At 67.9% G+C, this 56768-nt stretch carries 50 protein-coding genes and 1 pseudogene (2 of these 51 running past the window's edge); 22 read left to right on the forward strand and 29 right to left on the reverse strand.

The window, feature by feature from the left end:
- The 4 genes from ACQY76_RS02825 to ACQY76_RS02840 form a co-directional block, all read right to left on the reverse strand.
- A protein-coding gene (locus tag ACQY76_RS02825) for a hypothetical protein (protein ID WP_428031407.1) crosses the window boundary here: on the reverse strand, positions 1 to 375 show its 5' portion. Its footprint begins 390 nt before the window's first position; only the first 375 of its 765 coding nucleotides appear in the window; its start codon is at positions 373 to 375; its stop codon lies off the left edge, out of view.
- A 463-nt stretch (positions 376 to 838) separates the two neighbouring features.
- Positions 839 to 2077: a toll/interleukin-1 receptor domain-containing protein gene (locus tag ACQY76_RS02830; protein WP_428031408.1), complete on the reverse strand. Its 1239-nt coding sequence runs from the start codon at positions 2075 to 2077 to the stop codon at positions 839 to 841.
- Positions 2078 to 2239: 162 nt separating this feature from the next.
- Positions 2240 to 2716: a hypothetical protein gene (locus tag ACQY76_RS02835; RefSeq protein ID WP_428031409.1), complete on the reverse strand. Its 477-nt coding sequence runs from the start codon at positions 2714 to 2716 to the stop codon at positions 2240 to 2242.
- A gap of 417 nt (positions 2717 to 3133) precedes the next feature.
- Entirely contained in the window at positions 3134 to 4309 is a 1176-nt protein-coding gene (locus ACQY76_RS02840; RefSeq protein WP_428031410.1) for an HNH endonuclease, read from the reverse strand.
- Positions 4310 to 4613: 304 nt separating this feature from the next.
- On the opposite strand from ACQY76_RS02840, the gene ACQY76_RS02845 reads away from it, so the two are divergent.
- Positions 4614 to 5585, forward strand: coding sequence for a hypothetical protein (locus ACQY76_RS02845; protein WP_428031411.1), 972 nt, complete (start codon positions 4614 to 4616; stop codon positions 5583 to 5585).
- Here ACQY76_RS02845 and ACQY76_RS02850 read toward each other — a convergent pair.
- Positions 5544 to 6313 (reverse strand): annotated as a pseudogene (locus ACQY76_RS02850) (IS5 family transposase). The gene ACQY76_RS02845 and the pseudogene ACQY76_RS02850 overlap by 42 nt on opposite strands.
- Positions 6314 to 6427: 114 nt before the next feature.
- Between ACQY76_RS02850 and ACQY76_RS02855 the strand changes: the two are divergent.
- On the forward strand, positions 6428 to 7228 hold the full coding sequence (locus ACQY76_RS02855; protein ID WP_428031412.1) for a hypothetical protein: 801 nt from the start codon (positions 6428 to 6430) through the stop codon (positions 7226 to 7228).
- Here ACQY76_RS02855 and ACQY76_RS02860 read toward each other — a convergent pair.
- Together ACQY76_RS02860 and ACQY76_RS02865 are read right to left on the reverse strand one after the other, a co-directional pair.
- The gene (locus ACQY76_RS02860) at positions 7150 to 7938 is read right to left on the reverse strand and encodes an SDR family oxidoreductase (RefSeq protein ID WP_428031413.1); all 789 of its coding nucleotides are present in this window, start codon (positions 7936 to 7938) and stop codon (positions 7150 to 7152) included. The two genes, ACQY76_RS02855 and ACQY76_RS02860, sit on opposite strands and share 79 nt — an antisense overlap.
- The gene (locus tag ACQY76_RS02865) at positions 7935 to 8264 is read right to left on the reverse strand and encodes a nuclear transport factor 2 family protein (RefSeq protein WP_428031414.1); all 330 of its coding nucleotides are present in this window, start codon (positions 8262 to 8264) and stop codon (positions 7935 to 7937) included. Before ACQY76_RS02865 ends, ACQY76_RS02860 begins: the two co-directional genes overlap by 4 nt.
- Before the next feature lie 128 nt (positions 8265 to 8392).
- Here ACQY76_RS02865 and ACQY76_RS02870 point away from each other — a divergent pair, with 128 nt between their 5' ends.
- Positions 8393 to 9316 (forward strand): LysR family transcriptional regulator, encoded by a 924-nt coding sequence (locus tag ACQY76_RS02870; RefSeq protein ID WP_428032915.1) that lies wholly within the window; start codon positions 8393 to 8395, stop codon positions 9314 to 9316.
- A 200-nt stretch (positions 9317 to 9516) separates the two neighbouring features.
- On the opposite strand, the gene ACQY76_RS02875 is transcribed toward ACQY76_RS02870, so the two are convergent.
- Positions 9517 to 11118, reverse strand: a complete 1602-nt coding sequence (locus tag ACQY76_RS02875) for an MFS transporter (RefSeq protein ID WP_428031415.1) — start codon at positions 11116 to 11118, stop codon at positions 9517 to 9519.
- Between the two features lie 146 nt (positions 11119 to 11264).
- Here ACQY76_RS02875 and ACQY76_RS02880 point away from each other — a divergent pair, with 146 nt between their 5' ends.
- Positions 11265 to 12131 carry a LysR family transcriptional regulator gene (locus tag ACQY76_RS02880; protein ID WP_428031416.1) on the forward strand — a complete coding sequence of 289 codons (867 nt, stop codon included), beginning with the start codon at positions 11265 to 11267 and terminating at the stop codon, positions 12129 to 12131.
- 108 nt (positions 12132 to 12239) lie between these two features.
- On the opposite strand, the gene ACQY76_RS02885 is transcribed toward ACQY76_RS02880, so the two are convergent.
- The 5 genes from ACQY76_RS02885 to ACQY76_RS02905 form a co-directional block, all read right to left on the reverse strand.
- Positions 12240 to 13787, reverse strand: a complete 1548-nt coding sequence (locus ACQY76_RS02885; RefSeq protein WP_428031417.1) for an MFS transporter — start codon at positions 13785 to 13787, stop codon at positions 12240 to 12242.
- Positions 13784 to 15043, reverse strand: a complete 1260-nt coding sequence (locus tag ACQY76_RS02890; RefSeq protein ID WP_428031418.1) for an ATP-grasp domain-containing protein — start codon at positions 15041 to 15043, stop codon at positions 13784 to 13786. Before ACQY76_RS02890 ends, ACQY76_RS02885 begins: the two co-directional genes overlap by 4 nt.
- On the reverse strand, positions 15030 to 15950 hold the full coding sequence (locus tag ACQY76_RS02895) for a GNAT family N-acetyltransferase (RefSeq protein ID WP_428031419.1): 921 nt from the start codon (positions 15948 to 15950) through the stop codon (positions 15030 to 15032). The genes ACQY76_RS02890 and ACQY76_RS02895 overlap by 14 nt, the downstream gene beginning before the upstream one ends.
- A 337-nt stretch (positions 15951 to 16287) precedes the next feature.
- Positions 16288 to 17238, reverse strand: coding sequence for an amidohydrolase family protein (locus ACQY76_RS02900; RefSeq protein WP_428031420.1), 951 nt, complete (start codon positions 17236 to 17238; stop codon positions 16288 to 16290).
- A gap of 47 nt (positions 17239 to 17285) precedes the next feature.
- Positions 17286 to 17852, reverse strand: coding sequence for a hypothetical protein (locus ACQY76_RS02905; protein WP_428031421.1), 567 nt, complete (start codon positions 17850 to 17852; stop codon positions 17286 to 17288).
- A gap of 326 nt (positions 17853 to 18178) precedes the next feature.
- Between ACQY76_RS02905 and ACQY76_RS02910 the strand changes: the two genes are divergently transcribed.
- The 16 genes from ACQY76_RS02910 to soxA all read left to right on the forward strand — a co-directional run bounded on the left by ACQY76_RS02910 (position 18179) and on the right by soxA (position 34571).
- On the forward strand, positions 18179 to 19396 hold the full coding sequence (locus tag ACQY76_RS02910; protein WP_428031422.1) for a molybdopterin-dependent oxidoreductase: 1218 nt from the start codon (positions 18179 to 18181) through the stop codon (positions 19394 to 19396).
- Positions 19397 to 19406: 10 nt separating this feature from the next.
- Positions 19407 to 19724, forward strand: a complete 318-nt coding sequence (locus tag ACQY76_RS02915) for a cytochrome c (RefSeq protein WP_428031423.1) — start codon at positions 19407 to 19409, stop codon at positions 19722 to 19724.
- 150 nt (positions 19725 to 19874) lie between these two features.
- The gene (locus tag ACQY76_RS02920; RefSeq protein WP_428031424.1) at positions 19875 to 20276 is read left to right on the forward strand and encodes a MarR family winged helix-turn-helix transcriptional regulator; all 402 of its coding nucleotides are present in this window, start codon (positions 19875 to 19877) and stop codon (positions 20274 to 20276) included.
- A 66-nt stretch (positions 20277 to 20342) separates the two neighbouring features.
- Positions 20343 to 21659, forward strand: a complete 1317-nt coding sequence (locus tag ACQY76_RS02925; RefSeq protein ID WP_428031425.1) for an MFS transporter — start codon at positions 20343 to 20345, stop codon at positions 21657 to 21659.
- A gap of 58 nt (positions 21660 to 21717) precedes the next feature.
- On the forward strand, positions 21718 to 23082 hold the full coding sequence (locus ACQY76_RS02930; RefSeq protein WP_428031426.1) for an MATE family efflux transporter: 1365 nt from the start codon (positions 21718 to 21720) through the stop codon (positions 23080 to 23082).
- A gap of 67 nt (positions 23083 to 23149) precedes the next feature.
- Complete coding sequence (locus ACQY76_RS02935; protein ID WP_428031427.1) at positions 23150 to 23605, forward strand: MarR family winged helix-turn-helix transcriptional regulator; 456 nt, start codon at positions 23150 to 23152, stop codon at positions 23603 to 23605.
- 199 nt (positions 23606 to 23804) lie between these two features.
- Positions 23805 to 24920, forward strand: coding sequence for an efflux RND transporter periplasmic adaptor subunit (locus tag ACQY76_RS02940; RefSeq protein WP_428031428.1), 1116 nt, complete (start codon positions 23805 to 23807; stop codon positions 24918 to 24920).
- A complete protein-coding gene (locus tag ACQY76_RS02945; protein ID WP_428031429.1) occupies positions 24917 to 28033 on the forward strand; it encodes an efflux RND transporter permease subunit in 3117 nt (1038 codons plus the stop codon). The genes ACQY76_RS02940 and ACQY76_RS02945 overlap by 4 nt, the downstream gene beginning before the upstream one ends.
- A gap of 202 nt (positions 28034 to 28235) precedes the next feature.
- Complete coding sequence (locus tag ACQY76_RS02950; RefSeq protein WP_428031430.1) at positions 28236 to 28694, forward strand: (2Fe-2S)-binding protein; 459 nt, start codon at positions 28236 to 28238, stop codon at positions 28692 to 28694.
- 11 nt (positions 28695 to 28705) lie between these two features.
- The gene (locus ACQY76_RS02955; protein ID WP_428031431.1) at positions 28706 to 30898 is read left to right on the forward strand and encodes a molybdopterin cofactor-binding domain-containing protein; all 2193 of its coding nucleotides are present in this window, start codon (positions 28706 to 28708) and stop codon (positions 30896 to 30898) included.
- Entirely contained in the window at positions 30898 to 31203 is a 306-nt protein-coding gene (locus ACQY76_RS02960; protein ID WP_428031432.1) for a c-type cytochrome, read from the forward strand. The genes ACQY76_RS02955 and ACQY76_RS02960 overlap by 1 nt, the downstream gene beginning before the upstream one ends.
- Positions 31204 to 31207: 4 nt before the next feature.
- Entirely contained in the window at positions 31208 to 32455 is a 1248-nt protein-coding gene (locus ACQY76_RS02965; RefSeq protein WP_428031433.1) for an FCSD flavin-binding domain-containing protein, read from the forward strand.
- Entirely contained in the window at positions 32452 to 32928 is a 477-nt protein-coding gene (soxX, locus tag ACQY76_RS02970; RefSeq protein ID WP_428031434.1) for a sulfur oxidation c-type cytochrome SoxX, read from the forward strand. The genes ACQY76_RS02965 and soxX overlap by 4 nt, the downstream gene beginning before the upstream one ends.
- 142 nt (positions 32929 to 33070) lie before the next feature.
- Complete coding sequence (locus tag ACQY76_RS02975) at positions 33071 to 33463, forward strand: SoxY-related AACIE arm protein (protein ID WP_428032916.1); 393 nt, start codon at positions 33071 to 33073, stop codon at positions 33461 to 33463.
- Positions 33460 to 33780: a thiosulfate oxidation carrier complex protein SoxZ gene (gene soxZ, locus ACQY76_RS02980; RefSeq protein ID WP_428031435.1), complete on the forward strand. Its 321-nt coding sequence runs from the start codon at positions 33460 to 33462 to the stop codon at positions 33778 to 33780. Before ACQY76_RS02975 ends, soxZ begins: the two co-directional genes overlap by 4 nt.
- Positions 33780 to 34571: a sulfur oxidation c-type cytochrome SoxA gene (soxA, locus tag ACQY76_RS02985; RefSeq protein ID WP_428031436.1), complete on the forward strand. Its 792-nt coding sequence runs from the start codon at positions 33780 to 33782 to the stop codon at positions 34569 to 34571. Before soxZ ends, soxA begins: the two co-directional genes overlap by 1 nt.
- A gap of 39 nt (positions 34572 to 34610) precedes the next feature.
- Here soxA and ACQY76_RS02990 read toward each other — a convergent pair whose 3' ends face one another.
- Both ACQY76_RS02990 and ACQY76_RS02995 read right to left on the reverse strand, forming a co-directional pair.
- Positions 34611 to 36149: a sensor histidine kinase gene (locus tag ACQY76_RS02990; protein ID WP_428031437.1), complete on the reverse strand. Its 1539-nt coding sequence runs from the start codon at positions 36147 to 36149 to the stop codon at positions 34611 to 34613.
- Positions 36146 to 36865, reverse strand: a complete 720-nt coding sequence (locus ACQY76_RS02995; RefSeq protein WP_428031438.1) for a response regulator — start codon at positions 36863 to 36865, stop codon at positions 36146 to 36148. The genes ACQY76_RS02990 and ACQY76_RS02995 overlap by 4 nt, the downstream gene beginning before the upstream one ends.
- A gap of 281 nt (positions 36866 to 37146) precedes the next feature.
- Here ACQY76_RS02995 and ACQY76_RS03000 point away from each other — a divergent pair, with 281 nt between their 5' ends.
- Both ACQY76_RS03000 and ACQY76_RS03005 read left to right on the forward strand, forming a co-directional pair.
- A complete protein-coding gene (locus tag ACQY76_RS03000) occupies positions 37147 to 37422 on the forward strand; it encodes a hypothetical protein (RefSeq protein WP_428031439.1) in 276 nt (91 codons plus the stop codon).
- A 137-nt stretch (positions 37423 to 37559) separates the two neighbouring features.
- Complete coding sequence (locus ACQY76_RS03005; protein WP_428031440.1) at positions 37560 to 38285, forward strand: hypothetical protein; 726 nt, start codon at positions 37560 to 37562, stop codon at positions 38283 to 38285.
- Positions 38286 to 38347: 62 nt separating this feature from the next.
- Here ACQY76_RS03005 and ACQY76_RS03010 read toward each other — a convergent pair whose 3' ends face one another.
- The 14 genes from ACQY76_RS03010 to ubiE form a co-directional block, all read right to left on the reverse strand.
- On the reverse strand, positions 38348 to 38854 hold the full coding sequence (locus ACQY76_RS03010) for a DUF1993 domain-containing protein (RefSeq protein ID WP_428031441.1): 507 nt from the start codon (positions 38852 to 38854) through the stop codon (positions 38348 to 38350).
- 145 nt (positions 38855 to 38999) lie between these two features.
- Positions 39000 to 39320: a thioredoxin gene (gene trxA / locus ACQY76_RS03015; RefSeq protein WP_018389357.1), complete on the reverse strand. Its 321-nt coding sequence runs from the start codon at positions 39318 to 39320 to the stop codon at positions 39000 to 39002.
- Between the two features lie 83 nt (positions 39321 to 39403).
- Positions 39404 to 42826: a double-strand break repair helicase AddA gene (addA, locus tag ACQY76_RS03020; RefSeq protein ID WP_428031442.1), complete on the reverse strand. Its 3423-nt coding sequence runs from the start codon at positions 42824 to 42826 to the stop codon at positions 39404 to 39406.
- Complete coding sequence (gene addB, locus ACQY76_RS03025; RefSeq protein WP_428031443.1) at positions 42823 to 45879, reverse strand: double-strand break repair protein AddB; 3057 nt, start codon at positions 45877 to 45879, stop codon at positions 42823 to 42825. Before addB ends, addA begins: the two co-directional genes overlap by 4 nt.
- 36 nt (positions 45880 to 45915) lie before the next feature.
- Entirely contained in the window at positions 45916 to 46635 is a 720-nt protein-coding gene (locus tag ACQY76_RS03030) for a nucleotidyltransferase family protein (RefSeq protein ID WP_428031444.1), read from the reverse strand.
- A complete protein-coding gene (gene tsaE / locus ACQY76_RS03035; RefSeq protein WP_428031445.1) occupies positions 46632 to 48347 on the reverse strand; it encodes a tRNA (adenosine(37)-N6)-threonylcarbamoyltransferase complex ATPase subunit type 1 TsaE in 1716 nt (571 codons plus the stop codon). The genes ACQY76_RS03030 and tsaE overlap by 4 nt, the downstream gene beginning before the upstream one ends.
- A gap of 4 nt (positions 48348 to 48351) precedes the next feature.
- Positions 48352 to 50889, reverse strand: a complete 2538-nt coding sequence (locus ACQY76_RS03040) for an ATP-binding protein (RefSeq protein WP_428031446.1) — start codon at positions 50887 to 50889, stop codon at positions 48352 to 48354.
- A gap of 132 nt (positions 50890 to 51021) precedes the next feature.
- Positions 51022 to 52002, reverse strand: coding sequence for a cysteine synthase A (gene cysK, locus ACQY76_RS03045; RefSeq protein WP_428031447.1), 981 nt, complete (start codon positions 52000 to 52002; stop codon positions 51022 to 51024).
- Positions 52003 to 52122: 120 nt separating this feature from the next.
- Positions 52123 to 52566: an RrF2 family transcriptional regulator gene (locus tag ACQY76_RS03050; protein WP_428031448.1), complete on the reverse strand. Its 444-nt coding sequence runs from the start codon at positions 52564 to 52566 to the stop codon at positions 52123 to 52125.
- A 9-nt stretch (positions 52567 to 52575) separates the two neighbouring features.
- A complete protein-coding gene (gene dut / locus ACQY76_RS03055) occupies positions 52576 to 53061 on the reverse strand; it encodes a dUTP diphosphatase (RefSeq protein WP_428031449.1) in 486 nt (161 codons plus the stop codon).
- 2 nt (positions 53062 to 53063) lie between these two features.
- On the reverse strand, positions 53064 to 54287 hold the full coding sequence (gene coaBC / locus ACQY76_RS03060) for a bifunctional phosphopantothenoylcysteine decarboxylase/phosphopantothenate--cysteine ligase CoaBC (RefSeq protein ID WP_428031450.1): 1224 nt from the start codon (positions 54285 to 54287) through the stop codon (positions 53064 to 53066).
- Positions 54288 to 54519: 232 nt separating this feature from the next.
- On the reverse strand, positions 54520 to 54708 hold the full coding sequence (locus ACQY76_RS03065; RefSeq protein ID WP_428031451.1) for an amino acid transporter: 189 nt from the start codon (positions 54706 to 54708) through the stop codon (positions 54520 to 54522).
- Positions 54709 to 54722: 14 nt separating this feature from the next.
- Positions 54723 to 56291 carry a 2-polyprenylphenol 6-hydroxylase gene (ubiB, locus tag ACQY76_RS03070; protein ID WP_428032917.1) on the reverse strand — a complete coding sequence of 523 codons (1569 nt, stop codon included), beginning with the start codon at positions 56289 to 56291 and terminating at the stop codon, positions 54723 to 54725.
- A gap of 4 nt (positions 56292 to 56295) precedes the next feature.
- Positions 56296 to 56768, reverse strand: partial view of a bifunctional demethylmenaquinone methyltransferase/2-methoxy-6-polyprenyl-1,4-benzoquinol methylase UbiE gene (gene ubiE, locus ACQY76_RS03075; protein WP_428031452.1) — the 3' portion only. The gene runs 337 nt beyond the window's last position; only the last 473 of its 810 coding nucleotides appear in the window; its start codon lies beyond the right edge, outside the window; the stop codon is at positions 56296 to 56298.

Consider the following 56768-nt stretch of genomic DNA (forward strand, 5'->3'; position numbering starts at 1 on the left):
CTTGTTGCCACTCGGATCCCGACAGCCTCTTTCCTTGGACTCTACCGAGAACAGGCCGGGCCTGTAGAGATCTTTGACCGTATAGAAGACGTTTGTCTTTTGCAGTCGCGTGGCCTCGGCTGAGCCCGAGACGCCTCCGGACAGGGTAAACAACGATGATGCCGGCGTTGCCGGTGTGAGCAAGACCGTCGGGTTCAACGAAGATCGCTCGACAATGGTCAGATTGAGAGCTGCCTGAACGCCCCAATCCTTCAGAAATTCTGCATACGCAGCCTTGGTTAGCCTGTCGGAGGCCTGACGGCGATCGTTCTCGATAACCTGGGTAATCGTATAACTCAGCTCGCACGCAACGCTCCGGATGATCGTGGTAATCATCGTGCTCTCGGCCAAGTCCGATGTGTCTGGCCACTCTCGCGTACTTGGAACATAAGTTCCACACCCAGCCAACCCAAGGCAATAAAAGGCCAATACGGCCGCACGCATGCGTTTCATACTTCCTCGCATTTGCTGGAAGGTTCACTTGATTAAAGTCACCTCGTGCAGCGAAAACGACTGACGATGCGACGCTATGAGTGAAGAGGGCACTGAAGTACGCACCGTACAGGGCCGTACGCGCGCCGCGCATTGCGCGTCACGATAATCGGGGCACCTGCATCTTATGAGGGCTAGGTGACCATCACCTGATTATTGGGGCAATCAAATAAATGTGTCTGCGTTCGATGCTCTTAGGCTGTTGCCGTCACGACACAGTTGACTGCCTGCTGTGAAAACGTTGCGGCACGTTGACCGTGGCCGGGTGCTTAAAGATGGCCCGCTTCATTCGTGGAGCCGGGACGCGTCAGACACTCCGCACAAAGCGCATGAGCTCGTCGCCGAGCCGGAAAGACGGGGGCCAATAATTGCCAGCGCCCATATACTCGACCGGCTGAACCACCTTTGCTCCCACAAGATACGCCGCCGCGGAATTGAAGCGCCTGGGCTCCCATCCCAGCGCTATCGCGACGGGCTCCGCGTCAGCACGGGTTGCCTCTAGATTAAACAGGGCCTCCGCGAGGCTCCGGGCGTCTTCGGCGGGGTTCCAGGGCATGAAGTCGGCATCAAAGGTGACGAAGAGCTCAGGCTTGGGCCAGATGGTGCTGTCCCCGCCCCAGAACTCCCGCCTCTCCAAGAGTCCGGACCCTGCGAGATCGAGCACGCCAATCCGGACGTCCATCATAGGCAGACCCGTCTCTTCCTGGATCTGGGTGTACGAGCTCTGCGGGTCCATGATGTGTGCTTGCTGGCTTCCACGAACGAAATACTCAGCCACCGCCCGTGCAGACGCCGACCAGCTTGAGCCGTGCTGGTGCTCCTGGACGTAGCGCGGTTTATCGCCAAGCGGCGGCTTTTTGCTGACGCCGTAGATGGCGCCGGCCAGCTCGTCGAGGCTTTCGTCGCCTGGTAGGAACGTCGGGGAGTGGCGCGTCCGCAGGAAGGGCGAGAGTGCACTCACGGGCAATTCGTGCCTTAGCGCAATGAAATGCGCGGTACCCCCAACCGCCGCCACGAGCCCTGCGTCGACTTCCTCCTGAACCCAGGGCTTTTCAATGGAGGTGGGCGTTAGCAGCACAACGAAGTGGGTGCACTCGCCCAAGCCCTGTTCCATCTTGCGCCGCAGGCTATCTCCATAGCCAATCTCCCAGTCGTCGTACCAGACCCGGATGCCACGCTTCATCAGCCCCTGCGCAATTGGCAACACCAGCTCCTTGTCTTCTGTCGCATGCGCAAGATAGACCAGTCTGGGACGGTCGGCTGGTTCAGACATGTGGCGTACTTCTCCAGGGGAAAGATCGAGCCGCTCTTCAAGCGCGCGGGCAAAGGTGGGCGATCCGCTCGTTGAGACCACGAACGTTTCCGGGCCGGTGCGGCGGACAAACACGGCGGGATGCTTGCCCGTCTCCGGATCCACCACTGCTGCCGCCCGCGTGTGAAACTCATCCATGGCTTCGCTCAAGGCGAGCTCTACCGCGTCCTCCATGAGGCCACTGAGCATCTCTTTAGCCGTAACCTTGCGTCCGCCCCGCCGAAACTCGAACATGTTGCCATCCCGCAGCTCGTCTGGCCGGACTTTCCCACAGAAAGCGCCTTTGTTCGATCCTGTTTTGTTCCGGGATTCGCGCAACGTCAATGGGGCCGGACCGGGGCGCCGAGCTCAATGGCGCGCTGAAAGAGCATGGCATCGCTCGTTCGCCCGCCCAGGTCAGGCGGCATCCGCATCCAAGCCGGTGTAATAACCAAGAGCCTGAAGGCGGGATAAAAATGCTCTCGCCTGGCTATGTGACGCAAGCTCGGTCGCCATGGTCATCGGCATGCTTTGCAGGGCCAGAATGAAATGCCGTAGCGCCCTGTCGATCGAGGACCCCTCGGAAAAGATCAGATACTCTGATTCAACCAGCATCTTGATCCAGTAGAATACGAGAAGACCCGTCTCTTCTGCCTTTGCCGGCCCGGCCGCCACGCTCGCCAAAGCTGTCTGGTGTAACCGCCGGACACGTCCGATGACTTTGGTGGACCGATCACTGGAAAGATCTCCCAGCGGCTCGCGTGCAGCCACGCGCAGCAGTTCCAGCGCTTCGTCGCGGTGTACCCCGAGGTCAACTGTCTTTGACGTGATGGCACCGATAAGGATCCACGCGGGAAGCGCAATCTCAATCCTCTGTAGGTCGCTGAGGTACATCGGCAGTGCCCGCTTACTGCCCATTCCTGGCAAGGCCGCTGGGTGTGTATCGGCAGTATACTTCAAGCCGGCACACATGGAGACTATTTTGGCATCCGCTCTTTGCGCGCGATAGGCGGCCGACCATGACGCCGAACGATCCGCTCGACCAGCAACTCAAACTTGGCCGCCTCACCGGGCGGGCGGCCAGTCCCAGATCCGCTCGTACAGCGGATAGCCCCGTTCTGGTCAGCCGTAGGGATGACCCGGGGGCGTCGGGACCGGCCTTACGCGCGGGCAGACCGACTTAGCAGTAAGTCGGTCACTTCAAGCCCGCGCGACCGCCGCTTCGCCTTGGGCGAAGCGGCGAATTTTTGTCTGACATATGACCCTCGAGCGAAGCACCGCAGGTGTCGAGACCTACTGACCGCTCTCTTGCTACACATCGTCAATGTCGATCGCCGTTTGCAGATGGCGAGCAAGCACCGCTGCCGTGAAGCGCTTCACGAACGTGTCCACCTGCTCCCTGGAAAGCTCACCGTCCTTATCGTCAATCCCGCCAAAGGTTTCTTCCACCAGGTCTGTTGACCACCGCTCGTGCGCGCGCTCTGTGGCAAGTGCGACCAACTCGCTCAACTGCCGCATGACTGCGCCGTCGATCTCTGTTGCGGCGGCCATCTCCCATATCCATGTAGGGTCGACGAAGTTCTCTGCTCCCTTGAGGATGTCGTAGACCCTGTTATCGAAGGGGTTCGAGACCAGGCATAAGCTTTGATCGGGCCGCCCTCCTGCGCTGCACAGGCGGAAGCGCCAACCAACAGCGCCATACAGGCGGAAATACCCGTAGACCTTCCCGTCAGCGTCGCTGCCGACCCAGATGAAGATCGGGTGTCGCGAAAACTCAGCCGGGGCTTCGGGATGGGCCCGCGTGTCGAGCGTTATGAAGTCGGTGTCATCCGGCCCCCGTGTAGCCCTTCGTATGAATGCTCTGATCGCGTCGAACCGTTCGCCGTTGACTTCGACGTTGCCACACAGCTTCGCCCAAAGCACCAGGCAGGCCTTTGCCATCGACCGCTGCGATGCATCGCAGCCGAAGTCGCTCTGCTGTTTGATGGGCGGGGCCGGCTTGTACTGGGTACGCTTGTCCTTGAGCAGGTCCTGCTTAATGGCTTCAATCACGCGCGCATCCGTGTGGCCGAGATGCTTGGCAATCTTCGTCGCCGCGCCCGTCACCAGTCTGTCAGCCTCCTTTTCCGAGTAAGCCTCGATGCTGACGGAAATGCCGTTCTCGTCGATGGTGACGTCGAGAGGCTTGGGCGCCCTGGGGCGAGCCCTCATCCCGGGCGCGAGGTCGAACCGCGTGTCGCCTTGGCTCAGGCCGGTGATCATTGCTGCCCTACCGCCGTCGCCGGCCCTGAAGTCGCAGATGCTGCGGATAAACTCGGTTGATTTCGCCAGCGCAGCATCCGGACCGATGCCCATCTCATGGTTACAGCGCGGGCAGAGGATGTCTCTGACAGTCGTCCGGCCACCAAGTGCGTTCAGCAGCACATGCTCCGGCATTGACTGCCCGGTGATCGTCTCTTTGCAAAGAATGCAATCGGTTGGCGTCATTCGTCACCATCTGGAGCGTAATGGCATCCTGATACAATAGCGCGCCGGATGCTGGCTCGAAACCGCTTGCGCGTTCGGCGCCCCTCACTCATCGGGGCGAGGATGGATAAACTGCAAGGCGCTGACGCCAAACCAGCACGATTGGCAGGCTGTGAGGAATGCGCTCGGTTCATGAATTTCCTTCTGCGCGCAGGCTCTCGCGGAAGCTGAGCTTTTTCCGTGCCAGGGGTATCGATCTCCAGTATAATCATGTAATGACGCCGCGTTTTGCGTAAACATGGCTCACATGCAAGAGAAATGAGCCATGACAGCTGCTGTGCCGAAGACCGCCTACGAGATCATCCTGGAGTGGTCCGCCGGGCGCCCGCTTTGGCAACAGGACGCGCTTCGGCGCATCGTCGAGCGTGGCAAGCTCAGCCAGGACGATGTTGTGCAGCTCGCAGGGCTTTGCCTTAAGGGACGTGGGGCACAGGGCATTGCGCTGGAGGCCGTTCCACTTGCGGCTGCGCACCTGCCCCAGGGCGCGGGCGCGGGTGCTGCTGTGTCAATCGTGTCGATTGCGGGGGTCACAGGTGTCAACCGCCTCGCTCCAGATCAGGTGCTGCCGTTTGCACCGGCTGGGCTGACCGTCGTGTACGGCGATAATGGCGTCGGCAAATCCGGCTATGCCCGCATCCTGAAACGGATGTGCCGTGCGCGTTTCGTCGGCGACCTGCTTCCCAACCAGTTTGATGCACCGCATGCCGCACCCGCAGGAGCGACGGTCGCCTATATGGCCGGAGCGGCAGCGGTAGATCCCATCGTCTGGATCAATGATGGCAAGCCGCATCCGGTCTTGTCGGCGGTCAGCGTGTTCGACCGTGAGTGTGCCACTGTCCATGTGCGCGGCGAAAACGAGGTCGCGTTCCGTCCGCTGGGATTGGACATCCCCGACGAACTCGCCGCCACCTGCCAGGCGGTGCGCGAAGTCCTCACCACGCAGCAGAGCCAACTCCGCAATAGACAGGACGGCATTTTCAGCCAGCCTACATGGAGTCCGATGTCACCGGTCGGCCGCGTGATGGGTGCGCTGACGGCGAAGACCGATCTGGCCCAGATGGAAGCGTTTGGAGCGCTCACCCTAGCGGAGGACGGAAGGCTCACACGCCTTAACGACGATCTCGCCCGCGATACGGTAAAGGCGGCGGCCGAAGAACAGTTGCTCGCGAAATCGATGCGGCAACTGGCCGATGGGCTAGGCGACCGACTCATTAAACCGCATCCATATTCTGAGTGATGCGAGTTTTACGCCGGCGAGGAAATTGTCAGGTCGCTTGTCGTATCGGGTCGCAACGGCGCGGTAGTGCTTGATCTTGTTGAAGAAGCGCTCGACGAGGTTGCGATAGCGATACAAGAAGGGGCTGAAGGCTGGCACGTTCTTGCGGTTCGGCATGGGCTTGATGTTGGCCCATGCGCCTCGCTCGCGCAGGCTTTGCCGGAGTTCGTCGCTGTCATAGGCGCGGTCGGCCAGGAGGGTCTGGCCATCGACAAGCGCGCCGAGCATGTCGCGGGCGCTGCGTCCGTCATGAGCCTGGCCCTCGGTCAATTTCAGGGCGATCGGCAGGCCTTCGGCATCCACCAGAGCATGGATCTTCGTTGTCAGGCCGCCCCGCGAGCGACCCATGCAACCGGATCGGTCGTCTTTTTTTGGGCGTTGGCGGCGTGCTGGTGCACGCGGATGCTGGAGGAATCGATCATCTGGATGTCGCCATCGTAAGCCTTTGACACCGCTTCCAGAAGCCGATCCCAGACCCCCGCCTTGCGCCAGCGGTTGAAGCGGTTCACGCAGGTCGTGTGCGGGCCGTAGCGCTCGGGAATGTCGGCCCACGGCGCCCCGGTCCGAAGTCGCCAGAAAATCCCGTTCAGCACGCGCCGGTCGTCCACCCGAGGCACGCCCCTCGGCTTGTTCGGCAAAAGCGGCTGGATCACCGACCACTCGAAATCCGTTAGATCAAAGCGGGCCATCTCATCCTCCATCAGGAGAAATGAATCAGCCTCCGACCCAAAAGGGAATCCCGTTTATGGGTCTGTGACCTAGCGCAACGCCTCAGACAGACCGACGATGCGGCTCTCGCAGCCTTGCGCAACAAGGCGGCTGAGGCCCGCACCAAGCGTGCAGCCGCAACACTGGCAGCCGAGGAGGCCTTCAGCCGTGCGCCACTTCCTGGCGTTGGCGCGGAGGCCTGGCGGACGCTCTGGGAGGCCGCGCGTCGCTATGCGGTGGAAGTGGCCTACCCGGACCGGGTCTTCCCGCCGACGGACAGCGAGAGTTACTGCGTCTTGTGCCATCAGACATTGCCGGCAGAAGCAGCGGCGCGGATGGCGGACTTTGACCGGTTTGTTCAGGCCGATACGTCTGCCGCTGCAACGCTCGCGGAAGATGCCCTGGCCGCGGCCCTGCAGGTGCTGCAAACCAGCCGTGTACGCCTGCAGGAGTTTCCGCTTCGCCATCAGCTTGCGCTGCGGGCGCCACAGGTGGGGGCGGCCGTGCTGCGCAGCCTCGCGGTCGCCCGAGAACGGCGACGTCTTTGCCTGACGGCGCCAGAAACCCTGCCAGAAGACCTGCCTGCAAGCGCGCCCGATCCGACGCCGGCCATTCGTGAGCTCGCCACCGGAATGGACCGCTATGCGGAGGAACTCAAAGCTGCTGCAGATCCTGCGGGCAGGCAGCGTCTCGAGCAGGAACGTGACGCCCTGCACGACCGCAAGGCGCTGGGTGTGCTGCTGCCGAAAGCCCGTGATGAGGTGGCGCGGCTGTCCACGCCTGGTCCGTTCGACCAAGCGTGGACGCGTTCCTCTGATCAGACGGTCGGGACGGTGCCTCCGTCGATGACGAACTCGGCGCCATGGATCGCGGCAGCGCGATCGGAGGCGAGGTAGGCGATGAGGTCGGCGACCTCACGGGGTTCGGCCGCACGACCGATCGAGATCCCACCCAGGCTGTCGAGGACGGCCTGCCGCGCCTCCTCGATCGTGCCCCCGTTGGCGGCCTGAATGCGCTTCAGGAAGTCGACGGACGCCTCCGTCATGATCCAGCCGGGCGAGACCGCGTTGACCCGGACGCCCTTCGGGCCGAGTTCCTTGGAGATCGACTTGCTATAGGTCCGCAGCGCGGCCTTGGCGCTGGCGTAGGCGGTGGTCGCCTCGGGAAGCGGCAGGACCGACTGGATGGAGGTGACGTGCACCACCGCGCCGGCGCCCCGCTCGATCATCTGCGGAATCAGCAGTCGATCAAGACGGACCGTGGCCAGCAGGTTCAGGTTCAGCTCGGAGAGCCAGTGCTCGTCGGTCAGGGCGAGGAAGCCGCCGCCCGGCGTGGACGAGCCGCCGATGACGTGGGCCAGGATGTCGACGTCGCCCAGACCCTCCAGCGCGGCCCTGGCCAAGGCCTCCCCGCCTTCGGCCGTGGTCAGGTCCGCCTGGACGTACTCGACGCCGTTGATGGGCTCCAGCGTTCCGCGGGCGGATGTGATCACCCGGGCGCCGCCGGCCAGGAAGCGGTCGACGGTGGCGCGGCCCAGACCTTTGGTGCCGCCGCTGATGAGCACGCGCTTGCCCGCGAACTCGGTCGGATCAGCCATGATGGTCATGCGGTGATCTCCAGGGCCGTGATGGTGTCGTTTTCGAGCGTGAAGCGGTAGGTGAAACGGATCGGGCTGCCCTTGAAGTCGCCATGGGCGGGGCCTTCGACGACGACCTTGCCGTCCTCGTGCCGCACGGTGTCCGGCGTGAAGATCGCCCTCGCCGCGACCACGGCCGCCTCGAAGAGTTGCCTGAGTTCTGCGGGTCCCCGAAAAACGGCGCCGTTGTCGCGAAGGACGGCGTCGGCTGCGAAGGGCTTGAGCATGTCGTCCACGTCCAGGCGGGCGTTCGCAGCCACATAGGCGGCGATGGGAGTCGGAAGCTCGAGAGACATTGGTTTTGTCCTGCATGCGGCGATCTCAGCCACGGCGGCTGCGAGTGCGCGTGCGAGCCAAGATAGGGATGGACATTTGGCGCGATAATCAGGACAGTTCGGGATGTTTCATCACGAAATCCGGGGCAATGGTGCAGAGTAGCCTGACGGAATTGGACGCCATTCTCATGGTCGCCCGCCGGGGCAAGTTTCGCACGGCGGCTGTTGAGCTCGGGGTATCGACGACCGCGCTCAGCAACGCGGTCGCAAAGCTCGAGCGCACGCTCGGGGTACGGCTTTTCAACCGGACGACGCGAAGCGTGTCCCTGACGGAGGCAGGCCAGCGGTTCGTCGCCCAAGTCGCGCCCGCCATGCGCGACATTCATGAGGCGATGGAGGTCGCGCGCTCTCAACAGGCCACGCCGTCGGGCACACTGCGCATCAACGCCTTTCCCACAGCGGCGCGGGAGATTTTCTCTTGGCTCGTCCTGCCATTCCTTGAGGTGCACCCTCAGGTCCACATCGACATCGTCACAGAGGGCCGCCTGGTGGACATCGTCGCGGGCGGCTTCGACCTCGGCGTCCGTAACTCGGACCTTGTGCCGGCCGACATGATCGCGCTCCCATTGGGCATCGGGCGACGCAATGTGGTGGTGGGCACACCCGGCTATTTGAAAGCGCACGGGACGCCCAAGATTCCCCAGGATCTCGCCGGCCATTCCTGTCTGCGCGTCCGGCTTCCCAATGGTGCAATCTACCGCTGGCCGTTCGAGAAGGAGGGGCAAGCGGTCGATATCGATGTCGAGGGCGCCCTCACCCTCGACGAAGCGAGCCTTGCGCGCACCGCGGCCCTCGCCTCCGTGGGTCTCACCCTGGCGATCGAGTCCGACGTGCTCGACGACATCGAGGCGGGCCGTCTGGTGCGCGTGCTTGAAGATTGGACGCCCACCCGGGCGCCCTTGAGTCTCTACTATCCAAGCCGGCGCAATCCGACCGCCGCGTTCAAGGCGTTCATCGACTTCGCACGGCGCCAGAGTGGACGCCGCAATGTCCGCAGGCCGTCGACAGGTTGAGATGGGCCGATTCCGGGCATTGCTACGTCGCCCGGCCGAGTGGCGAAAATCCCAAACATGAAGGTTTTCCTGTTTTCTGATCCGTTGCGCTAGAGGATCCCGGTCGACGGGCGTCGCGGTTTGTGCGGGCGTGCCGGTTCGGCTCCGATGCAGTCGCGCCCCTGGCGACAGGCGCCTCTGGGCAGCGTCGTGGAGGAATCTCAAACCCGCCCCGCTGCCTCGTCGTGCGAAGGAGGCGCCAGCCGGACGAGGCTGATGCTCAGGGCCATGCCGACGGCGAGACAGAAGGCGATGCAAAGGACGGCGACGATGAGCGCCTGCGTGAGGGCGGCCGGATCGGTTCGCGTACCCAGCACCTGGTAGAAAATCCCACCGATCACCGCGACGCTGAGCGCGGTGCTGACTTGGAGAGTCGAGCTGGCGATGCCGGCGATCATGCCGGAAAAGGCCAGCGCGACCCGGCCCGTCACCATCGCCATCAAGGTCGGCAGCGCCAGCCCCTGTCCGAAGCCGACGACGAACAAGATCGCGGCGAGCGGCACGGGCGCGGGATGCACGCTGGTGAATGTCGCCGCGAGGAGCCCGGCCAGGCCCAGGAACCCGACAACTTCTAGCCCCATGCCGATCGGATTGACATAGGCGCCGAAGAGCCGCCGGCAAAACGGCGTTGACAGTGGGCCTAACAGGAAGCCAGCTCCAAACGGCAGGAAGGCAAGGCCGGCCTGCAGCGGGGTCACCTGCAGTGCGCCCTGTAGATAGACCGAGAACAGCAGGAAAAAGCTGCCGATCGAATAGAACAACAGCGCGATCAGCAGCGCGAGGCCTAGTCCCGGGGCCCGCAAGGCGCCCGGGTCGAGCAGGGGAGCGCCGCCCGCGCCTGCCAGCCAGGTTTCATGACGCCAGAACAGCCACGCCAGCAGCGGCACCGCGGCGAGCGACAGCCAGGACCAGAGCGGCCACCCGGCTTCCCGCCCCTCGATCAGCGGCACGAGCAGCGCACCGAGCGTCAGCATCGACAGCGCCACGCCGCCGAGATCCAGCCGGCGTGCGTCGCGCGCGCGCGTCTCCTTCAGCAGAGGAATGCCGAACAGCAGCACGAGCATCGCCACCGGCAGGTTGATCAGGAAGATCGCCCGCCACCCGAGCCCCATAAGATCGAGCGAGATCAGGACGCCGCCCAATGCCTGCCCGACCACCGCTGCCAAACCGAAGACCGCTCCATAGACGCTGAGGGCGAGCGGCTTCTCCCTCTCCGGGAAAATCGCCTGCACCGAGGCGAGCGCCTGGGGCGCCATCACGGCGGCCGTAATGCCCTGCAGTGCGCGCCCGGCGACCAGCACCCAGGGCGACCCCGCCAAGCCGCACAGCGTCGAGGCGCCGGCAAAGCCGAGCAGGCCAAGAAAGAACATACGGCCGCGCCCGAACAGATCGCCAAGCCGCCCTCCGGTGGTCAGCGTCACGGCATAAAGCGCGGCATAGGACGCAATGACGAGTTGCTCGGCGGAGAAGGAGGCGCCCAATTCCCCCCGGATCGAGGGAAGCGCCACATTGACGATGAAGAAATCGAGCGGCGGCAGGAACGCGCCGACGAGCAGGATGACGAACATCGTCCAGCGCTGCGGCTCGAGCAGAGCATCACCGTCCCGGACCGTAGCGGCCGCAAGGGCCGTGGCTTCACATCTTGTCGCGCTCATCACTGTATTTCCGTTCTTGAGCTTGGATTTTGCTGCCGCCGATCCCTTCAGGCCGGCCCCATCGGTAGCGAGAGCCGCAGCCATCCGCGCATGGGCCAGCTCACGCACCGGCACCCACGGCTGGCGCGGCGGAGGCCGACGCAAACAAGGGCCGGTGCGCTCGCCGGCTGTGGGATGAGGCGAATGTAGGCGATTGGATTTGTTCGATAACTGACAGTACCGTACGATCTCCGTTCATTTCTGTGGGGGAAGCGATGGAGTGGAGCGACGTCAGGATCTTTCTGGCCATAGCCCGTGCCGGCACGCTGGGCGCCGCCGCCCGCGCGCTTGATCTCAGCCATCCCACTATCGGGCGGCGCCTTCGGGCGCTCGAACAGGCCACCGGACATGCGCTGTTTCAGAGAACCGCCGACGGTTTCGTTCTGACGGACGAGGGCCATGCCGTCATCGCTCTCGCGGAACAGATGGAAGAGGGCGCGCTGGCCATGGAACGGCGGCTCGCCGGGCAGGCGCAGAACCTTCAGGGCACCTTGCGCATCTCTTCCGCCGACTGGTTCGGCGCCTATGTCCTGCCTCCCATCGTCGCCGACTATGCGAAGGCCTATCCTCATGTCGATGTCGAGATATTGACGGGCACGCGCTTGTTCAGCCTGGCGCAGCGGGAGGCCGACATTGCGTTCCGGATCGTCCCGTTCGACGCCCCCGATGTCGTGCAGCGGCGGCTGACCCGGCTGGTCTACGGAGCCTATGTCGCCCTGGGCTCACCCGAGCCGACCTATGGCGACGGCACCGGCTTCCGGCTCATCACCCATGACACCTCGACGGGCCAGTTCCCGGATATCGCCTGGCTGACCGAGAGCTTTCCCAACGCGAAACTCGTCCTGCGCTCGAACAATCGCAACGTGCAGGGGCGGATGTGCCGCGAGGGCATCGGCATCGCCGTCCTGCCGCGCGTCGTCGGCGACCAAATGGCGGGCCTGCGCCGCCTGGATCTGCCCTCGGAGCCTCCCGGACGCGACATCTGGATGGGCTATCACCGGGACATGAGGCGTCTTCAGCGCCTGCGCGCCTTCATCTCCACGGTGACCGATCATCTTACGCGAACACCGCTCCAACCGTGAACGCTGCCGCCGGCGACGTCGCCGGAGACGAGACATTGCCGGGAGCAGCAATTCTCCTATCTCCGCACGCGCGCTGAAATTATCACCCGGAACAGCTGCTGGGGCTCATCATGACGTCCCCGGCTCACTGAGGGCGGGAGATTTGGCCGCCTGGAGGCTACCGCAGCGCCACAGGACGGCGGCGGCGGCCGTGTTGGTCGCGAGACACAGGAACAACGCGGCACGGTAGGCATCGATCCAGGCAAAGTCCCTGGCCGCCTCGACGCTGGCCGGCAATTGCGCATCTACAGGGACATCGAAATGGCTTCCAAGCACGTGAAGGCTCGCCCCTTCGCGAACGCGCGCCGCGACCGCGCGCGCCGTTTCCAACGAAACCGGCGTGAACTGATCGAGATAGAATCCGAGCCGGCTTTCCAACGTTCCGAAAACGACGAGACCGGCAACGAGGCCGCCCAGAACGATGCCGGCATTCTCCGAAAGGTTGAGGACCGACGCCATTGTCCCCTCGGCGCCGCGCGCGGGCTTGGCCATGACATGAGCCGTCAACGCGGCGAGTGCTGCCATGTTCGCCGCGCCCATCAAGGACGCCGACGCGATGAACTGCCAGGGCGGCGCTCCCACGCCCAAAGGCATCGTGGCGAGGGCGGCTGCCGCCGTGGCGAGCAGACAGCCCACGGCGGTGCGGTGGGCACCCCAATAGGCCATTGCGGTTCCTCCAAGGAGGCAGCCGGCGGTGGATGCGGCCTGACATGGCAGCATCAGCCAAGCCGTTTCGGACAGGCCGACATCAAACCGGTACTGCAGCAGGAGGGTGGCGAAAAACAGAAGATCGATGGTGCGCATCAAAAAGAACGCGATGAGCCCCCGCCATGCGGCCGCGAGATGCGACAACCCCGTTGCGATCATGAGGCGGAAGCGCGCCATGTGGGTTCGCGTCAGAAACACTATTCCCGCCGCCGTGCCGAGCGCAGCCAGGGCCGCTTGAAGCGGCGCCCCGACACCCAGCATCATAGCCGACGCTCCGATCAATGCCGTGACCACACCGGCCAGCAACGGAATGCTGAGCGTCCGCATCGGCAGGACCGACGGTGGCTCGGCAGGCACGCATGCAAGACTGGTCGCCAGTGCGAGCGCACCGAAGCCGCAGGACAAGGCCGGCAGCGCTCGCCAACTCCATTGGGTGGCCAGATCGGCGCCGAGCAAAGGGGCGATGATGAAAACCGCCGGTGCGACAGCGGCGTACAACCCGTACATGAGCCCGCGCCGAGGATGCTGACTGAAGCTACGCTCGAGCAGCGCCAGCGACGCGATCGACATGGTCGTTCCGGCAGCTCCTTCCATGGCCCGCCCCAGAAGGAGTGTAGGCAGGCCAGTTGAAAGCGCGGACAGCAGGGTGCCGAGACAGAAAAGCGCGGCGGCGGCCGCGATGAGCCGCCGACTGCCAAATGCCTGGGCGAGCCGGCCCGCGACGAAAACGATCACCAGCGCCGCCGCCGTCGGCATGAGCTGCACGGCATTGATCTGGTCGATCGACAGCCCAAGATCCCGCTGAAGCGCCAGCACCGTGAAGTCGTAGGTGGCAAAGGAGAGCTGCGCCGGCACGATTGCGACCGCGGCCACGAAAAAGTTGCGTGTCAGAGATGGGGTTTGGCTCATGAGGCGGTGGCCATTTGAAGTCTGAGCAGGCGGCGCAATTCGCGGCATTGCTGCTCGATTGTCCCGAGTGTGTGGGGCGCGAACACTACCTCGCCGACGACGCGGTCCGCCGGCCCCTCTTCGCCCAGCCGGTCGCCGGGACCGCGTGTCAGGACGCAGTCGACGGTGCGCATGTCGGCGTGAAGGTCGCTTGCGTCGATCTGCTCGATGGTGCCGCATGTGGCGGCGCGCAGCATCAGGCCGACCAGCGGCCGGCGTGCGGAAGCCTTACGAAGCGGCCTCCCTTCGGCGAAGTCGACAGCGTCGCGCAGGATGTCGCGGCCCAGAGCATGGCGGGTCAGGCGAGGCAGGCAATCACCGCCGGGCCGTGGCGCGATCTCGAGCAAAACGGCGTGTGTCCCCGACAGGATGAAATCGGCGGTGCATAAGGCGCGCTGCAACCCGAGAGCACGGGCGGCATCGCGCAGCTGCAGCGCGATCAGATCCTCATCCAGTTCGGCGGGCGTGACGTACGCCAGGGTCTCACCGAAATCGGCGCCTGTTTTATCCAATACTTTGCGAGAGGTGCGCAGAACGGTGACCGTCTCGCCGTCGACGACGAAGTCGGCACTGAATTCCGGGCCTGCGACACAGGCCTCGATCAGCAGCGACGTGCGGGCATCGAAGCCCGCGTCGCCGTCACCGACCCGGGGCGCGAATAAGCGGTCTTCTGATCGAGCGAGGCGATGCTGAAGATTGGCAAGCGCGGCGACGCACGCGGCCGGCGAGGCGGCGGATGTCGTGAACGCGCCGCCGCTGCCCGTTCGGGGCTTCAGGACCACGGGCCCCAGCGCGGCAGAAAGGCGCCGCGCCTCGTCGGGCGACTGTGCGATGCCGCCGGCAGGGCAGGCAATTCCGTGCGCCTGCCACAGGCGTTTCGCCTGGTATTTGTCGCGGCACGCGGCGACCGCCGTGGGGGACGGATAGGCCAGTCCCGCTTCGCGTGCCAGCATGGCGGCAAGCGGCAGGGACTCGCAGTCGAAACAGGTCAGCCCCGAAAGGCCGGATGCGTGAGCCGGCAGCCCGCTTTCGAGAGCCTGCCGCGCCGCTCCCGTGTCCCGGAGATCGGCGATGACTTCATGTTCCGGCGCGCGAAAGGCGCTTCGCGTGCGCTCCGCGCGGTCGGTAAGGAAGATAAGGCGCCCCGGCAGGAGCGCTTCGAGAGCGGCGATATAGTCGCCTGTCGTGCCGACAATGAGAACCTTAGGTGCCGACACGGGCGTTTCGCTTGGTGACCAGCTGGTACTGGCGATGCGGCGACAGCTTGAAATGCCGTTTCCACGGAAAATCGCCGGCCATGAAATCGACACTGGCCAGACGTTGCCGGCAGGCCTGCTCCATGTGATGCAGGTTGATGAGTTTCGCGATGCCCCGAAACTCACTGTCGGTTGCACCCGCCAGCAAGGTGTGGGTGCCCCGATAGATGCAACCGACATCGATCGCGGCGGGACGGCCGTCTATCAGTGCGCTGGTCACGCGGAGCCAGCCTTTGCCACGCAGCATGGAGACGACATCGTCGAATGCCGCCCGAAAGCGGGGCTCATGGAAATAGGAGTCCGCTCCGAACGTCGTCACGTTCATCTCGATCAGCCGTGCATAGTCGGATGCCGCGTCATATCGATAGGTGACAGCCGCCTTGAGCGCGTCAAGATCGGCATCAGCGGATTTGAACCGCTTGGCCGGGAGACTGGCCAGATAGCGGTCGAAACAGAAATCGTAATGCGCCGGAAAAAACAGATAGCTGGTCTCATCCTCCTCCAGCGCGATGCGAGGGCCGGAGGAGAAAGTGAGGTAGCGCAGGTCAAGGATGTCCGGTGCCGCCTGGATTAGTCGGTCGAGCGAGGGTCCGTCGGATGCGGCAAGCCGGTTGCGCTCCAGCCAGGTTCTTCCCCGCCAGCGCTCCCCGGGAAAATAGACGGCTGAGCTGGCCTCCGAGCCAACGCTGAGAGGCAGAAGAGCGCTGTGCCCGCTTTCTTCAACCGTCAAAAAAAGCGGCGGGCAGGCGAAGTGCCGATGGAAACATTCCCGGAGGGCCCAAAGATCGAAGACAGTTTCCGGCGCAATGGCCCGCTCCCAGATCCGTTGGCAAGCGTCGATACGCGTCGTTGTCCGGACCGCCAGCATTCTGCTTCCCAGGAGCCGCTACCGAGGGCCGGTCTCAGGGCCGACATAGCGTCTCAGATTTTGATGGCGAGTACGTTAATGCAGCTTCAGTGCAAGATATAACGTCTGGTGGTTTGCGATCATCGACGGCGTCGACGTGCCCTCGATAGCCGACAATCCGGAGACCGACACGGGCGCCATCGTGCTCGACATCCGCTATGGCGATGAGCACCTGCTCGCTATGAGGCAGTGGTGGGTCCCGGTGGCCTATTGCTACCCGGCTCCGCCAAGCCTCCAGACAAGCCAAACGGCAACCGTCGATCAAAATTCCTCCGCCTGAATCAACAGGCCGGCCGGCCTAAAGGCGCAGCAGTCGTTCGGCGTTGCCGTGGCAGACCTTGGCGCGGACGTCGTCGCTGACGGGCGCAGCTTCGATGAAGTCGGCGGCGATGTGAGGATCCTCATAGGGATAGTCAACGGAGAACATCACGTTGTCTTCGCCCAGTGCCTGGATTGCCGCGATGAGCGCTACCGGGTCGCACACGCCCGAAGTCGTGATAGCGACGTTGCGCCTGATGATCGCCGAGGGAAGCGCGTCCGGCGCGAGCTTCTCGCCGAGGTCGAACTCGCGCCGGCTGTCGAGGCGCCACAGCAGGAAGGGCAGCGTCTCGCCCATATGGCCGAGAATGATCTTCACGCGAGGAAAGCGCGTGAGCGTGCCGCCGAAAACAAGCCGCAGCGCATGGGCGGCGGTTTCCGCGGTCCAGGCCCAGATCGGACCGCCAAGCTCGGGGCGATGAGCGAACATGGCGGGATGGTCGGCCATGGCGCCGGGATGCAGATAGACGGGGACATCGAGTTCCTGCACACGCTCCCAGAAAGGGAGGTACTGGTCTTCGTCGAGGTAATGTCCATTGGTCTGGCCGTTGATGAGCGCTCCCCGGAAGCCGAGATCCCTCACGGCCCGCTCAAGTTCGGTCGCCGCCGCCTCGGCGTCCTGCAGGGCGAGATGGGCGAAGCCGGCATAGCGATCCGGCCGCTTCTGCACCTCGCGGGCGAGGAGATCATTGGCATGGCGCGCGAGCCGGACCGCCTCCTCCGTATCGCGGACGCCCTGAACCCCCGGTGTGGTGACGGAGAGCACCATCAGCTCGATGCCGGTCCGGTCCATCATCTCGAGCCGAAGCTCATCGAAATCGACGAGGCGTCGTTCCACATCGGCGAAGATGGCGTCGCTCTGCGTCGGTCGCGCCACGTAGTTTGCAAGCTCGGGCGTGGTGAAATGCTCTTCGAGCGCGATCTTGCGCATGTGCCCGCTCCTCTGTGATTGCCGGTCGAATGGCGCCGCGCGATCGGTTACGGCTTGGGAGCGGGGCACGCCATGGCGGGGGACGTGGTGATCTTGAGCTGTTCCATCATGAATTCGGCGTTGCTCTTGGAATCGGCCAGCAGGGCGCCCGACCAGTAAGCCGTCTTGCAGGTGGCGGCGTCGCAATCGCCGCCGGCTGTCTGCCATTCGCCCGTGCGGACCACGTCGCAGGCGCAGATCGCCTTGTCGGGGTTGGCGGGATCGACGGTGCAGATCTTATTGAGGCAATTCGACCAGGGAGTGCCGCTCTCGCATTTCAGCCCCTTCTTGCCGTGCTCGAACTGGGTCAGCGCGAACTGCGAATAGACGGTGCGGATACCCTCCGCGTCTGTGCTCGGCTGGACCGTGTCACAGGCGACCGTCGCGAGGTTTGGGCCCTCCTGGACCTCGCAAACGCAGATTGACACATCCGGGTTTCCCGGCTGCGGGACGCAGGGCGCCGAGGTGCAGAGAGCGAATTGCTGATGGCAGAGATAGTTCGTCGCCGCTGCGGGCGGCACGAGGCCGAGGATGGTGGCCATACCCAGAATGGCGAGCCCAAAACCCAACATCATTGAGCGCATGACACCCCCCAATCAGTTTTCATTCTGGGTCTCTGCCCGCTTCAAGCACCTGTACCATGAAAACTCGCGGCGATCTGCCACCCGACCCGCCGGCGTGTCAGAGCTGCTTGTTGAGGATTTCGTCCGGAAGGTCGCGCAGCCCCCTGCGCATCGGTTGTTCGACGTGCTCCAACCACCGGATCGCCAGACGTCCCCCGCTCCCATCACCCTCGTCACCATGCGGCCTGCGGAGTTTTCTGGAACAGGTCTAGACCGGTATCTTGCTATGCCCGACAATGGGGCAGGACGTGAGGAGGAAATCCTCCGGGGGAACGCCGATGTTTGACAGACGACACGTGCTCAAGGCGGCGGGGGCCGCGGCCTTGGGGTTGGGCGCGGGCAGCCTTTGGCCGCGGGGAATGCCGGCCTTCGCCGCCGATAGCGTCACGCTTCCCTTCGGCAATGGCGAGCGCCCCCTGGTCAGCTATCCCGGCAAGCGCCCGATGATCGGCCTCACCGCGCGTCCGCCGCAGTTGGAAACCCCGTTTTCGGTGTTCAACGAAGGCGTCATCACGCCGAACGATGCGTTCTTCGTCCGCTATCATCTTGCCGACATCCCGCTCGATATCGACCCGGACGCGTTCCGCCTGCAGGTCTCCGGCACCGTCTCGACCCCGCTCTCGCTCTCGCTTCGCGACCTGAAGGAGAATTTTCCCGCCAGCGAGATCGTCGCGGTCAACCAGTGCTCCGGCAACAGCCGCGGCTTCGTCGAGCCGCGCGTCGCGGGGGGACAGCTCGGCAATGGCGCCATGGGCAATGCCCGCTGGCGCGGCGTGCCGCTCAAGGCGGTTCTGGAGAAGGCAGGACTGGCGGCCAATGCGCAGCAGGTGTCCTTCGCCGGCCTCGACGGTCCGGTCATCCCCGAGACGCCGTCCTTCGCCAAGGCGCTGGATGTCGGCCACGCGATGGATGGCGAGGTGATGCTCGCCTATTCGATGAACGGCACCGACCTCCCCTGGCTCAACGGCTTCCCGCTGCGCCTGGTGGTTCCGGGCTATTACGGCACCTACTGGGTCAAGCACCTCAACCGCGTCACCGTGCTCGACAAGGAGTTCGATGGCTTCTGGATGAAGTCCGCCTATCGCATTCCCGACAATGCCTGCGCCTGCACCGAGCCCGGACAGGCCGCCAAGACCACCATCCCGATCAACCGGCTCAATGTCCGCTCCTTCATCACCAATCTCGACACCGGTGCGCAGGTGAAGGCCGGCGAGGTCGCGCTGCGCGGCATCGCGTTCGATGGCGGCTTCGGCATCACGCAGGCGGCGGTCTCAACCGACGGCGGCCAAAGCTGGAGCAACGCCACGCTCGGCCAGGATCTCGGGCCGTATTCGTTCCGCGAATGGAAAGCGACGTTGCCGCTGGCGAAGGGCGAGCACGTCCTCATGTGCCGCGCCACCGATGGGCGGGGCCAGACCCAGCCGATGCAGGCGACATGGAACCCGGCCGGCTATATGCGCAACGTCGTCGAAGCCACGCGCGTCGTCGCGGTCTGAAGAGGGTGCCATGATCAACATCAGCACGAGACTGCTCGCCGGCCTGTTGCTCGCGGCCGCCCTCGCCGGAACCGCCAGTGCGAAGCCCCTCTCCTACGCGCTTCCCGACGAGACGGCGGAGCTGCGTCCGAGCCCGCAGCCAGGCTTCGAGGCCGCGCAGGGGAACTGCATGGTCTGCCATTCCGTGGACTACATCAACACCCAGCCCCCCGGCAAAGGCGCCGCCTTCTGGCAGGCCGAGGTGCAGAAGATGATCCATGTCTATCATGCGCCCGTGAGCGAGGAGGACGCCAAGGCCATCGCGGACTATCTCGCCACGACATACTGAGCCGGCAATAAAGGCGGATTGGTTCACCTCCCACGCGTAAGCCGCATGGACCTTTCCGCCCCGCCCTCGCCCTCGCTTCAGGACGACATCGCCCCACCACACTCACATCGCCTCTCGACAGGCGTCGATATGCGGGTATATACACGCACCATGAGTTCACCCTGCTACTGCACGCTGCTGCGCAAGGCGACCCGGCGCCTGGGCGCCGCCTATGACGAGGTGCTGGCCCCGTTCGGCGTCAACATCGCCCAGTTCTCGCTGCTGCGCATGATCATGCGCAACGGGCCGATCAGCCTAACCGAGCTCGGCAAGATCGCCGAGCTGGACCGCTCGACGGTTGGCCGCAATGTGCGGGTGATCGAGCGCATGGGGCTGGTGAAGACCGGGCGCGGTGCGGATGACCAGAGGGAGGCCGTGGTGACCCTGACGCCGCACGGCAAGCAGGTCCATGAGGAAGCAACCCCGCTCTGGGAAGAATGCCAGCGTGGCATCGAAGACCGGTTGGGACGCGACAAGATCCACGCCTTGCAGGACATTGTGAGCGCTATCTGACAGCACCTGCCATCACGGCTTTATCACATCAAAACGGGCATATACCCACAGACAGGAATTCTGGCGATGACTGCCCCGTCCGACCTCCCCCGCCCGGCCTATCCCTTCGCCGGCTTCCTTGCGCCGCACGGCATTCATTATGGCTGGGTCGTCGCGGGCGTGACCTTCCTCACCATGCTGGTCACCGCCGGCGCGGTCGGCGCGCCCGGCGTGCTGATCGGGCCGCTGGAGCGTGAGTTCGGCTGGGCCACCGCCGACATCTCCACGGGGTTCGCGATCCGCCTCGTGCTGTTCGGGCTGATGGGCCCGTTTGCCGCCGCCTTCATGAATCGCTTCGGCCTGCGGCCGGTGGCAACCGTCGCGCTCGCTCTCATCGGGCTCGGCGTGTTCGGGTCGTTCTTCATGACGAAGGTGTGGCACCTCATGCTGCTGTGGGGCGTGGTGGTCGGCTTCGGGACCGGGCTCACCGCCATGGTGCTGGGCGCCACGGTGGCGACGCGCTGGTTCGCCCAGCGTCGCGGCCTCGTACTGGGGCTGCTCACCGCCAGCACGGCAACCGGTCAGCTCGTGTTCCTGCCGCTGCTCGCCCAGCTTACCGAGACGCTCGGCTGGCGCACCGCCTTGTCGCTCATTCTGGCCATGCTGCTGGTGGCGGCCGTCGCCGTCCTCGCCCTGCTGCGCGACAGGCCGTCGGATATCGGGCTGCTGCCCTATGGCGCCAGCCAACAGACGGCCAATCCCGCACATCCCACCACCTTCGGGGCCATGCTGGCCTCGCCCCTGCTGGCACTGCGCGACGCCTCGAAATCCGCGACCTTCTGGGTGCTGTTCGGCACCTTCTTCGTGTGCGGGGCCTCGACCAACGGCCTCGTGCAGACGCATTTCGTCTCCCTCTGCGGCGATTACGGCATGGCGGCGGTGACGGCGGCCAGCATGCTGGCGCTGATCGGGGTGTTCGATTTCATCGGCACGGTCGGCTCGGGCTGGCTGTCCGACCGCTTCGACAGCCGCTGGCTGCTGTTCTGGTATTATGGCTTGCGGGGCCTGTCGCTGCTCTATCTGCCGTTCAGCGATTTCAGCTTCTACGGCCTGTCGATCTTCGCGGTGTTCTACGGCCTCGACTGGGTCGCCACCGTGCCGCCCACGGTGAAGCTCACCGCCGACCGGTTCGGTGACCGCGCCAACCTCGTCTTTGGCTGGATCTTCGCCGGCCACCAGCTCGGTGCCGCCTCGGCCGCCTACGGCGCCGGCTTCAGCCGCACCTTCTACCAGACCTATCTGCCCGCCTTCTTCGTCGCCGGCGTGCTCTGCCTTGTCGCCTCCCTCGCCATCGTCGCCGTGCGCGAGCGCGCCCCGGGCGAGATGGCTGGCGCCCCCGTGTGAACGCCCCCGCGGCATCATCACCCCCTGGCGCGCGACGCGCGCTGAGGAAGACCGATCCATGACCGAAGCCGCCGCCGAACCTGTCGTCGATCACCGCACGCGGCGGCTGCTTGAAGCGCCGATCCTGCCATTGCTGATCCGCCTCGCCTGGCCCAACGTGCTGATCATGCTGGCGCAGGCCTCGGCCGGGCTGATCGAGACCTGGTGGGTCGCCAAGCTCGGCACGGACGCGCTGGCCGGCATGGCGCTGGTGTTCCCGGCGGTGATGCTGATGACGACGATCTCCGCCGGGGCGATCGGCGGCGGCATCTCCTCGGCGGTGGCGCGCACGCTGGGCGCCGGCCGGCGCGAGGCGGCGGATGCGCTGGTGCTTCACGCCGTGGTGGTGAACATCGTGTTCCCGCTCGGCTTTTCCGCGCTGTTCCTGCTGTTCGGCCGGCCGATCTATTCCTTCCTCGGCGGCTCCGGCGGCGAGTTGGAGGCGGCGCTGATCTATTCCAACATCGTCTTCGCCGGCAATGTGCTGACCTGGCTGATGAACGGGCTGGCCAGCGTGATACGCGGGACGGGCAACATGCTGTTTCCGGCGGTCGTCACCTGCGTCGGCGTGCTGCTGCTGATCCCGATGTCCCCCGTGCTGATCTTCGGCCTGGGGCCGGTGCCGGGCTTCGGCATTGCCGGCGGAGGGCTGGCACTGGTCGCCTATTACGCCGCCGGCACGCTCGCAATGGCCTGGTACATCCTCTCCGGCCGAAACCCCGTGCGCTTCCGCTGGGTGCGGCTGCAATGGACGCCGCTGGCGGGCATCTTGCGCGTGGGCGCCCTGTCCGCCCTCCAGTCGATCCAGACCAATGTGATCATCGCCGGTTCGACAGCCCTGGTCGCCAGCCATGCCGGCATGAACGCGGTCGCCGGCTTCGGCACGGGCGTGCGGCTCGAATATCTGCTGATCCCGCTGATCTTCGGCATCGGCGCACCGATGGTGGCGATGGTCGGCACCAATATCGGCGCGGGACGGCGCGACCGTGCGCTCAGCATCGCGCTTTCCGGCGCCGGCCTCGCCTTCCTCGTCACTGAGACCATCGGGCTGGCCGCCGCGCTTTTTCCCGAGGCGTGGCTGGCCCTGTTCAGCGCCGAGCCGGCGATGATCGAGGCCGGCAGCGCCTATCTGCGCATTGTCGGGCCGTTCTACGGCTTCTTCGGCATCGGCCTCTCGCTGTATTTTGCGGCACAGGGCGCGGGCCGGCTATTCTGGCCGCTTGCCGGCGGCTTCCTGCGCGTGATCATCGCGCTCGCCGGCGGCTGGTTCGCCCTGCGATGGACCGGCGCGCTATCCGGCCTCTTCGTTGCCCTCGCCCTCGCCCTCTTCACCTATGGGCTCACGGTCCTCGCGGCGGTACGCTCCGGCCTCTGGCTGCGCTAGGCAGCAAGCGAAACGCCTGTCGGCGGCTCGGCTTGACATTACGTGTATATGCACTTAACTGTCTCTCATGACTTCTGCCGATATCACATCGTCGCCTGCCCTCATCCAGGAAGTGGGGCGCACCTGCCTCTGCCGGCGCGTGCAGCGCGCCAGCCGAAATGTGGGCCGCCAGTTCGATGACGCTTTCCGCCCGGTCGGCATCAACAACTGGCAGTTCACCATGTTGATGACGCTGGCGGCGCAGGCATCGCGAACCGTCAACCAGATCGCTGCCGACCTCGGCATGGATCGCACCACCACGACCAAGAATCTGCGCCCTCTCGAACGGCGGGGTCTTGTCGCGATCCGAACGGACGACAAGGACGGCCGCGTGCGCCGGGTCAGCCTGACCGAATCCGGCGACCAGTTGCTCGCGGTGGCGCTCGAGGAATGGCGGGTGGTCAATGATCGCCTCGCCGCCGCACTGACGCCAGCGCAGCTGGAGGCGCTGCGGACCGCGCTGGAGGCCGTTGCCAGGAGCTGAAGGAAGCGAGGAGGGAGATATAAGAGCCTCCATCCTCATCTCATTCATTTACGTGCATATACACTTTAAATTTCCGATCGATGCCCGAGACAAATGATCAAGGCTCGGACATCGGGAGCGTGGCGGCCGGGGATGCCCCCTCCCGGCCGCCGCAACCTCAGCACGCCCTGTCAGCCTTACCCGAGCGGGAGCCGGACGCATGCGCTTCAAGAAGACCTTCATGATTTCCGCAACGCTGCTGCTGGCCATCGGTGTCGGTGTCGCCGTCTTCGCGCGCTCCGGAACCGTCACTGCTGCGCCGGAGGACCCGCGCACCGAGCCGCCGCTGGTCCGCACCGCGCAGGCACGCCCGGCGACGGCGTCCGAGCGGGCGTTCACCGGCACCGTCGCCGCGCGCGTGCAGAGCAACCTCGGCTTCCGCGTCAACGGCAAGATCGTCGAACGTCTGGTGGATGTCGGCGAACGCGTTTCTGCCGGGCAGGCGCTGATGCGTATCGACCCGAAAGACCTCGAACTCGCCCGGAACGCCCGTGATAACGCGGTGACGGCGGCGCAGGCGCAATTGGATCAGGCGCAGGCAGACGAGGTGCGCTACAGCCGCCTCGTCGCCGATGGCTGGACACCGAAGCAGCGCTACGAGCAGGCGAAGGCGGCGGCGGACACGGCCCTCGCGCAGCTCGATTCCGCGCGAGCCCAGGCGGAAGTTGCCCACAACGAGACCGGCTATGCCGTACTGCGCGCTGATGCCGACGGCACGGTGATGGAAACGCTCGGCGATCCGGGACAGGTCGTGGCGGCCGGCCAGGTGGTGGTCCGCCTCGCCCATGCCGGTGCGCGGGAGGCTGCGGTCAATCTGCCGGAAACCGCCCGCCCCGCCCTCGCCAGCCGCGCGCAGGCGCAGGTCTATGGCATGGCCGGAGGGCGGTCGCCGGCCCAGCTGCGCCAGCTCGCCGATTCCGCCGACCCGGCCACCCGCACCTATGAGGCGCGCTATGTGCTGGAAGGTGACGCGGCGCAGGCGCCCCTCGGCGCGACGGTAACCGTCTGGTTGCCCCGCAGCGATCCGGCCGCCGAGGCGGAAACGGAGATCCCCCTCGGTGCGCTCCTCGACGACGGGCGCTCCAGCAGCGTGTGGGGGCTCCGTGCCGACACGTCGACCGTTAACAAGCGCCCGGTTGCCGTCCGCCGCCTCGGCAAGGAAACCGCCATTGTCACTGGCCTTGCCGCCGGCGAAACCGTCGTCGCGCTCGGTGCCCATCTCCTGCATGAAGGCGACCGCGTGCGCGGGGCACAGACCGAGGCTGCAGCGCAATGACCGGTTTCAACCTTTCGGCGCTGGCAGTCCGCGAGCGGGCGGTGACGCTGTTCTTCCTCATCGCCATCGCGCTGGCGGGCACCTTCGCCTTCCTGAATCTCGGCCGGGCCGAGGACCCCACCTTCACCGTCAAGACGCTCACCGTCACTGTCGCCTGGCCCGGCGCCACGGCGCCGGAGATGCAGGAGCTCGTCACTGAGCCTTTGGAAAAGCGGCTGCAGGAGCTGCGCTGGTATGACCGCGTCGAAGCGCTGATCCGCCCCGGCCTCGCCTTCCTCACAGTGACCTTGCGTGACGACACGCCGCCTGCCGAGGTTCCCGAGCAGTTCTACCAGGCGCGCAAGAAGATGGGCGACGAGGCGCGAAACCTGCCGACAGGTGCCCTCGGCCCTTTCGTGAACGACGAATATTCCGACGTCACCTTCGCCCTTTATGCGCTGCGGGCGCCCGGCCTGGCGCCGCGCCTACTGGTGCGGCAGGCGGAAGCGATCCGCCAGCAATTGCTGCATGTTCCCGGCGTCAACAAGGTGAGCATTCTGGGCGAGCGGCCGGAGCGCATTTTCGTTGAATTCTCTTATCCCCGGCTCGCGACGCTGGGCATCTCGGCACAGGATGTCTTCACCGCGCTGGCGCGGCAGAACGCGATAACGCCGGCCGGTTCGATCGACGCGGACGGGCCTCAGGTGATCGTGCGCCTCGAAGGGGCCTATGACGACCTGCAGAAGATTCGCGACACGCCGGTGACGGCGGGCGGGCGCACCCTGAAGCTCGCCGATATCGCCGAGGTCGAGCGCGGCTATGAGGACCCGCCGTCCTTCCTCATCCGCAACCAGCGGGAGCCGGCACTGGCGCTCAGCGTCGTCATGCGCACGGGCTGGAACGGGCTGGACCTCGGCAAGGCGCTGGAGGCGGAAACGGGAAAGATTGTCGGCGCGCTCCCCCTCGGCATCACGCTGGCCAAGGTGACCGATCAGGCGGTGAACATAACCGAATCCGTCAACGAGTTCATGCTGAAGTTCTTCATGGCGCTGGGCGTGGTGCTGCTGGTGAGCCTCGTCAGCCTCGGCTGGCGGGTAGGCATCGTCGTCGCGGCCGCCGTGCCGCTCACTCTGGCGGCGGTCTTCGTCATCATGCTGGAAACCGGCCGCTTCTTCGACCGCATCACCCTGGGCGCGCTCATCCTCGGGCTCGGCCTGCTGGTTGACGATGCCATCATCGCGATCGAGGTGATGGTGGTGAAGATGGAAGAGGGCATGGACCGCATCGCGGCGGCGGCCTATGCGTGGAGCCACACCGCCGGGCCGATGCTGTCGGGCACGCTGGTGACCATCATCGGCCTCATGCCGGTGGGCTTCGCCCATTCCACGGCGGGCGAATATGCCGGCAACATCTTCTGGATCGTCGCCTTCGCGCTCATCGTCTCCTGGGTCGTCGCTGTCGTCTTCACGCCCTATCTCGGCGTCAAGCTGCTGCCCGACATCGCGCCGATTCCTGGCGGCCACCACGCCATTTACGATACGCCGGGCTATCGCCGGCTGCGCGCCATCATCTCCTGGGCCGTGCGGCGCCGATTCCTCGTCGCCGGAGCGGTGGTGCTGCTCTTCGCCGTGTCGGTCGTCGGCATGGGCAAGGTGCGCCAGCAGTTCTTCCCGGTTTCCGACCGGCCGGAGGTGCTGGTCGAGGTGCGCATGCCGGAAGGCACCAGCATCGACGTCACCCAGAACGCGGTGAAGCAGGTCGAGGACTGGCTGCACGCACAGAAAGAAGCCGAGATCGTCACCTCCTATATCGGCCAGGGGGCGCCGCGCTTCTTTCTTGCCATGTCGCCGGAGCTTCCCGATCCCGCCTTCGCCAAGATCGTCATCCTCACCCCGAATGCCGAGGCGCGCGAGGCGCTCAAGCTGCGGCTGCGGCAGGCGGTGTCCGACGGGCTGGCTCCGGCCGCCTATCTCAGGGTGACGCAGCTCGTCTTCGGGCCCTATACGCCCTTCCCGGTCGAATTCCGCCTGCGCGGGCCGGATGCCACCGTGCTGCGCGGCATTGCCGACGAGGCGCTTGCCCTCATGCGCGCCAACCCGCACACGCGGCAGGCCAACCAGGATTGGGGCCGGCGCACGCCGACCCTGCGCTTCGTGCTCGACCAGGACCGGCTGCGGCTCATCGGCCTGTCGCCGGCCGAGGCGGCGCAGCAGCTGCAATTCCTGCTCACCGGCGTGACGGTGACGCAGGTGCGCGAGGACATCCGCACCGTGGACGTGGTGGCGCGCAGCGCCGGCGAGGAGCGGCTGGACCCGGCGCGGCTGTCCGACTTCACCCTCACCTCGCGCGACGGCAAGCTCATCCCGCTCGACCAGATCGGCCATGCCGAGGTCCGCATGGAGGAGCCGATCCTCAAGCGCCGCGACCGCGTGCCGACCATCACTCTGCGCTCGGATATCGCGGAAGGCCTTCAGCCGCCGGAAGTCTCGAAGGAACTGATCGCCGCCTTCCAGCCGCTGATTGGCCGCCTGCCGGAAGGCTACAGCCTGGAGATGGCCGGCTCGATCGAAGAGGCCGGCAAGGCCAATGTCGCGCTCGCCGCCGTCTTCCCGCTGATGCTCACCTTGATGCTGGCGGTGATCATGCTGCAGGTGCGCTCCTTTTCCGCCACCGCCATGGTCATGCTCACCGCCCCGCTGGGCCTCGTCGGCGCGGTGCCGACGCTGCTGGTCTTCAACCAGCCCTTCGGCTTCAACGCCATTCTCGGGCTGATCGGTCTTGCCGGGATTCTCATGCGCAACACGCTGATCCTTATCGGCCAGATCCACACCAACCAGGAAGAAGGGCTCGATCCCTATCAGGCGGTGGTAGAGGCGACGGTGCAGCGCGCCCGGCCGGTCATCCTCACCGCGCTCGCGGCGGTGCTGGCCTTCATCCCGCTGACCCATTCCGTCTTCTGGGGTTCGCTCGCCTATACGCTGATCGGCGGCACGGCGGTGGGCACGGTGCTGATTCTCATCTTCCTGCCCGCCTTGTACGCCATCTGGTTCCGCGTGCAGCCCATCGCGTCGCCCGCGGCGGCCCCGGGCGCCCCGCCCGCCGTCGATGGCCGTGCCGTCGCCGCCGGCGAATGATCGCAGTCCTTCTTTGTATCAATTCTTATCAAGGGCTTCCCCAGCGACACCTCGCGACAATGAGGAGGGCGCCCGGCACGCTTCTGCGACACCGGCCGCCTAGCGTTTCCCGGTCGACAAACGCCCGCCGCCGCCCTCGCCGGAAGCCTCCGTCCCTCCCGGCTCGTGCGGCATGCACCGTTTCTCCAGCCGGGAGTCCATCATGGTCCAGCTCACCGTCAACGGGCAGACGCACGACATCGAGGCCGAGCCCGACACGCCGCTTCTGTGGGTGCTGCGCGAGCAGGTCGGCCTTACCGGCACCAAGTTCGGCTGCGGCATCGCCCAGTGCGGCGCCTGCACGGTCCATATTGACGGCGTGGCGACGCGCTCCTGCGTGATGCCGCTCTCGGCCATCGAGGCCGGGCAGAAGATCGTCACCATCGAGGGGCTGTCGCCGGACGGCTCGCACCCGGTGCAGAAGGCCTGGCTGGCGCTCGAGGTTCCCCAGTGCGGCTACTGCCAGGCCGGGATGATCATGGCCGTCGCCAGCCTGCTGGAGACCAACCCGACGCCGAGCGACGACGACATCAACGCCGAGATCACCAATATCTGCCGTTGCGGCACCTATAACCGCGTCCGCGCCGCCATCCACATGGCGGCCGACGGCAAAGCCGGCTGAGGGAGCGCGCCATGAGCATCAACCAGTCGGTCTCGCGCCGAAACTTCATCGTCGGCTCCGCCGCCACGCTCGGGGGCTTCTCGCTCGGCTTCCATGTGCCGTTCCCCGCCGCCGCGCTGGCGCAGGAGCCCGCCTCCACCCTGCCGCCGGAGATCAATGCCTGGGTGGTGGTGAAGCCGGACGACACCATCGTCGTCCGCATCGCCCGCTCGGAAATGGGCCAGGGCACACTTACCGGCCTCGCCCAGCTCGTCGTCGAGGAACTGGAAGGCGACTGGTCGAAGGTCACCACCGAATATCCCGCGCCGGGCGAAAACCTGAAGCGCAACCGTGTCTGGGGCAGCTACTCCACCGGCGGCAGCCGCGGTATCCGCGATTCCCATGAGTATGTCCGCAAGGGCGGCGCCGCCGCGCGCCACATGCTCGTCGCGGCCGCTGCCGCGCAATGGGGCGTGCCGGCGAGCGAATGTGCGGCGGCCAGCAGCGTCATCACCCACACCCCCAGCGGGCGCACTTTGCGTTACGGCGAGGTGGCGGAAGCCGCCGGTCGCCAGACGCCGCCCGCCGAGGTGCCGCTGAAGGACCCCAAGGACTGGAAGATCGCCGGCAAGCCGCTGCCGCGCCTCGATACGGTGGAGAAGCTCACCGGCAAACAGGTCTACGGCGCCGATCTCAAGCTGCCCGGCATGCTCAACGCGGCCATCAAGGCCTGCCCCGTCTTCGGCGGCACGCTGGTGAGCTTCGAGGCGGCCGCGGTTGAAAAGATGCCCGGCGTGAAGAAGGTGGTGAAGGTCGACGATCGCTCCGTCGCCGTCGTCGCCGACACCTGGTGGCGCGCCAAGACGGCGCTCGACGCGCTGCCGATCACCTGGGACGAGGGCCCCAACAAGAACCTCACCAGCGCTGACATTCGCGCCATGCTGGCGGAAGGGCTGGAGGCCCAGGACGCCTTCATCGGCAACAGCCAGGGCGACGCCAAGGCCGAGCTCGCCCGCGTGCAGGCGGCCGGCGGCAAGGTCATTAGTGCGACCTACGCCTTCCCCTACCAGAACCACGCCACCATGGAGCCGATGAATTCAACCGCGCTCTACACGGCGGACAAATGCGAGGTGTGGGTGCCGACGCAGAACGGCGAATCCAGCCTCGCCGCCGTCGCCGAGGCGGCCGGCCTGCCGGTGGGCCAGTGCGAGGTCTACAAGCTCCATCTCGGCGGCGGCTTCGGCCGTCGCGGCAATTTCCAGGATTATGTCCGCCAGTCGGTCCACATCGCCAAGCAGATGCCGGGCATTCCGATCAAGCTGCTGTGGTCGCGCGAAGAGGACATGCTGCACGGCGCCTATCACCCCACCACCCAGGCCAAGCTCACCGGCGCGCTGGACGAGGAAGGCAATCTGACCGCGCTGCACCTGCGCATTTCCGGCCAGTCGATCCTCGCCCATGTGCGGCCGGAAGGCATGCAGGGCGGCATGGACCCGGTGGTGTTCCAGGGGCTGACCGCCAGCCTGCCGGAGGGCCACCTCGCCTACACCGTGCCGAACCTGCTGATCGATCACGCCATGCGCAACCCGCCGGTGCCGCCGGGCTTCTGGCGCGGGGTGAACCTCAACCAGAACGCCATCTATGTCGAATGCTTCATCGACGAACTGGCCCATGCCGCCGGCGCCGAGCCGCTGGCCTTCCGCCGCAAGCTGATGGCGAACCACCCCAAGCACCTTGCCGTACTGGAAGCGGCGGCCAACGGCATCGGCTGGGACACCCCGCCGGCACCGGGCCGCTTCCGGGGGCTCGGCCAGATCATGGGCTTCGGCTCCTATGTCGCCGCCGCCGCCGAAGTGTCGGTGGAGGATGGCGAGCTCAGTATCCACCGCATCGTCGCCGCCACCGATCCCGGCCACGTGGTCAATCCGGCGCAGGTCGAGCGGCAGGTCGAGGGCTCCTTCGTCTATGGTCTTTCCGCCTGCCTCTATGGCGAATGCACGGTCGCGGGCGGGCGGATGGAGCAGGAGAATTTCGACACCTATGAGGTGCTGCGCATGGCGCAGATGCCTGCGGTGGAGACCATCATCCTGCCCTCGGGCGGCTTCTGGGGCGGGGTGGGCGAGCCGACCATCGCGGTCGCCGCGCCCGCCGTTCTCAACGCGCTGTTCGCCGCCACCGGCAAGCGCTACCGCACCATGCCGCTGAAGAACCACGAGCTTGCCTGATGCGGTTGTGTCACCTCGTTCTGCCGGCGCTGTGGGTCTTCCTTTCCGCCGCGCCGGTCGATGCCGCACCGCCGCGCGGCGCCACCTCCTGCTCGGGCTGCCATCCGCGCACGGCCGGCAAAGGGCCGGTCCCGAGCCTGAACGGCCAGCCCGCCGACCAGATCGTGGAGCAGATGGCGGCGTTCCGCTCGGGCGAGCGGCGCTCCACCGTGATGACGCGCATTGCCAAGGGTTTCACCGATGAGGAAACGCGGGCCATCGCCGAGTATTTTGCCGCCGGGGGCAACGCTCCCGCTCAGCCGTAGGAACGTGCTGGCCGGGCTGGCGGCCGGCGCAGGCGCCGCGCTTGCCGGCCCGGCGGTCCTTGCGCAGGCGGCGCCGAGGGTGGTGGTGATCGGCGGCGGCTTCGCCGGCGCCAGCTTTGCCCGCGCCGTCAAGCGGCAAGACCCGCAGCTCGCCGTCGCGCTCATTGAGCCAAGTGCGCGCTACACCGCCTGCCCGCTGAGCAATTCGGTCATCGCCGGGCTGCGCGGGATGAGCGCCCAGCATTTCGGCTATGCCGGGATCGAGGCAGAGGGCATCACTCATGTCCCGCAGCGGGCGGTGCGGGTCGAGGCGGAACAGCGGCGCGTGGTGCTCGCCGACGATGTGGCGCTCGGCTACGACCGGCTTGTCGTCGCGCCGGGCGTCGACATGCGCTTTGACGCCCTCCCCGGCTATGACGCCGCCGCCGCCGAACAAATGCCCCACGCCTGGAAGGCAGGCGAGCAGACCCTGCTGCTGCGCCGGCAATTGGAGGCGATGGGGGATGGCGGGCTCGTGGTCCTCTCCGTGCCGGCCAATCCGTTCCGCTGCCCGCCCGGCCCCTATGAGCGGGCGAGCCTGATTGCGCATTACCTCAAGGCGCAAAAACCGCGCTCGAAGCTTCTCATCCTCGACGCCAAGGACGCCTTCTCCAAGCAGCGCCTGTTCGAGGCCGGCTGGGCCGCGCTGTATCCCGGCATGATCGAGTGGGTCGGGCTTTCCTTCGGCGGCACCGTCACCGAGGTCGACGCCGCGACACGTACGCTGCGCACCGAGTTCGGCGAGCACCGCGCGGCGGTGGCAAACGTCATTCCGCCCCAGCGCGCGGGTGCGATCGCTGATATCGCCGGCGTCGCCGACCGCACGGGCTGGTGCCCGATCGACCCCGCTACTTTCGAATCCCGCCTCGTGCCGGGTGTCCACGTCATCGGCGACGCGGCGATTGGCGGGGCCATGCCGAAATCCGCCTTCACCGCCAATGCCCAGGCCAAGGCCTGCGCCAGCGCGGTCATCGCCCTGCTGCGCGGAGGCGTGCCTGACGCACCCAAGCTGATCAACACCTGCTACAGCCTGCTGGCGCCCGATTACGGCATCTCGATCGCCGGCGTTTACAGCCCGCAGAACGGCCTCCTCGCCGAAGTCGAGGGCGCCGGCGGCACCTCGCCGCTCGACGCGCCGCCGGTCGTGCGTGCGGAAGAAGCCGCCCTCGGGGAAGCATGGTTCGGGACCATTACCGAAGAGGCCTTCGGGTGAGGCGGGCCCAGGCGTTCGTCTGGGCGGGCGTCGCCGTCGCCTTCATCTCGATGCCGATGGCGGCCGCGCGCGCCGGCACTCTGGCCGGGGCCGAGCCAGCGCCCTACGTCATCGATGGTGACGCGATCCTTGAGCCCCTCGACGGGCGGCGCGGCGACGCCGCTGTCGGGCAGCAGCTGATCGGCGAGCGGCACCGGAGCCTGTGCATCCTGTGCCACGCCGTGCCCGAGGGCGCGGCGCAGCTTCAGGGCACGCTGGCGCCGGGGCTGGCCGGCATCGGCTCCCGCCTCAGCGAGGGGCAGATCCGGCTGCGCATCGTCGACATGAAGCGGCTCAACCCGGCGAGCATCATGCCCGCCTATCACGCGCTCCGGCCGGGCGTGCGAACCGCGCAAGCCTGGCAGGGCAAGCCGGTGCTCGGTGCCGCCGAGATCGAGCATCTGGTGGCCTATCTCGTGACCTTGAAGGAGTGAGCCCATGAAAGCGCCCACGACCCAAGCGCCCACAACCCAAGCGCCCACCATCCGGGAAACCAGCCGACGGGAGCCTGCCGGTGGCCCCTCGCTCGGCCGTCGTGCCGTGCTTGCCGGCGGCGTCGGCGTCATCGTGCTCGCCATGCCCCTGCGAGCGCTGGCGCGCCCTTCGCTCCAGGAAGCGGTCGCCGGCTTTACAGCGGGGGCACCCGTCCAGGCCGGCCGGGTGAAGCTCACCGTTCCCCCGCTGGTGGAGAACGGCAATGCGGTCGGCGTCACCGTCGAGGTCGACAGCCCGATGACGCAAGCCGCTCATGTGCGCCGTATCGGCCTGTTCAACGAGAAGAACCCGCAGGCCGACATCGCGGTGTTCCAGCTCGGGCCGCGCAACGGCCGGGCGCGCATCGCCACCCGCATCCGGCTGGCCACCTCGCAGACCCTCCTCGCCGTCGCTGAACTCAGCGACGGCAGCTACTGGTCGAGCGAGGCGAATGTCATCGTCACGCTTGCCGCCTGTATCGAGGACCTGACATGACCAACGCCCTCGTCAGCGTTCCCAAGACCGCCGCGCGCGGCGCCATCGTCGACATAAGGGCGATGATCGCCCACCCGATGGAAACCGGCTACCGCATGGGACCGAACGGCATCGAGATTCCCCGGCGCATCATCACCCGCCTCAAATGCACCTATGACGGGGCGCAGGTGTTCGCGGCCGAGTTCTTCCCCGCCGTTTCCGCCAATCCCTTCGTGTCGTTCAGCCTCATTGCCACGGCAAGCGGCACGGTGGCCTTCGAATGGACCGACGATGAAGGCCAGACCGAGACCGCCAGCGCCGAGATCATGGTGAGCTGATGCGCCGGCCGGCTGCGAGCGTGATCGCCTTTGCCCCTCTCGCCCTGGCGCTGCTGGCCGGCGTTGCGCGGGCTGGCGACATCGCCCCCGGCGACCGGCGCTCGGGCCGCGACTTCATGGCGCCGGAGACGCAGGCCATGCAGGCCGACGACACCAGCAATCCCGGCATGCTGTGGGTCCTGCGCGGAGCCGGCCTGTGGGAGCAGGAGGCGGGCGCATCCGGCCAGTCCTGCACCAGCTGCCATGGTGCGGCGGAGGCCAGCATGCGCGGCGTCGCGGCCCGCTATCCCGCCTTGGACACCGCGACCGGTGCGCCCATCGACCTCACCGGCCGCATCAGCCAATGCCGCGCCGAACGTCAGCGCGCCCCCGCTCTTGCGCGCGAGAGCGATGACCTCGTCGCGCTCGCCACCTTCGTCGCCCACCAGTCGCGCGGCCTGCCGATCGCCCCGCCGCAGGACCCCCGCCTCGACCCGTACCGCACGGCGGGCCGGCAGTTGTTTACCGCCCGCATGGGCCAGCTCGACCTGTCCTGCGCCAATTGCCACGACGACAATTGGAACGGTCGTCTCGCCGGCAGCGCCGTCACCCAGGCGCACCCCACCGGCTACCCCCTCTACCGGCTGGAATGGCAGGGCATCGGCTCGCTGCAGCGCCGCATGCGCAACTGCATGGTCGGCGTGCGCGCCGAACCCTTCGCCGCAGGCTCCGAGGAATTCCTCGCGCTGGAGCTCTACCTCATGCAGCGCGCCGCCGGCATGGCGATGGAAACGCCCGGAATTCGCCCATAACCGACAGGCCCGCCGGAGCGAAGCACCCGCCGCGACGGCTCATTCCGCCGGCGCGCGCCGCCCCGCCCCGATCGACAGGCTGCTGCGCCGCGCGCGACGTCCCGTTCCGCTGACATCGGCGGCGGGCATCTCGGCATAAGGCAGGCTGATGGTGGCGCGCAGCCCCTGCCCGGTATTGGCAAGGATGATATCGCCGCCATGATGGCGCACCATGTTGCGCGAGATCGACAGGCCGAGGCCGATCCCGCCGGTTTCGCGATTGCGCGAATGCTCCATGCGGAAGAACGGCTCGAATGCCCTCTCGATGAAGTCGGGAGCGATGCCCGGCCCATCGTCCTCGATCACGATCTCGATCGCCTGCGGTGTCGTGCGCAGGCAGACGCGGGCCCGCTCGCCATAGCGCACCGCGTTCTCCACGAGGTTGCGTACCGCCCGCTTCAGCGCGTCGGGCCGGCAGCGATAGCTGATCTTCGGCCCCTCGGCGCAGACTATCTCGTGCCCGAGCTCGACCAGGTCGTCGCACAGGCTGCCGACCAGTGCGGTGAGGTCGACATTGCGTGTCACCTCCTCGGTCGCCTGCTCGCGCGAGAAGGCCAGCGTCGCCTCGGTCATGGCGCGCAGCTCGTCGAGCGTGTCGAGCATCTTCTCGCGCGTCTCGTCGTCGGCGACGAACTCCGCCCGCAGCCGCAGCGAGGTGATCGGCGTGCGCAGATCGTGCCCGATCGCCGCGAGCATGCGGGTGCGATCCTCCACGAAGCGCTGCAGCCGCGACTGCATGAGGTTGAACGCCACCGCCGTATGGCGCAAATCGTCCGGCCCCCTTTCCGACAGCGGCGCGACGCTCTCGCCACGCCCCAGCGCTTCCGCCGCCGCCGCGAGGCGCCGCATCGGCTTGGTCATGGTGCGGGCGATGAAGGCCGCGCACAGGGAAAGCACGATGGCCGTCACCGCCAGCGAGATCAGCGAGCGGGCGGTCCACATGCTGTTCGCCATCTTCTTGGAGAACGCACTGTTGAGCCAGGACCCGTCCTTCAACTGCACGGCAAGGCCCATGGCGCCGCCATCGCCCCAATAGACGAACTTGGCCGCCCGGGAGAGCGGCCAGGCATGGGCCGGCAGGTCGAGCCAGGTCGAATAGGGTGCGCCACTGGCCGTGACAGGCGAGGCGACGGCCAGGCCCGCAGGCTGCGGCAGGAGCGCGGGGGGCGAGGCCTCGGCCCTTGGCAACGGCTCGGTGCCGGCAAGATTTGCCAGCGTCGGCAAGGGTTCCGCCAGCTTCCTCTTGGCCTCCTGCCGCCAGCTCTCGAGATCCCCGGGGAAGGTTGGCGACACCCAGAAGCGCGTATAACCGGTTCCGCTCGCCCGCAATATGTCATGCTGGACCGCCGGCGGCGTGGTCTCGATCACCTGCGCCACCGAGGCGCTTCGGCTGAGGAATTCCGCCTTGGCCGCCCGCAGCAGCACGCCGCCCATCTCGTCGGTGAACAGCAGGAAGCTGATGCCCTGCGACACCGCGAGCGCCAGCAGCATCACGGCGACGAAGCGGGCGGTCAGGCTGCGGTTCCACATCCCGATCATTGGCCTTCCACCTCGGCCGAGAAGCTGTAGCCGCCGCCCCAATGCGTCTTGATCAGCGCCGGCGATTTCGGGTCGGTCTCGATCTTCTTGCGCAGCCGGCTGACCTGGTTGTCGATCGCCCGGTCGAAAGGCTCGGCGCTGCGCCCCACCGTCAGGTCGAGCAACTGGTCGCGGCTCAACACCAGCCCGGCATGGTCGAGGAACACGCTCAGCAGCCGGAACTCGGCGGTGCTCAGCGGCACGGTGAGCCCATCTTGGTCGATCAACTCGCGCCGCCCGACATTCAGCGCCCAACGGTCGAAGCGCAGCTCCTTGGCCTTGAGCTGCCCGCGCTGCGGCGGCAGGCTCTGCACGCGCCGGAGCACCGCCTTGATGCGCGCCAGCAACTCGCGGGGATTGAAGGGCTTGGACAGGTAGTCGTCCGCGCCGAGCTCCAGCCCGACGATGCGGTCGGTCTCCTCCGCCATCGCGGTGAGCATGATGACCGGCAGGCTGGTGGATTCGCGCAGGAAACGGCAGAGCGAGAGCCCGTCCTCCCCCGGCATCATCACGTCGAGCACCACGAGATCGAACGCGTTGCGCTCCATCAGCCGGCGGAACGAGGCGGCATTCTCCGCCAGCGACGTGCGGTAGCCGTGCCGGTGCAGATATTTGCCGACGAGGTCGCGTATGTCGCGATGGTCATCAACGATGGCGATGTGCGGTACGGCGTCCATAGGTAAGCTCCACGCCTTTTACATACCGCCATCTCGCATTTCGCGCTGGGAAAAAGTGTAACAAACCGTATAGGGCGCAGGAACTGCGACAGCCCGAGACAAACAACCCTCTGGTTTGAAGAAAATCTGCGACATCTCCCCCCTATGTTGGCTTCATCGGACGACGGCAACGCAACGCCGCGTCGGAACACCAAGTAAAGTCAAATTCGACATCGCAGATAACCACTTTCCCGCGGAACCTTGAGGGTCGAAATCGGGAAGATCAAACAGGAGAGACCATTATGACCGCCATCAACTGGAAGATGACCTTCACTGCCGCTATCCTTTCGCTTTCCGCTGCCGGCCTCGTCAACACCGCGCTGGCGGACGGGCGGGATCCGGCGGAAAAGGCCGGCTATGACGCCGCCGTCCGCAGCGCCAGCGAGGCGAACGCCAATGGCCGCCCCGCAGCGCCGCTGATCGAGGGTCGCAACACCTATGTCCAGGAACCCGCGACGCAGAATGTGGAGCCCTACATCCAGCGCTCCATCGAGCAGAATGCGCGCTCCACCCGCTGATCCCAGCGCATTCGCACGCAGAATGGCGCGGGCCGCAAGGTCCGCGCCTTTTCTCGACAAGCCCGCCTGTTTCGGCCATTCCTGCCGCGCCGAGACGGGGCCGTTCCCCGAGGGAGGGCGCGATGGCATGTCGGGCAATGGCAGCATGGCTGCACGTTAAGAGGGCGCGCGCCCTCACCCTGCTCGCCGCCGGCCTGGTCGCCAGCCTCGCCCTTGGCGGCCTGCCGGCACGCGCCGGCGATATTCAGCCCTGGCCGGACAATGCCGTCAGCCGCCTCGCCGCGCTGGCCCTGGTGCAGACCCTCAATGCCGACCTGCTGGCCAATGCCAGCGCGACGCTCACGCTCGACCGCTGGTGCGCGGCGCATCACCTTGCCGAGACGCCGACCATCGTCGCCGACCGCGTGCGCGGGCAAGACAAGCCCGCCACGCCGGAGATCCGCGCAATGCTCAAGGTCGGCGCGGATGAGCCGGTGAACTATCGCCGGGTGCGGCTGCGCTGCGGCGACAAGGTGCTGTCGGAGGCCGACAACTGGTACCTGCCGGCACGGCTGACGCCGGCGATGAACGCGACGCTGGAGACCACCGACACCTCCTTTGGGCGCGTGGTGAAGCCGCTGGACTTCCGCCGCACCACCCTCGCCTCGCGGCTGCTATGGCAGCCCTTGCCGGAAGGCTGGGCCACCGGCGCCCCGCTGCCGCCCGCCGGCCCCGGCGCGCTCGACCTGCCGCCCTTCCTGCTGGAGCACCGGGCGGTATTGACCCTGCCGGATGGCACGCCGTTCAGCGCCCTGGTGGAAAGCTATACGCGGGCGATTCTCGCCTTCCCGCCGCCGGCCCTTCCGTCCGGCACTGCCGAGTAAGCCGACCTCCAAACCCCGAAAGGCGCTTCGGGGCGCCTCTCGGGCATGGGGAACGACGGCCGTCAGAAAGCCCCGAGATAATCCGACTTGCCGACCGGCACGCCCTTGTGGCGCAGGATGTCGTAGGCGGTGGTGACGTGGAAGAAGAAGTTCGGCAGGGCGAAGGTCAGCAGATAGCTCGATCCGACGAAATGCCGCTCGCCGCGCCGCGACTTCTGCACGATCTCGCGCGTCTCGCTGCCCTGGAAGCCGGCCGGGTCGACGCTGGCGAGATAATCCAGTGTCGCGGCAATGCGCTGGTGCAGTTCCTCGAAGGTCGTCTCGGTGTCGGGAAAGCTCGGGCCGGTGGTGCCGGTCAGGCGCGCGGCGGCGAATTTGGCGGAATCGGTCGCGCTCTGGATCTGGCCGGTCAGCGGGAACATGTCCGGGGCAAGACGGGCGCCCGCGAGTTCCGCCAGATCGATACCGGAGGCGGCGGCATGCTCTTCGGCCTTGCGCAGCAGGCCGTCGAGGTTGCCCAGCGCACGCTGGAAGACAGGCACGGAGGCGTCATACATGGAAAGCGACATGGGAAGTCTCCAAATCGAGCGAACAGGATAAGATCGCACACGCTTTATTCCTGTCCCGTGACATCGGGAAGCGCGGCGGTCGGAAATGAAAAACCCCGGCGCGGAGGACCGGCCGGGGTTGATCGGGATCAGGTAAACCAAGCGATCAGATCGCGCTGTTCACCCACTGCAGCATCTTCGCCTTCGGCGCCGCGCCGACCTGGCGCGAGGCCAGCTGGCCGTCCTTGAACAGCAGCAGGGTCGGGATCGACATGATGCCGTACTTGGAAGCCGTCGCCGGATTCTCGTCGACGTTCAGCTTGACGATCTTCACCTTGTCGCCGAGTTCGCCGGCCATCTCGTCGAGAACCGGGGCGACCATGCGGCAGGGCCCGCACCATTCGGCCCAGAAATCGACGATCACGGGAGCGGAGGAGTTGAGCACGTCGGACTCGAAGCTCTGGTCCGACACTTTTTCGACGCCCATTTGGACACCTTTCTAGAATCGTGAAATATCAGGAGAAGTTGGCGTGAAGGTAGGTAGCCGCCCCCCCCTGCGTCAAGGCGGCGTCACCCCAACGTGACACTTTCCACCGCCCTCTCCAGCGCCGCGCCGTCGAGGACGTGGACCAGCGGACCGGCGGTGTAGACCAGCAAGGCCTGTATTTGCCTGCCCGGGAACATCCGGGCCAGCAGGCGCGCATAAAGCGCGACCTGCCGGACATGCGTTTGCGGCATGGCAGATGCGGCGCGCGGCACATGCCGGTCAGTCTTGAAGTCAGCAATCAGCACGCCGTCCTCGGTCACGCTCAGCCGGTCGATGCGGCCGGAAACCGGCGTGCCGTCGTCGAGCTCGCCCGCGAGCGGCACCTCGCCAAGACTGCCGGCCGCGAACAGCGCGGCGAGTTCCGGCAGCGCGAGCGTGCCCAGCGCCTCGGCGACCAGTTCCTCGCGCGCGTCTTCCGGCCAGTCCGAGACGGTCGCCAGCAGCCGCCGACCCGGCTCGGCCCGCGCCTCGGCCGGCAGCGGTGCCAGAGCGGCCATAAGCCGGTGCAGCAGGTCGCCGCGCTGCAGCGCGCGGGCGGCGTCGCCGGTGGGCGGGGCGGCGAAGACATCGGAGGAAGAGGGACGCAGGCTCGCCCGTGCCAGCGGTTCCGATATCGGCAGCGCCAGCCTCCGCGCCAAGGCGCGCTCGCCCGCTTCGGTGGGCAAGGCGGGAGGCGCCGGCAGCGGCGCGACGGGGGCCTCGACCCCGCCGCCGCGCCAGCGCAGCACCGAGCCCGGAAAGCCGGTCGCGCCCTGCTCCACCGATTCCGGCTCCAGCGCCCCGCGCACGAGGTCGTACCAGCACTCGGGCGGGCGTTTCTTCGCCCCGTCGGCGCCGCACAGCACCAGCGCGGTCTCGGCGCGGGTGAGCGCGACATAGAGCAGGCGGCGATATTCGTCCTGCTGGGCATCGTCGCCGCGCTGGCGGGCCGCGGCCATGGCGGGCGTGTCGCCCTTCTTGGCCGGCGCATGCAGCGCCACCCGGCGCCCGTCCGGCAATTCGACGCGCAGCAGCCCGGCGGTGCGGCGGGTCATCGGGCCGGAGGTGGTATCGGCGAGGATGACATAGGGCGCTTCCAGGCCCTTGGCGCCGTGCACCGTCATCACACGCACCTCGTCGCGCCCGGCCTCCATGTCGCGCTTGGCCTCGGCGCCGCCGCGCCGCAGGAAGGCGAGGAAGCCGGCGAGCGAGGGCGCCTCCAGGCTCTCATAGGCCCGCGCCAGCGCCAGCATCTCGTCGAGCGCGTCGGCCGCCTCCGGTCCCAGCCGCGCGAGCATGGCGGCGCGGCCGCGCTCGCGCCCCAGCACGCGGGTGTAGAAATCGAACGGCCGCAGCCGCCGCGCCTCCGCGCGCAGCCGCGCCAGCCGCCGCGCCGCCGCCTGCCATTTCGGGTTCTCGCCGGCGCGGGTCGCCAGCGCGTCTTCCAGCAGCCCCTCGCGACGCGGGGCCAGCGCCATGAGATCCGTGTCGTCGAGGCCGAAAAGCGGGCTTTTCAGCACACTGGCCAGCGCCAGCTCGTCGTCGCGGGCAAGCAGCGCGTCGCCCAGCGCCATCAGGTCCATGACGGCGATATGCTCGGCCACCACCAACCGGTCGGCCCCCGCCACCGCGACCCGCGCCTGCTTCAGCTCGCGGATGATGGAGGTGAACAGCCCGTCGCGCCGCCGCACCAGGATGAGAAAATCGCCCGGCCGGGCGGGGCGCGTGCCGTGCCGGCCGGTGACGGGGAACCCCTCGCCGATACGGGCGGCAATGTGGGCGGCGATCTTCTTGGCCAGCCGCCCCTTCGGGTCATCGGCGGAAGGCGCGTCGAGCGGGCGCTGCCAGGCGTCGATATCCACCTTCTCGCTCGGCGCCTCCGGCTCCCACATTTCCACCAGCGCCGGCAGTGCGGCGTGGATGGGCGCATGCACCGGCGGCTTCGCCTCGGCGGAAAGCCCGCGATAGGAGGCCTCGCGGCCGAACACCGCGTCCACCGCCTCCAATATGCCGGGCGCGGAGCGGAAGGAGTGCTGCAGCTCGACATGCACGAAGCCGCCGCCACCCGCCGCCTCGAACTCGCGCCGCACCGTGTCGAAGCGGCGCGGATCGGCGCCCTGGAACGAAAAGATCGACTGCTTCTCATCGCCGACCACGAACAGCGTGCGCGGCAGACCGCGCGCCTCGCGGTCCTCGCGGGCGCCCTCGCCGGCGAAGAACTCCGCCACCAGCGGGCGGATCACCTCCCACTGCTCGGGGCTGGTGTCCTGCGCCTCGTCCAGCAGCACATGGTCGATGCCCTGGTCGAGCTTGTAGTGCACCCAGGCTGAAGCGCCCGAGGCCAGCAGCCGGCGCGCCGCGTCGACAAGGTCGGCAAAGTCGAGCACGCCGCGCGCCGCCTTGGCCCGGACGTAGCGCCGCGCCGCCTCGCGCCCGAGAATGAGCACGGCGCGGCTGCGCTCGAAGGCGCGGGCGGCGGCGAGTTCGCGCGCCAGCGGGGCGACGCGGTCGCGCTCGGCGATCAGCTGCGGGTATTTCGCCCGTGCCGCCGCATTGCCGAACTGCCCGTCGGCATAGGGCTCGCCGTCTTCCTTCAGGAACACGCCGGCATAGGTCTCGGCCACCGCCTCCTCCGGCGCCAGCGCTGCCTCGCGCAGCGATTGGCCGCGCCGGGCGCAATTGCCGCCCTCCAGCATCAGCGCCTGCGCCAGCCCGATCCAGGCGCCGCGTGGGATCAGCGCGCCCGCGACGATGCGGTGTTCGATCTCAGTGGACGCCACCGGCGCGTCGAGGCCGACGGCGCGCGCGAGGTCCTCGTCGCTCGCCTCCAGCGCCGGCGCGTCCGCCACCAGCTCCTTGAGAAGGTCGTTGATGCCGGTGTCGGAGGTGATGCCGACGATCAGCGCCAGCGCCTGTCCGAGGTCGCTCGCCGGCGCGCCCGACGCCTCCAGCACCACCTCCGCCCGCACCCGGGCCAGCAGTTCCAGCCGCGCGGCCTCTTCCAGCTCGCCGAAGCCCGCCGGCACCCCGGCCTCGAAGGGGAAGGCGTGCAGCAGCGCGCCGCAAAAGGCGTGAATGGTCTGGATCTTCAGCCCGCCCGGCGTTTCCAGCGCCTGCGCAAACAGCCGCCGCGCCTGCGCCCGCCGCCCATCGCCGGCCTCGCCGCCATCGGTCTTGAGGATTTCCGTGTCGAGGGCGGCGTCGTCCAGCGTGGTCCAGCGGCGCAGCTCGCCCAGCACCCGGTTGGCCATGTTGGCCGCCGCCGCCTTGGTGTAGGTGAGGCACAGAATGCGCCCGGGCGGCACGCCGCGCATCAGCAGGCGGATTACCCGCCGCGCCAGCACATGGGTCTTGCCCGAGCCGGCATTGGCCGAAACCCAGGCCGAGAACATCGGGTCGGAGGCGGAGGTCTGCAGCACGGTCGCCGCCCGCAGCGCGCCCGGGGCGAGATCGGTGGGCTCCCTCATTCCTCGCCCTCCCCGCCGGTCGACCATTCCTTCGCCCGCGCCAGATGGTCATAATCGCCATAGCGCCCGCCGAACATCGGCCGGGCCAGCGAGGCATAGCCGCGCGAGGGGTTCTCGAAGGCGGCGATCAGCGTCTGCAGCCGCTGCAGCGTGTCGGTGGCGAGACCGGCGGCGGTCGCCTCCTTGTCCACCGCGCTGATCTCCTTGACCTCGTTGGTGCCGAGCTTGACATAAACCAGCGCCGCCGACGGCTCGCCCGGCACGTCGGGAAAGCGCCCCGCCGCCGCCATCGCGGCTTCCAGCGGCAGTTGCGGTGAATAATGCACCGCCGTCTGTTTGGCGGTGGGCACGGCGCCGGTCTTGAAATCGATGATCGCCAGCCCGCCCTCGGCACGTTGCTCTATGCGGTCGGCGCGCCCGGTCAGGGTGAAACGCCCGCCGGCGAGAGCCAGCCTTCCATATTGCTCCGCCAGCACGCGGCGGGTGTGCTCCCGGCGCGTGCGCTCCCAGCCGATGACGCGCGGCACCAGCCGCTCGAACCGCGCCCACCACAGCGCGTATTCGGCGGGAAACTGTTCCAGCGGCGCAAAGGCCCGCCGGCCATGGTCCAGCAGAGCCGCCTCGGCATTCCCCGGCAGTCCTTCCGGGTAGGCCTGGACGAAGGTGCCGAGCGCGTCATGGATGGCGCTGCCGCGCTCGCCCGCGCCGGGCGCTTCGTCCAGCCCGTCCAACGGGGCGAGCCGCAGCACATGGCGGGCATAGATGGTGTAGGGGTCGCGCAGCCAGGTCTCGATCTCGGTGACGCTGAGCTGCGTCGGGCGCAGTTCCAGCGGCGGCGCCGGCTCCGGCCGGGCGATGCGGGCGGCGGCGGGCTCCTCCTCGATGAAGGCGCCGAGCCGGCGGAAGCGGTCGCCGCGCGCAATCGCTTCCCGCCAGCGCGCTTCCCCGCACACCGCCGCCAGACGCTGGAGAAAGCGCGAGGGCACGGTCGGCGCGCCGCCCAGCTTGCGCGGATAGGACAGCACCAGCTCGGGCGCACCGCAGCCCTGCGCGAAATCATGGGCGGAAAGGCCGATGCGCCGCTCCGGCGCCTCCAGCCCCAGTGCTGCCCGCATCGGCCGGCTGAGCCAGGGATCGGCGCGCACCGCATTGGGCCAGGTCTGCTCGACAAGCCCGGCCAGCACCACGCGGTCGACACCCACAAGCCGCGCTTCCAGCGGGCCGAGAATGCGCAGCCGCGCGCCGGGCAGCAGCGGCGGGCGCACCGGCTGGCTGGAGAGCAGCAGCACCAGCGCGGCGGCATAATCCGCCAGCGTCATGGCAGGCGCATGCGCGGCGCCTTCGGCCAGCGTCTCGAAGGCATGGGCGAGCTCGGCCAGCGCCGTCTCGTCCTCCGCCGCGCCGGCATCCGGCCCACTCCACGCCGCCTGGACCGCCGCGCGATGGGCGCCGAGCAGGGTGGCGAAGGCGTGCTCGCCCCGGCCCAGCGCCAGCAGCGGCGCGAGGCCTTCGGCGATCTGGCCCGCCAGCGCGTCGGCCAGGGCGCGGCGTTCCTCGCCAATGCCGGCGCGCGGGTCGCGGGGGTGAAACCCCTTCGGGTCAAAACCCGCCGCCGCCTCGGTCAGCCCCTTTGCCCCCGCCGCCGGGCGGGGTCCGCGCAGCACCATCATTTCGAGCGCGTCGGCGCCCTCATCCAGCGCGGCACGCTCCAGCCCGAAGCGGGCGAGCGGATGGCGCAGCAGGGCGGAAAGCGGCAAAGGCGCCAGTTCGTCGCGGCAGGCATCGGCAACGAGCCGGGCAAAACGGCCGGGGCCGCTTTCGGACAAGGGCTCGCCGGCGGAATCGTCGATGGCGACCTCGAAGCGCAGCAGCTCGGCCGCTACCCGCCGGGCGAGGTCGCGGTCGGGGGTGATGAGCGCGCCGGTGCGGCCGGGCACCTCCAGCACCTCGCGCAGCGCCAGCGCGATGGAAAGCGCCTCCTCGCGCGCATCCTCCGCCTCGATCACGCTGACCTGCGCCAGCGCCGCGTCGATGGCGGCAGGGCCGAGCCGGTCGGAAAGGCCGGCCCATTGCTCGGTGGAGGCGACGGGGCGCAGCGCCTCGGAGAGCAGCGCCTCCCGCCCGTGCGGCGCGGCTGGCGCCAGTTCGCGCACCGCCTCGCGCCCGACCCGCATATGGCGCTTCAGCAGCAAAGCGAGGCCATATTGCGGGTGGCTCGGCGCGCTGTCCTCGTCATCGGTCAGCGCTGCCCAGGAAGGCGCGTCGAGATGCAGGTCGAGCCCAGGCAGCACGACGCAGCCGCGCGGCAGATGCGCGATGGCGGTGAGCAGCCGGGCGGTTGCCGGCATTGAGCCGGTGGAGCCGGCGGCGATCACCGGCCCGCCCTCGGGCAGGTTCGACAGCCGCTCTGATTCGGCAGCGATCAGCCGGTCGCGGCGCACGCTGGCATCGACGCAGCCTTCCGCTTCCAGAAAGGCGGGCCAGAAGGCGCGGGCGATCTTGAGGAAGTCGAGTGCCATGTCCCAGTAGCGGTCATGTTCGCCCGGCACCAGCGCGTCCAGCCGCTCCCACGGCACTTCCTGCGCCGCCATCTCGTCGATCAGCCGCGCCAGCTCGTCGGCAAGGGCGAACTCGGCCCCCGGCCCGGCGGCGACGGCGACCCGCCCGTCCTCTCCCGCCAGCGCCCGGCGCCATGCCCGGATGAGGCTGGCAAGCGCCAGACGCCGCGTCGTCGGTGGCACCTGACGCGGCGGGTCGGTGTAGCTTTCGGCAAAGGCCAGCGCGTCCTCGTCGACATCGCCGACCGGCACGATGCGCGGCAGCAGCGTCACCCCCGCCCCCATCCGCTGGCGCAGTGCCTCGGCCAGCAGGCGACCGGCGCGGCGGGTCGGCAGGAAGATGGTGGCGGTGGCCAGAAGCAGCGGATCGCCGCGCGGGGCGAAGCCGTCGACCAGTTCACCGTCCAGCAGCGCGTCCGCCAGCGTCGCCACGAAGGCGGCGGAGGGCGGAATGGTGAACAGCCTCGGCCCGCGCCGCTGCGCCTCGGGGGTCATGTGGCGGCTCCCGGCACCCGGCGTGCGGCCACGGCGTCAGTCCTTGGAGCGCGCAATGGCTTCCTCGGCCTCGGCAATGGCTTCCGGCGTGCCGACATGCATCCACACCCCTTCCATGCGCTGGCCGAACAGCCGGCCGGCGTCCGCCGCGCGCCGAAACAGCCGGCTCAGCGAGAACGAACCTTCCGGCGCGTCCGCGAAGACAGCCGGGGAGACCACCGCCGCGCCGGCATAGACGAAGGGCACGGTGAGCCGTTCGGGCCGAGGCGTGAGGCGCCCTTCCCCGTCCATCAGGAAATCGCCGCGCCCATCATAGCCGATCGAGGTGGCCGCCGCCGCCAGCAGCAGGCAGATATCCATCGCCTGCGGGTCGAACCGGGCGGCAAGCGTGGCGAGGTTCGGGCGGATGCCCTCGATCCAGATGGTGTCGGCATTCATCACGAAGAACGGCTCATTGCCGAGCAGCGGCAGCGCCTTGCGGATGCCGCCGCCGGTCTCCAGCAATGCGCCGCGCTCGTCGGAGAGCAGAAGGCGCGGGCGGGTGCGGCCGACGAGATGGCGTTCCAGCACATCGGCATGCCAGTGCAGGTTCACCACCGCCGTCGCCACCCCGGCATCGGCGAGCCGGTCGAGCGCGAAGTCGATCATGCTGCGCCCGCCCACCTCGACCATCGGCTTGGGCATATGGTCGGTCAGCGGGCGCATGCGCGTGCCGAGGCCGGCGGCGAGCACCATGGCGGTGGTGATGGCGGTCATGCGCGGCCGGGTTCGCTGGGCGTTTCGGGCGGGGAAGCATCCGCGGGCGCTGCCACGTCTGCCGCTGGAGCCGTCTCGGGCGGGCGCGCCGGCGCGCCGCGCGTCGGCGATGCCGGTGCCGGCGACCCGGCCGCCCGGACGGGCGACAGGCGCGCAGCTCCCGGTGCGGGCACATGGTCCTTGTACCAGCTGGCGAGGCCGCCTAGCTCGGGGAAGGAGAGGCAGCGCTGCAGATAGGTCCAGATGCGCGGCAGGTGGTTGAGATAGACCGGCTTGCGGTCGCGCTGGTTCAGGCGGGTGAAGATTCCGAGGATCTTGGTGGCGCGCTGCGCGCCCATCACCGCATAGGAGGCGGCGAACGCCTTGGTGTCGAAGGAAGGATCGCTCGCCCGGCGCGCCTTCACATAGCGGGTGAGTAGCGCGAGTTCGAGCGCCTCCGGCACGTCGACGCGCGCGTCCTGCGCCAGCGACACCACGTCATAGGCCGCCGGGCCCATCACCGCGTCCTGGAAATCCAGCAGGCCGATCTGCGCCAGCCCGGACCGCTCGGGCAGCCACATCAGGTTCGGCGAATGGTAGTCGCGCAGCACCCATACCGGCTTCTGTGCCAGCGAGGGCGCCAGCGCCGCCGCCCAGAGCTGGCGGAAGGAGCGGTGGGCGTCCGGCTGAAGCCTGCCGCCGGCGTGCGGCAGATACCAGTCGAGCAGCAGCTCGACCTCGATCAGCAGGGCGTCGATGTCGTAGGACGGCAGATGGTGGTCGAGCCCGGTGGTGACGGGCACCTTTGCCGGCAGGTCCTGCCCGTGTAGCGCCGCCAGAACGTCGGCGGCGCGTTCATAGCGCTCCGTCACCGGCGCCGGCGGCGTGCCGTCGAGCACCCCCTCATTGCCGAAATCCTCGATCACCAGCAGGCCAGCATCGAGGTCGCCGCCATAGATGGCGGGCGCGGAGAAGCCGTGCGCCCGCAGCGCCCGCGCCATCGCCACGAAGGGCTTCACGTCCTCGGCGAGATGGGCAATGGCGCTGTAGGGCTTGCTGCCGCGCACCGGCGGGCCGTCGGGGCGGCGCGGCGCGTTCATCAGTATGGCGTTGCGCTTGGCGCCGATCAGCCGCTCATAGCTGCGGGCGGAAGCGTCGCCCTGCAGATGCCGGCGCTGTGACGGCCCGAAGCCGACCTGGTCCAGCAACGCCCGGATCGAGCGCATGCGGAACAGCGCCCCCGCCATCCGGCCGAAGCCGAACAGCCGGACACGGCGCATGGTCTCGGCACCGTCGGTCGGCAGGGTGATGTGGACCTCCAGCCGGTCCGGGTGGAGCACGGCGCCCTCGGCACGCTCCGCCCATTCCACTAGCGTCACGGCGCCGTCGGTCTGCTCGCTCCACCCGAGCTCCTCGAGTTCGGAAGAATCGCTCAGGCGGTAGAGATCGGCATGCACCACGCGGTGGCGCGGCAGGTCATAGACCTGCATCAGGGTGAAGGTCGGGCTCGGCACCTCCAGCGCCGGATCGCCCGCCAGCTCGCGGATCATTGCCCGCGCCAGCGTGGTCTTGCCGGCGCCGAGATCGCCCCCCAGCGTCACCAGGTCGCCCGGCCGCAGCAGCGCCGCGAGGTCCATAGCCAGCCGGCCGGTGGCGGTCTCGTCGGGCAGCACCACATCCCAGTGCGCCACCGGGGTGGTCGGGACGGCGCCTGTGTTGCGGCTGTCGATCATCGCCCTACTCCGCCGCGTCGCGGCCGGCGTCGGCCGCGCGCGGGAAGGTGCAGGTGACGAGCGTGCCACCGCCCTGCGCCGCGCTCAGGCTCACTGTACCGCCATGCAGCGCCACCAGCGAGCGGACGATGGAGAGGCCGAGGCCGACGCCGCGGTGGCGCGAGCCGGCGGTGTGGCTCTCGAAGCGGTCGAACACCCGCGCGCCGATTTCCGCCGGGATTCCGGGGCCCATGTCGCGCACCCGGAACACCACCTTGTCGTCGCGCCGCTCGGCGGAGAGCGTGATGGTCGACCCCTCGGGCGCAAACCCGACCGCATTGGACAGCAGGTTGTACAGCACCTGCCGCACCCGCTTGGCATCCGCGCGGAAGCTGCCGGCGGCGCTGAGCAGCTCGATCGACAGGCGGATGCCGCCCTCGGCGAGGCGGTCGCGCACCCCTTCGGCCGCCGCGTCCATCGCCGCGCGCAGGTCGACATCGGCGAGGTCCAGCGTCATGGCGCCGGCGTCGATGGTGGCGAGGTCGAGAATGTCGTTGATGATGGCGAGCAGCGCCGCGCTGCTCTCGGTGATGTGGTTCACATAGGCGCGCTGCTTGGGGTTGAGCGGGCCGACACCCGTGTCGTCAAGAAGTTGCGCGAAGCCGATGATCGTCGTCAGCGGCGAGCGCAGCTCATAGGAGACGTGGCCGACAAAGGTGCTCTTGAGGTGGTCGGCCGCCACCAGCGCCTCGTTGCGCTCCACCAGCGCGCGCTCGACATGCACGCTGTCGGTGATGTCGCGCAGCGTCACCAGCGTACCACCATCCGGCAGCGGCTGGGTGGAACCGTCAAGCACCGTGCCGTCGCTGCGCTCCATGCGGAAATCGGTCGGCACCCGCGCCTCGATGCCGGTGACGGCGGCCCGCAGGCGCGACCATACCGAGGCGTCGGCGGTGAGGCGGCGGCAGGCCTCGGCCACCGCGTCGATATGGGGGTGGGCGTCGAGCGTCGCCTTGTCCATGCGCCAGAGCTGGCGGAAGGCGGAGTTGGAAAGGCCGAGCCGCCCATCGCTGCCGAACACCGCCACCGCTTCCGCCAGCGCATCCAGCGTCTCGCTCTGGATGCGGGTCAGTGACACGAAGCGGCTTTCCAGCGCCAGGCGCTCCGTCACCTCGTCGAACAGATAGGTGACGCCGCCCTCGGGGTTCGGCGCGGTAACAACGCGCAGCGTGCGCCCGCCCGGCAGGTGCCACCAGTGCTCGCGCGGCTCAATGGCGCGGTAGGCGGAATGCAGGTCCTCGCGCCAGACGCGGAAATCCGCCTGCTCCGGCAGGCGCCGCGCCGCCCGCAGCTGGTCGAGCACCGCGCCATCGGTCGGCCGGTCGTCGAGGAAGCCGGCGCTGAGATCGAACAGGCTGGCATAGGCGGCATTGTGGAAGACCAGCCGCTGGTCGGCACCGAAAATGGCCACCGCCGTGGCAAGCTGGTCCAGCGTGCGGCGATGCGCGCCCACCACCTGGGCAAGTTCCGCCCGCACCGTCTCGGCTTCGGTGGCGTCGAGCGCGATGCCGGCGGCACCGCCGCCGACCGGCACTTCCAGCACGTCGCGCACCTGCCGCGTGCCGGCAATCACCACCGGCAGCCGCGCCTTGAAGGGCAGGCTCGACGCGTGCGCCTTCTGCGCCTTCGCCCGGGTCTGCTGGTCGAGCAGCGACAGGTCGCGCTGTGCGGCGTCGGGCCCGTCGCGGGCCTCCACCGCATGGACATAGGCGGCATTGCTCCACCGCAGCCGGCCGTCCGCGCCCCCGACCCAGACCGGGGCGGGCAGCGCTTCCAGCAGCGCGCGCAGCGCCGAGGTCTCGTCGTCCAGCGCGCGATAGGCGGCCGCGAGCCGCGCCTGGTCCAGCCGCACGCCGGTGATGTCGCGCAGCCGCAGCACCACGGCCGAGCCGACCGGGCGGCCTTCCGCCTCGACGAAACGCCCGTCCTGCGTGCCCAATGTCGCGGTCAGCGGGGTGCCGCGCGCCCGCAGCCGGTCGACACCCGCCTCGATCTCCAGCGCCGAGGCGGGCGTGAGCCAGGTGCCGAAGGCGAGGATGCGCGAGGGAGCCGCCACGCCGGTGAAGGCGGGAGTGTTGCCGATGATCTCGGGCTCGGCCGATGGGTCACGCCAGACCACCACGATCTGCGGCTCCGCCATCAGCAGCGCGCGGGCCTCGTCGATCTGCGCTTCCAGCCGGGCGATCTCGCCGAACGCCTCCGCCTCGCGCCGCAGCGATTGCCGGCGGTAGCGCAGATGCACGATGGCGGTGGTGGCGGCGAAGACGATGAGGCCGACGACCAGCGCGAGGCCGATCAGCGCGCTGGGATCCTGCACCGCCAGCACCGCGAAGATTTCACCCGAGGCCGGCTGCGCCTGCGCGGCGGGGGAATAGGCAACGGCGACCGCCGCAAGAGGCACGGAGCGGATCAGCGCGGCGCGCGCGAGGCGTCGGGCACTGCCGGCGCGCGCGCCCGAACGCCCGCCGCCTTCCGTTCCGCACCTGCCGGCCGGATGCGCCATCCGCGCCCGCCTCCCCTTGCCGACTGCCCCTCCGGCGGGTGCCCCACGCAGGTGGAGCACCGAATCACCGAGACTTTATCGAAGGCGGAGTCGCACTAGAAGAGCCGTGCGCGCGGTACACAGGGGCTGGGATCAAAGCCCCTCGAACAGGGCGGTAGACAGGTAGCGTTCGGCGAAGGAGGGGATGATGACCACGATGGTCTTGCCCTCGTTCTCCGGCCGCGCACCCACCTCCAGCGCCGCCGCGATGGCCGCGCCCGAGGAGATGCCGACCGGGATACCCTCCAGCCGGGCGATGGCGCGGGCGGTCTCGAACGCAGTCTGGTTGCCGACCGTGACCACCTCGTCGATCACCGAGCGGTCCAGCACATCCGGCACGAAGCCGGCGCCGATGCCCTGGATCTTGTGCGGGCCGGGCTGGCCGCCGGAGAGCACCGGGCTGTCCTCGGGCTCCACCGCCACCAGGCGCAGGCTGGACTTGCGCGGCTTCAACACCTGGCCGAGGCCGGTGATGGTGCCTCCCGTGCCGACGCCGGCGACGATGATGTCGACCTCGCCCTGGGTGTCGTTCCAGATTTCCTCGGCCGTGGTGACGCGGTGGATGGCCGGGTTGGCGGGGTTGCGGAACTGCTGGGGAATGATGGCGTCGGGCAATTCCTTCACCAGCTCCTCGGCGCGCGACACGGCGCCGCGCATGCCCTGCGCCGCCGGGGTCAGCACCAGCTCGGCGCCGAGCAGCGCCAGCATTTTGCGGCGCTCCACCGACATCGATTCCGGCATCACCAGGATCAGGCGATAGCCGCGCGCGGCGGCAACGAAGGCCAGCGCGATGCCGGTATTGCCCGAAGTGGGCTCCACCAGCACGGTGCCGGCGCGGATGAGACCGGCTTCTTCCAGCGCCTCGATCATCGAGACGCCGATGCGGTCCTTGACGCTGCCGATGGGATTGAAGAATTCGAGCTTGGCGAGAATGCGCGCCTTCACGCCGCGCTCGCCGGGCAGCCGGTTGAGCTGCACCAGCGGCGTATCGCCAATGGTCTCGGTAATGGAATCATAGACGCGCCCACGTCCCGGCTTCACGTCGGTCGCGGTCTTCGAAGCGTTGTCGGCCATGGGTGCCTCCAGCAAAACGGAACCGGCAACCTTGGCGCGGCCCCTTATTGGCGTATCGTTTTCGCCGGCAGCGCTAACATATCCACGACGACAAGTCGAGGAAACAAATTATATACAAATTTAAATGGTGAAATCTATGCCTTCGGGCATGCCCTTGCGCAGCGTGTTCTGCGCGGCTGCGCGGCAGAGGTCTTCCACCGTCACCCCATCCAGCGCCGCCTCGAAGGCGCGCTCCGCCTCGGCCACCGCCGGCTGCACGATATCGCGCACGATCGGCGGGAAGCCTTCCAGGGCTTCCTCGCCCTCGGCCTCCACCACACGCACCACTTCAGCCACCGTGATCCGCCGCCGCTCGCGCGCCAGCTCATAGCCTCCGCGCGGGCCGCGCACGCCTTTCAGCACGCCGGCATGCACCAGCGCCTGCAGCACCGGCTCAAGATGGCGGGGCGGCAATTCGTGCCGCGCCGCCAGCGCCTTTGCCGCGACCGGCATGCCACGGGCGTGCAGCGCAACGTCGACGACGGCGGCGATGGCGAGGAGGCTTTTATCGGAGAGGCGCGGCATGGTTCTTGGCTAGCGCGATATTTGCCGGCCGTCGAGCCCTGTCGAGCCAAATCCACCATCTCCGCGCGTTGTTTCCTCCAAATTACCGGTCTCGACCAGCTTAATCCGGGTCACCGGCGCCACCACCATCTGCGCGATGCGCTGCCCGCGCTCCACCAGAACCGGCTCGGCGCCGAGATTGACCAGGATCACCTTCACCTCGCCACGATAATCCGAATCCACCGTGCCCGGTGCGTTCAGCACCGTCAGCCCATGCTTGAGCGCCAGCCCGGAGCGCGGGCGCACCTGCGCCTCGAACCCGTCCGGCAGCGCCAGCGCCAGCCCGGTCGGCACCGCCGCGCGGGCCAGCGGGGCGAGCGTCAGCGGCTCCCCCTCCGGCAGCGCCGCCATCAGGTCCAGCCCGGCGGCGCCCGCCGTCGCATAGGCGGGAAGCGGCAGGTCCTGCCCATGCGGCAGCACGAGGACGGCGACATCGAGGATTGCTTCAAGGCTCATGGTCAAGTCTCCAGCGGGCCGAGCGCGACGGCGATGCGGGCGACGAGGCGTTCCGCCACCTCCGCCTTGGACGCCGGCGGCCAGGCTTCCACATCCTCGCCGGCAATCAGGTGCACGGCGTTGCTGTCGCCACCCATCACCCCGCCGGGAATGCCGCTATGAGACGACACGTCATTGGCGACGATCCAGTCGCAGCCCTTGCGGGCGCGCTTGGCCCGCGCATAGGCCACCACATTCTGCGTCTCCGCCGCGAAGCCGATGACGAGGCGCGGCCGCCCACCCGCGAGATGCGCGATGGTGGCGAGAATGTCCGGGTTTTCCGTCAGTTGCAGCGGCGGCAGGGCGCCGCCATCCTTCTTCATCTTCTCGCCGGCCTCGGTTGCCGCGCGCCAGTCCGCCACGGCGGCGGCGAAGATGGCGACCTCCGCCGGCAGCGCCGCTTCCACCGCTGCCAGCATCTCCCGCGCGCTTTCCACATGGCGCACCGCGACGCCGGGCGGATCGGGCAGGTTCACCGGCCCGCTCACCAGCGTCACCCGCGCCCCGGCCCGCGCGGCGGCGGCGGCGATGGCGTGGCCCTGCTTGCCGGAAGAGCGGTTGGCGATGTAGCGCACCGGGTCGATCGGTTCATGGGTCGGGCCGGAAGTGACCAGCAAATGCCGCCCTTTGAGCGGCCCGCCCGCCGCCAGAAGCCGCTCGGCAGCGGCGACGATCTCCAGCGGCTCGGCCATGCGGCCGGGCCCGTCCTCGCCGCGCTCGGCCATTGCGCCGCTATTGGGCCCGACAAAGGCGATGCCGTCGGCGGCGAGCTGCGCCGCGTTGCGGCGGGTGGCGGGGTTGGCCCACATCAACGGGTTCATCGCCGGGGCGAGCAGGATCGGCCGGTCGCTCGCCAGCAGCACGGCGGAGGCGAGGTCGTCGGCGAGGCCATGCGCCATCTTCGCCATCAAATCGGCGGTGGCCGGCGCGACGACGATGAGGTCCGCCTCGCGCGACAGGCGGATATGGCCGATATCCTGCTCCGCCTCGCGGTCGAACAGCTCGGTGAACACCCGCTCATGCGAAAGCGCCCCCGCCGCCAGCGGCGTCACGAAACGCTGCGCCGCGCCGGTCATCACCACCCGCACCGACGCCCCGCGCTCCTTGCACCGGCGGATCAGGTCGAGGCTCTTATAGGCGGCAATGCCGCCGCCGATGATGAGCAGGATGCGTCTGGAGGCGAGCATTGACTGTCCCTGTTCCGGCCAAGGCTTGCGCCTATAGCGCAGTCGCAAATCTCCGGACAGGGATTATCATCCGCGAAGCCGAACTCACTCGGCCGGGCCCGCATGCGGATGATGGTCGCGCGAGGCGACGAGATAGACGATGCCGCCGACGACGAGGGCGCCGACCGGCATGATCAGCAGCAGCAAGAAGTCTGCGGTGGTCATGGCACAAGACTCCCAAGAAGACGCCTTGCTAGGAATTTAGGGTGATGCTGCCTGCGAAGCAAATCACGCTGACAGCGGCGATGCCCAAGGCCGGGGCGGCTCCACCGTTCAGAACCGAAACGACGGGGGCAAGCCCGCCGACAGCCATGACCGCAATGGCGATGCCGTTCAGGTAAGTCGCGGAGAGTTTCGTGCGCTCATTGTGAACGAGACTCACCGCCCTCCTCCCCCTCAGAACAGCAGATGCCCGGCCAGCAGGCCGACGATCACCCACAGGGCGATGGTCATCCAGCGATTGCCCCGCCCCTCGGCGCGGCCGATGGCGTCGGTGGTCTGCGGCGAAAGGGTGAGCCCGTCGCGCGTGGCGGCGTCGAGCTGGGTGGCGATGCGCTGGCCGTGGGCGATCAGTTCCGGCAGCGTCTGCAGCGAACGGCCCACCGCACTGAAGCCGACCGCGACCTCCTCGATCCGCCCGGCCGGGCCGAGATTGCGCTCGATCCAGGCGCGCACCACCGGCTCGGCGGTTTTCCACATGTCGAGCTGCGGGTCGAGATTGCGGGCGACGCCCTCCACCACCACCATGGTCTTCTGCAGCAGCAGCAGTTCGGGCCGGGTCTGCATGTCGAACAGCGCCGTCACCTCGAACAGCAGGGTCAGCAGTTTGGCCATGGAGATCTGGTCGGCGCGGCGCGAATAGATCGGCTCGCCAATGGCGCGGATCGCCTGCGCGAAATCCTCCACCGAATGGTGCGGCGGCACGTAGCCGGCCTCGAAATGCACCTGCGCGGTGCGCAGCCAGTCGCGGGTGATGAAGCCGAACAGGATTTCCGCGAGGAAGCGCCGCTCCTTCTGGCCAAGCCGCCCCATGATGCCGCAATCCACCGCCACCAGCCGGCCGTCCGGGTCGATGAACAGGTTGCCGGGGTGCATGTCGGCATGGAAGAAGCCGTCGCGCAGGGCGTGGCGCAGGAAGGACTGCATGACGATGCGCCCCAGCCGCGGCAGGTCGTGGCCGGCGGCACGCAGCGCCTCGATATTGTTGAGCTTGATGCCGTCGACCCATTCGGTGGTCAGCACCTCGCGCCCGGTGCGGTCCCAGTCGACCGCCGGCACGCGGAAATCCTCGTCCGCCTCGGTGTTCTGCGCCAGTTCGGACATGGCGGCGGCTTCCAGCCGCAGGTCCATTTCCATGGTGACGGAACGCGCCAGCGTATCCACGATGGCCACCAGCCGCAGGCGCTTGCCCTCCGGCGTCGTGCTCTCCCCCAGCCTTGCGGCGCGGTAGAAGGATGAGAGGTCGATGCGGAAGCGCCGCTGCACGTCGGGGCGCAGCACCTTCACCGCGACGCGGCGCGTGGTGCCGTCCGGCTCCGCTACCGCGCCCTCATGCACCTGCGCGATCGAGGCGGCGGCGAGTGGCAGGTCGAGCCGCGTGTAGACGTCGCTCACCGGGCGGTCGAAGGTCCGCACGATGGTCGCTTCCGCCACCTCCTGCGGGAAGGGCGGCATGCGGTCCTGCAGCAGCTCAAGGTCGCGGGCGAGCTGCGGGCCGACCACGTCCGGCCGGGTGGCGAGGAACTGGCCGAGCTTGACATAGGACGGGCCGAGCCGCGACAGCGCCGCGCCGAGCCGGGCGGCGCTGGAGGCCGGGCCGCGCCGCTCGATCAGCCCGGCAAGCGCGAACAGCGGCTCGGAGCCGGGCGGGCGCACGGCGGGGTCGATGCGCGAGGCGACACCCTCGCGTGCCATCACGAAACCGGCGTGTGCCAGGCGCAGATAGTCGCCGAGGGGAGTGGCCACCACGCTAGATCCGCACGCCGGAATGCAGCGCGACGATGCCACCGGTCAAAGGCTGCCACGCCACGCGCTGGAACCCGGCCCCGCGCATTAGATCGGCGAAGGCCTCGGGCGGCGGAAACTTGCGGATCGATTCGACCAGGTACTGGTAGGAATCGGCATCCCCCGTCACCAGCCGGCCCATGCCGGGAATCAGCTTGAACGAATAGGTGTCGTAGATCGCGTCGAGCCCCGGCACGTCGACGCGGGAGAATTCCAGCACGAAGCAGCGCCCGCCCGGCTTCAGCACCCGGCGCATCTCGCTAAGCGCCTTGTCCATGCGCGGCACGTTGCGGATGCCGAAGGCGACGGTGGCGGCGTCGAAGCTCTTGTCGGCGAACGGCAGTTGCTCGGCATTGGCCTCGACGAACTCAACCCGGTTCGCCAGGCCCAGCGCTTCGGCGCGCTCGCGGCCGACACCCAGCATGCCGCCATTGATGT

Origin of the sequence: Ancylobacter sp. (assembly GCF_965279025.1) — a bacterium.
GTDB lineage: Bacteria > Pseudomonadota > Alphaproteobacteria > Rhizobiales > Xanthobacteraceae > Ancylobacter.

What these genes read in the sequence shown, in the direction of transcription:
- ACQY76_RS02830 (WP_428031408.1), bottom strand. Translation starts at nt 2,077, where the DNA reads ATGTTCGAGTTTCGGCGGGGCGGACGCAAGGTTACGGCTAAAGAGATG.
- ACQY76_RS02835 (WP_428031409.1), bottom strand. Translation starts at nt 2,716, where the DNA reads ATGTACCTCAGCGACCTACAGAGGATTGAGATTGCGCTTCCCGCGTGG.
- ACQY76_RS02840 (WP_428031410.1), bottom strand. Translation starts at nt 4,309, where the DNA reads ATGACGCCAACCGATTGCATTCTTTGCAAAGAGACGATCACCGGGCAG.
- ACQY76_RS02845 (WP_428031411.1), top strand. Translation starts at nt 4,614, where the DNA reads ATGACAGCTGCTGTGCCGAAGACCGCCTACGAGATCATCCTGGAGTGG.
- ACQY76_RS02860 (WP_428031413.1), bottom strand. Translation starts at nt 7,938, where the DNA reads ATGACCATCATGGCTGATCCGACCGAGTTCGCGGGCAAGCGCGTGCTC.
- ACQY76_RS02865 (WP_428031414.1), bottom strand. Translation starts at nt 8,264, where the DNA reads ATGTCTCTCGAGCTTCCGACTCCCATCGCCGCCTATGTGGCTGCGAAC.
- ACQY76_RS02870 (WP_428032915.1), top strand. Translation starts at nt 8,393, where the DNA reads ATGGTGCAGAGTAGCCTGACGGAATTGGACGCCATTCTCATGGTCGCC.
- ACQY76_RS02880 (WP_428031416.1), top strand. Translation starts at nt 11,265, where the DNA reads ATGGAGTGGAGCGACGTCAGGATCTTTCTGGCCATAGCCCGTGCCGGC.
- ACQY76_RS02885 (WP_428031417.1), bottom strand. Translation starts at nt 13,787, where the DNA reads ATGAGCCAAACCCCATCTCTGACACGCAACTTTTTCGTGGCCGCGGTC.
- ACQY76_RS02895 (WP_428031419.1), bottom strand. Translation starts at nt 15,950, where the DNA reads ATGCTGGCGGTCCGGACAACGACGCGTATCGACGCTTGCCAACGGATC.
- ACQY76_RS02900 (WP_428031420.1), bottom strand. Translation starts at nt 17,238, where the DNA reads ATGCGCAAGATCGCGCTCGAAGAGCATTTCACCACGCCCGAGCTTGCA.
- ACQY76_RS02905 (WP_428031421.1), bottom strand. Translation starts at nt 17,852, where the DNA reads ATGATGTTGGGTTTTGGGCTCGCCATTCTGGGTATGGCCACCATCCTC.
- ACQY76_RS02910 (WP_428031422.1), top strand. Translation starts at nt 18,179, where the DNA reads ATGTTTGACAGACGACACGTGCTCAAGGCGGCGGGGGCCGCGGCCTTG.
- ACQY76_RS02915 (WP_428031423.1), top strand. Translation starts at nt 19,407, where the DNA reads ATGATCAACATCAGCACGAGACTGCTCGCCGGCCTGTTGCTCGCGGCC.
- ACQY76_RS02920 (WP_428031424.1), top strand. Translation starts at nt 19,875, where the DNA reads ATGAGTTCACCCTGCTACTGCACGCTGCTGCGCAAGGCGACCCGGCGC.
- ACQY76_RS02925 (WP_428031425.1), top strand. Translation starts at nt 20,343, where the DNA reads ATGACTGCCCCGTCCGACCTCCCCCGCCCGGCCTATCCCTTCGCCGGC.
- ACQY76_RS02930 (WP_428031426.1), top strand. Translation starts at nt 21,718, where the DNA reads ATGACCGAAGCCGCCGCCGAACCTGTCGTCGATCACCGCACGCGGCGG.
- ACQY76_RS02935 (WP_428031427.1), top strand. Translation starts at nt 23,150, where the DNA reads ATGACTTCTGCCGATATCACATCGTCGCCTGCCCTCATCCAGGAAGTG.
- ACQY76_RS02940 (WP_428031428.1), top strand. Translation starts at nt 23,805, where the DNA reads ATGCGCTTCAAGAAGACCTTCATGATTTCCGCAACGCTGCTGCTGGCC.
- ACQY76_RS02945 (WP_428031429.1), top strand. Translation starts at nt 24,917, where the DNA reads ATGACCGGTTTCAACCTTTCGGCGCTGGCAGTCCGCGAGCGGGCGGTG.
- ACQY76_RS02950 (WP_428031430.1), top strand. Translation starts at nt 28,236, where the DNA reads ATGGTCCAGCTCACCGTCAACGGGCAGACGCACGACATCGAGGCCGAG.
- ACQY76_RS02955 (WP_428031431.1), top strand. Translation starts at nt 28,706, where the DNA reads ATGAGCATCAACCAGTCGGTCTCGCGCCGAAACTTCATCGTCGGCTCC.
- ACQY76_RS02960 (WP_428031432.1), top strand. Translation starts at nt 30,898, where the DNA reads ATGCGGTTGTGTCACCTCGTTCTGCCGGCGCTGTGGGTCTTCCTTTCC.
- ACQY76_RS02975 (WP_428032916.1), top strand. Translation starts at nt 33,071, where the DNA reads ATGCCCCTGCGAGCGCTGGCGCGCCCTTCGCTCCAGGAAGCGGTCGCC.
- soxZ (WP_428031435.1), top strand. Translation starts at nt 33,460, where the DNA reads ATGACCAACGCCCTCGTCAGCGTTCCCAAGACCGCCGCGCGCGGCGCC.
- soxA (WP_428031436.1), top strand. Translation starts at nt 33,780, where the DNA reads ATGCGCCGGCCGGCTGCGAGCGTGATCGCCTTTGCCCCTCTCGCCCTG.
- ACQY76_RS02990 (WP_428031437.1), bottom strand. Translation starts at nt 36,149, where the DNA reads ATGATCGGGATGTGGAACCGCAGCCTGACCGCCCGCTTCGTCGCCGTG.
- ACQY76_RS02995 (WP_428031438.1), bottom strand. Translation starts at nt 36,865, where the DNA reads ATGGACGCCGTACCGCACATCGCCATCGTTGATGACCATCGCGACATA.
- ACQY76_RS03000 (WP_428031439.1), top strand. Translation starts at nt 37,147, where the DNA reads ATGACCGCCATCAACTGGAAGATGACCTTCACTGCCGCTATCCTTTCG.
- ACQY76_RS03005 (WP_428031440.1), top strand. Translation starts at nt 37,560, where the DNA reads ATGGCAGCATGGCTGCACGTTAAGAGGGCGCGCGCCCTCACCCTGCTC.
- ACQY76_RS03010 (WP_428031441.1), bottom strand. Translation starts at nt 38,854, where the DNA reads ATGTCGCTTTCCATGTATGACGCCTCCGTGCCTGTCTTCCAGCGTGCG.
- trxA (WP_018389357.1), bottom strand. Translation starts at nt 39,320, where the DNA reads ATGGGCGTCGAAAAAGTGTCGGACCAGAGCTTCGAGTCCGACGTGCTC.
- addA (WP_428031442.1), bottom strand. Translation starts at nt 42,826, where the DNA reads ATGAGGGAGCCCACCGATCTCGCCCCGGGCGCGCTGCGGGCGGCGACC.
- addB (WP_428031443.1), bottom strand. Translation starts at nt 45,879, where the DNA reads ATGACCCCCGAGGCGCAGCGGCGCGGGCCGAGGCTGTTCACCATTCCG.
- ACQY76_RS03030 (WP_428031444.1), bottom strand. Translation starts at nt 46,635, where the DNA reads ATGACCGCCATCACCACCGCCATGGTGCTCGCCGCCGGCCTCGGCACG.
- tsaE (WP_428031445.1), bottom strand. Translation starts at nt 48,347, where the DNA reads ATGATCGACAGCCGCAACACAGGCGCCGTCCCGACCACCCCGGTGGCG.
- ACQY76_RS03040 (WP_428031446.1), bottom strand. Translation starts at nt 50,889, where the DNA reads ATGGCGCATCCGGCCGGCAGGTGCGGAACGGAAGGCGGCGGGCGTTCG.
- cysK (WP_428031447.1), bottom strand. Translation starts at nt 52,002, where the DNA reads ATGGCCGACAACGCTTCGAAGACCGCGACCGACGTGAAGCCGGGACGT.
- ACQY76_RS03050 (WP_428031448.1), bottom strand. Translation starts at nt 52,566, where the DNA reads ATGCCGCGCCTCTCCGATAAAAGCCTCCTCGCCATCGCCGCCGTCGTC.
- dut (WP_428031449.1), bottom strand. Translation starts at nt 53,061, where the DNA reads ATGAGCCTTGAAGCAATCCTCGATGTCGCCGTCCTCGTGCTGCCGCAT.
- coaBC (WP_428031450.1), bottom strand. Translation starts at nt 54,287, where the DNA reads ATGCTCGCCTCCAGACGCATCCTGCTCATCATCGGCGGCGGCATTGCC.